The sequence below is a fragment of the Streptomyces sp. NRRL F-5755 genome, from assembly GCF_001279365.1.
In the GTDB taxonomy this organism is placed as follows: Bacteria; Actinomycetota; Actinomycetes; order Streptomycetales; family Streptomycetaceae; genus Streptomyces; species Streptomyces rimosus.
In genome coordinates this window covers 1-55,319 of sequence record NZ_LGCW01000126.1, presented here as the reverse complement: position 1 = coordinate 55,319, position 55,319 = coordinate 1, and the positions used below count along the sequence as shown (strand labels likewise).

Genomic DNA, 55,319 nt, shown 5'->3' with positions numbered 1-55,319 from the left:
GCGCCGACCGTCTCGATCACGGCGTCCACCCGCTGCGGCAGCCGCTCGCCGGTGGGCAGGGCGGCCTCGGCGCCCAGTTCGACGGCGCGCTTGCGCTTGTCCTCGCTGCGGCTGGTGGCGAAGACCCGCAGACCGGCCGCCGCGCCCAGCACGATCGCCGCGGTGGCCACCCCGCCGCCCGCGCCCTGGACGAGGACGCTGTCCCCGGGCCGTACCCCGGCGTTGGTGAACAGCATGCGGTACGCGGTCAGCCAGGCGGTCGGCAGGCACGCGGCCTCGGCGAAGGACAGTTCCTTCGGCTTGGGCAGCACGTTCCAGGCGGGGACGGTGACCTGTTCGGCGAAGGTGCCCTGGTAGCGCTCGGTGAGGATGGAGCGCGGCTCGTCCGGGCCGACGCCGTGGCCGCTCTGGCCGATCACCGAGTGGACGACGACCTCGTTGCCGTCCTGGTCGGTGCCGGCCGCGTCACAGCCGAGGATCATGGGCAGCGCCTCCTCCCCGAGCCCCACGCCGCGCAGCGACCACAGGTCGTGGTGGTTGAGGGAGGCGGCCTTGACGTTGACGGTCGTCCAGCCGGGGCGTGTGCCGGGGGCCGGGCGCTCCCCCAGTTCGAGGCCGTTGAGCGGCTGGTCCCGGTCGATGCGGGCGGCGTAGGCAGCAAACATGATCCCAACGTAGGGCGCGCGGGGGCCGGGCGGTACCGCGCCGTGGTGTGACACGCGCCGCGCCGCCGGCCACCGTCAGGCTTCCCTCGGGGACTCCCGCCGCTCCGCCGCCCGGTCCCGGCGGCGGTCACGTACCGCGGCGAAGGCCCCCTCGGCCCACGGCCGCGTCGCGCGGCGGAAGGTTCCCGCGCAGAACCGGTGGATGTACACCGCGGTCACCCCCGCCGCCGTGAGGGCGACGACCAGCATGAAGGCCCACGACATCAGCTCCGGCGGCCCCATGGGCACTCCTCCTTCCGTGCTGTCGCGGCGCAGCGGAAAGGCCCCGTCCGGGAGCGGACGGGGCCTTCCGACGTGCACGGCGTCAGCGGCGCGCGACGCCCTCCGCGCGGGCGGCGGCCGCGACCGCCGAGGTCACCGCCGGGGCGACCCGCTCGTCGAACGGCGACGGGATGACGCACTCGGCGCTCAGGTCGTCGGCGACCACGGAGGCCAGCGCCTCGGCGGCGGCCAGCTTCATGCCCTCCGTGATGCGGGTGGCCCGCACCTGGAGCGCGCCGGCGAAGATGCCGGGGAACGCCAAGACGTTGTTGATCTGGTTCGGGTAGTCGCTGCGGCCGGTGGCAACCACCGCCGCGTACTTGTGCGCGACGTCCGGGTGGATCTCCGGGTTCGGGTTGGCCATCGCGAAGATCAGCGCGTTCTCGGCCATCTTGGAGACGGCCTCCTCCGGCACGGTGCCGCCGGAGACGCCGATGAAGACGTCCGCGCCGTCCAGCGCGGTCTCCAGCGAGCCGGACAGGCCCGCCTTGTTGGTGAAGGAGGCCAGCTCGCGCTTGACGTCGGTCATGTGCTCGTCGCGGTCGGCGGTGACGACGCCCTTGCGGTCGCAGACCGCGACGTCACCGATGCCCGCCTCGACGAGGATCTTGGCGATGGCGAACCCGGCCGCGCCCGCGCCGGAGATCACGGCGCGCAGCTGACCGAGGGAACGATTGGTCAGCTGGGCGGCGTTGCGCAGCGCGGCCAGCGTGACCACGGCGGTGCCGTGCTGGTCGTCGTGGAAGACCGGGATGTCCAGGCGCTCCTGGAGCCGGCGCTCGATCTCGAAGCAGCGGGGCGCCGAGATGTCCTCCAGGTTGACGCCGCCGAAGGACGGCGCCATCCGCACCACGGTGTCGACGATCTCGTCGGTGTCGGTGGTCGCGAGCGCGATCGGCACCGCGTCCACACCGCCGAACTGCTTGAAGAGGATGGCCTTGCCCTCCATCACCGGGAGGGACGCCTCGGGGCCGATGTCGCCGAGGCCCAGCACCGCGGTGCCGTCCGTGACCACGGCCACGACCTGGGACTTCCAGGTGTAGTCGTGCACCAGCTCGGGTTCCTCGGCGATCGCGCTGCACACCTTGGCGACACCGGGCGTGTATGCGAGGGAGAGGTCCTCGCGGTCGCGCACCGGCACCGTCGCCTGGATCGCCATCTTGCCGCCGCGGTGGAGGAGGAAGGCGGGGTCCTGGCACTGCCGCTCGCCGCCGTCCGGTCCGGACCCGGGATTGGCGTCCTGGCCGGTGCCGGCGTTCTGCTGCGTGTTGCCGCCGCTGTGGGACTGGGCGGTCTTGGCTGTCACTGGTTCAACCCCTTTATTCGTCTGTCAGTTGAGGGTGACCACTCCCTGGTCGGGGTGGGCGGGCACCGCGTCCGTGCCCTGCGCGACGGATGGCCGTCCCGCGGGGGGAGGTACGGACGCCGGGCGCGCCGCACACGCGCCCTGAGCCCCGGATGAGGGGTGTAACGCACCTTTCTACCGGACGGGCGCCGACCCCGACGAGTCGGATTCGTTACCCCCGGCTTACAACTCCGGCAATAGCCGTGAACAGCGTAAACCGCTGGAAGTGCCCCACCCGCTGTCCGCACTGCGAGACGCGGGCGCGCACCGGCCGGCGCCGTGCGCCCCATCGCGCGCGGGTCACCCTTGGGGCACCTGGGATGCACCCCTCCGCTTACGTCCGTTATCCGATTTTGACCTGTACGACAGTCCGGATAGCGGTGTCCGGATGGCAAGATTCCGTCACCAAACGAGGTCGCGACGCCCGAAGGTGTGTGCCCGGCCCCTGCCAGTCGGCTTCTCCCTCATCCGCAGGAGGATCAGCATGACCGCAAGCCCCACCCGTCGCCCGGCCGCCGGCAGGTCTCGTTCAGCCGTGGCCGCGGCGGCCGCGGTCGCGGCCTCGCTGCTGCTGCTCAGCGCCTGCGGCGACCAGACCGACGCGGCCATCGCCAAGCGCGAGGCGGCCAAGAACCGCGACCCGGACGCGCCGCTGTTCAAGCTGCTGCCCAAGGACGTGCAGGACAAGGCGATGATCCAGGTCGGCTCGGACATCTCGTACAAGCCGGTGGAATTCCGTACCAACGGCAAGGTCACCGGCATCGACCCGGACCTCGCGGACGCCCTCGGCAAGGTGCTGGGGGTCAAGCTGAACTTCAACAACGCCACCTTCGACACCCTCATGGGCGGCATGAAGTCCAAGCGCTACGACATCGCCATGTCGGCGATGACGGACACCAAGGACCGCCAGCAGGGGGTGGACAGCACCACCGGCAAGAAGGTCAGCGACGGCGTCGACTTCATCGACTACCTGGACGTCGGCGTCTCGATCTACACCCAGAAGGGCAAGACCCAGGGCATCGACGGCTGGGAAGCCCTGTGCGGCAAGAAGATCGCGGTGCAGCGCGGCACCGTCTCGCACGACCTGGCCAAGGAACAGACGAAGAAGTGCGAGGAGTCCGGCGCGGACCCGATCTCCATCGAGGCGTTCGACAACGACACCGAGGCCCAGACCCGGCTGCGCACCGGGGGCGTGGACGCCGTCTCCAGCGACTACCCGGTCGCCGCGTGGGCGGTGAAGTCCTCCGGCGGCGGCAACGACTTCCAGATGGTCGGCGGCGCGCCGGTCAAGGCCGCCCCGTACGGCATCGCGGTGCCCAAGGACAAGCGGCAGCTGCGCGACGCGCTCAAGGCGGCCATGGAGGCCATCGTGAAGAACGGCAGCTACACCCAGGTGCTCAAGAAGTGGAACGTCACCGACGCCGCGGTCAAGGAAGTCAAGCTCAACGGCGGCAGCTGAGCGCGCCGAGCCCCGCCCGGCCGCGCGCCCGCTCCGCCCGCGCACGGCCCGTCCCTCCCGCCGAACGCTGAAAGGCAACACCCGTGTCCGTTGACGTCGACAAGCCGGCCCAGCCGCCGGCGGACGCCCCGCCGCCCGCGCCCGAGCCGATCAAGGCCATCCCCGTCCGCCATTACGGGCGCTGGGTCGCGGCGCTGGTCGTCCTCGCGCTGCTCGCCCTGCTCATCCGCGCCTTCGCGGCCGGCAAGGTCAACTGGGGCGCGATACCCGAGTACATGTTCAACGCGGACATCCTGAGGGGTCTGCGCAACACCCTGCTGATCACGGTGCTGTCGATGGTGATCGGCATCGTGCTGGGCGTGATCCTGGCCGTGATGCGGCAGTCGAAGAACCCGGTGACCTCGACGGTCGCGTGGTTCTACATCTGGTTCTTCCGCGGCACGCCGGTCTACGTCCAGCTGTTCCTGTGGTTCAACCTGGGCCTGGTCTTCCAGTACATCGACATCATGCCGATCTACAAGGACGAGTGGTCGGACTTCATGACCCCGTTCCTGTGCGCGCTGCTGGGCCTCGGGCTCAACGAGGCCGCGTACATGGCGGAGATCTGCCGCGGCGGTCTGCTGGCCGTGGACGAGGGCCAGACGGAGGCCGCGCACGCGCTGGGCATGAGCCACGGCAAGACGCTGCGCCGGATCATCGTGCCGCAGGCGATGCGGGTGATCGTGCCGCCGACCGGCAACGAGGTCATCAACATGCTCAAGACCTCCTCGCTGGTCATCGCCGTGCAGTACTACGACCTGCTGCAGTCGGCGCAGAACGTGGGCCGCGACGCCGGGCCCGTGGTGGAGATGCTCGTCCTGGCCGCGGTCTGGTACCTGATCGCCACCTCGGTGCTCAGCGTCGGCCAGTACTACCTGGAGCGGTACTACGCACGCGGCGCCAGCCGCCAGCTGCCGCCCACGCCGATCCAGCGGCTGCGGGCCCGGTTCGGCGGCGTCAACCGTTCGTCGGCCGGAGGTGCCGCATGACCAGCAAGTCCACCCCCATGGTCAAGGCCGAGGGCGTCCACAAGTCCTTCGGCGCGGCCCACATCCTCAAGGGCATCGACCTGGAGGTCGCGCCCCGTGAGGTGTTCTGCCTGATCGGCCCGTCCGGCTCCGGCAAGTCGACGTTCCTGCGCTGCATCAACCACCTGGAGAAGATCAACGCCGGCCGGCTGTCGGTCGACGGCGAGCTGGTCGGCTACCGGGAGGCCAACGGCAAGCTCTACGAGCTGCGCGACCGCGAGGTCGCCGCGCGCCGCCGCGACATCGGCATGGTCTTCCAGCGCTTCAACCTCTTCCCGCACATGACGGCGGTGGAGAACATCATGGAGGCGCCGGTCCAGGTCAAGGGCGAGTCCAGGGCGTCGGCCCGGGAGCGCGCGCTGAAGCTGCTGGACCGGGTGGGCCTGAAGGACAAGGCGGGCAACTACCCCTCGCAGCTGTCCGGCGGCCAGCAGCAGCGCGTGGCGATCGCCCGCGCGCTGGCCATGGAGCCGAAGCTGATGCTCTTCGACGAGCCGACCTCGGCGCTGGACCCGGAGCTGGTCGGTGATGTGCTGGACGTGATGAAGGACCTGGCCTCGGACGGTATGACGATGATCGTCGTCACCCACGAGATGGGCTTCGCGCGCGAGGTCGGCGACTCGCTGGTCTTCATGGACGACGGCGTGGTCGTCGAATCCGGCCACCCGCGCGACGTGCTGGGCAAGCCGCAGCACGAGCGCACCAAGTCCTTCCTGTCCAAGGTGCTCTGACGCCGCCGGGGAAGGGCTCGGGAACATACGTGACGGGCGGTACGTACGGGCGCGGCCGGGGCCTTCGTACGTACCGCCCGTCATGGGCGCGGCCCGCCGGGCGGGCCGGGCGGGGCCTACTTCAGGCCGAGGACCAGGGCGTCCATGGGCGAGCGCCACACCGCACGCGCCTCGCTGAAGCCGGACTCGCGCAGCACCTCGCAGTGCCAGGCGACCGAGGGGGTGTCGCCGTCGGCGTGCTCGCCGTAGATCTCGAAGCGCTCGGCGGTCGGCGCGGCGAGCACCGGGTCGGCGGCGGCCCTGTCCCACCAGGCGCGCCAGTCGAGCGCGCCCGCCTCCTTGGCCCGCTCCTGGCGCGCGTGCCGGAAGGCGCGCTCGGCCGCGTCGATGCGCGGGGTGTCGCCGTCGGGCATGTGGTCGGCGTTCATGAAGACGCCGCCCTTCCGGACGAGGCCGCCGAGCTGGCCGTAGAGGCCGCGCAGCGGCCCGGTGTGCATCCAGTGCAGGGCCGTGGCGGTGAGCACGGCGTCGTACGAGTCATGGGGCAGGGCTTCGGTCCAGCGGGGGTCCTTGAGGTCCGCGCGGACGAACGTCACCCGGTCCTCGCCGGCGAAGTATCCCTCGGCGATGGCCAGCAGCGCCGGGTCGAGGTCCACCCCGACGCTTATGGCCTTGGGGAACCGCTTGAGCAGCCGGTCGGAGATACTGCCCGTACCGCACGCGAGGTCCAGTACCCGGGGCTCGGTGCCGACCAGCGCCTCAACCATGTCGAGCATCACGCGGAACCGCTCCTCGCGGTCCGGCATGTACCACTCCTGCTGGCGGTCCCAACTGTCCTGCCAACCCTGCCAGTCAGTACCGACAACGGTCTCGGTCATACCGCCACCTCCAGGCCGTAATACCCTCGCAGCAACAACACCTATTACGAACACTAGAGCGCGCGCGTAAGGACTACAAGTGGAACTGGCCTATTACTCGGACTACGCCGTTCGCCTGGTCAACACCGAGGAGCCCGAGCGCGGCGGCGACAGCCTGACCTCGGTCGAGGCCGTGCGCGAGCTGTTCGGACCGGCCCAGCAGATGGCCCGCAGGGCGACCGAGAGCGATGTGACCCGCCTGCGCGCGGTACGGGCGCGGCTGCGCGCCGTCTTCGAGGCCGCCGACGAGGGCGACGAGGTGCGCGCCGTGGACCTGCTCAACGCGCTCATGATGGAGTTCCCGGTCAGCCCGCAGATCTCCGGCCATGAGTTCCGCGACGAGGACGGCCGCCCCAAGTGGCACATGCACATCGCCGACCACGCGGCCAACGCCACCGCCGGCTACACCGCCACCGCGTCCATGGGCCTGGCCATCCAGCTCACCGACCTGGGCGTGGACCGGCTCGGCATCTGCCAGGCACGCCCGTGCCGCAACGCCTACCTCGACACCTCGACCAACCGCTCCCGGCGCTACTGCTCCGACCGCTGCGCGACCCGCGCCAACGTCGCCGCCTACCGGGCCCGCAAGCGCCTGGACGGCGAGCGCTCGGCCCGTACCGGCCGGACCGCGGAGACCACCCAGGACAGCGCGCCCGACAGCGAGCGCTGAAACCCGCGCGGCGGCCGCACCCGCACCCAGGCGCGGGCGACCACCAGCTCGTCGGGCACCACGCCGAACTCCCGGCTGTCGTTCTCCACGAACGGGTTGTCCCCCTGGACCCACCAGCCGTCCCCGCGCCGCTCCACGGCCCGTTTGACGATCAGCAGGTCCTGCCGGAACGGGTGGCGCAGCACGACCACGTCACCCGGCCGTACCACCGCCCCGTACTGGACCACCAGCTGGTCGCCGGGCCGCAGCGTCGGCACCATCGACGGGTTGTAGACCTCGGCCAGGCCGAAGGCCCTCAGCCATCCCCTGCGCTCCCGCCCCTGCTCCTCCCCCTGCTCCGGCCCGCGTTCTTCCAGCCGCTCCGGCATCCGCCACACCTCCCGGTCCGGGCCCGGTGACCGCCACGGCCCGGTCGTCCGCTCCCGGTCCCATCCTCCATCAGTCCCAGCCTCGCACCGGCCTTTTGCCCTAAGACCCCCGGGGCACCCGAGAAAAGGCTTCCCGCAGCGAGTAATCTCGCACCTGAGAAGACGATCACGAGGAAGGACTGAACATGCTTTCCCGCCTGTTCGCCCCCAAGGTGAAGGTCAGCGCCCACTGCGACCTGCCCTGCGGTGTCTACGACCCGGCCCAGGCCCGTATCGAGGCCGAGTCGGTCAAGGCCATCCAGGAGAAGTACCAGGCCAACGAGGACGCGGACTACCGCACCCGCGCCGTCGTCATCAAGGAACAGCGCGCGGAGCTGGCCAAGCACCACGTCTCGGTGCTGTGGAGCGACTACTTCAAGCCCCCGCACTTCGAGAAGTACCCGGAGCTGCACCAGCTGGTCAACGACACCCTCAAGGCGCTGAGCGCCGCCAAGGGCTCGAACGACCCCGCCACCGGCCAGAAGGCCCTGGACTACATCGCCCAGATCGACAAGATCTTCTGGGAGACGAAGCAGGGCTGACCCGCCCGCCGGCCGGACCGCCGCGCGTCCGTCACCAGGACCGCGCCCGCTCCGGCCCCCTTCGCGTCACCGCACCCGGTCCGCGCGGCGCCCTCCCGGCGCCCCCGCGGGCCGGGTGCGGCCGTTTCCGCGCACTGGCGCATCCGCGTAGCCGCCGGTCGGCCCGGGTTTCGATAGGCTCGGAACGTGACGACTGACCGCTGTCCTGCGGACCACTACGAGGTCCTGGCCGTCGCTTCGTCCGCGGGCGGCATCAAGGCCCTGACCGCGGTCCTCGGCACGCTCGGAGCGGACTTCCCCGTTCCGGTCCTGGTGGTCCAGCACCTCGATCCCCGGCACCGCACGGTCATCGCCGAGGTCCTCGCCCGGCGCACCGAGCTGCGGGTCAAGCTGGCCGGGACGGACGAGCGCGCCCGCCCCGGCACCGTCTACATCGCACCCCCCGACCGGCACCTCCTGGTCGGGCCCGGAGGTACCCTGACGCTCTCCGGCAGCGAACTGGTCCACTTCCTGCGCCCCTCCGCCGACCTGCTCTTCGAGTCGGTCGCCGGGGCGTACGGGGCACAGGCGATCGGCTGTGTGCTGACCGGGACGGGCAGTGACGGCGCCATGGGTGTGGACGCCATCAAGTCACGCGGCGGCACGGTGATCTCCGAGGATCCCCGTACGGCCGAATTCAAGGGAATGCCAGAGGCAGCGGTGGGTACGGGATCGGTGGACTTCGTGCTGCCCCTGGAAGAGATCGCCGCGGTCGTCCGCGGTCTTGTCGAGACCAAGAGGCAGTAATGGGTGAAGCTCGGGATGTCGAGGCGGACGAGGAACTGGAGGAGTTGCTCGGTTTTCTGAGGGACGCCCGCGGCTTCGACTTCACCGGTTACAAGCGCTCGTCGCTCGGCCGGCGCATCCGCAAGCGAATGGCCGATGTCGAGGCCGAGAGCTATGCGGATTACCGGGATCGCCTGGAGACGAACGCCGATGAATTCAACGCCCTCTTCAACACCATTCTGATCAACGTGACCTCCTTCTTCCGGGACCCCGACGCCTGGACGTTCCTGCAGCGCGAGGTGGTGCCCGAGCTGCTGGCGGACACCGGCGCCGACGAGGAGATCCGGGTGTGGAGCGCGGGCTGCTCCAGCGGCGAGGAGGCGTATTCCCTCGCCATCATGTTCGCCGAGGCGATGGGCGTCGAGGAGGCCCTGAACCGGGTCAAGATCTACGCCACCGACGTGGACGAGGAAGCGCTGCGCGACGCCCGCTCCGGTCTGTACACGGCCAAGGCGCTGGAACCGCTCACCCCGGAGCTGCGCGACACCTACTTCGAGCAGAACGGCACCCGCTTCAACTTCCGTACCGACCTGCGCCGCCGGGTGATCTTCGGGCGGCACGACATCACCCGCGACGCCCCGATCTCCCGGCTGGACCTGCTGGTCTGCCGCAACGCGCTGATGTACTTCAACGTCGAGGCGCAGCGGCAGATCATCGACCGGTTCCACTTCGCGCTGCGCGAGCGCGGCTTCCTCTTCCTCGGGAAGGCGGAGATGCTGCTGAACGACGCGGACCGGTTCGAGGTGCTGAGCATGCGCCAGCGCGCGTTCCGGCGGCGCCCCGGGGACGCCGGGCCGCCGTACCACTCCGCGCCCGCGAAGATCCGGGTGGGGCTGGGCAGCGAGAAGCTGACCACCGCCGCCCGCAGCCGGCAGCTGCGCGACCTGATCCTGGACGCCAACCCGGCCCCGGCCATCGCGGTGGACGGCGAGGGCACCGCGGTGCTCATCAACAGCCAGGCGCGCGCCCAGTTCGGGCTGACCTCCAACGACATCGGCCGGCCCTTCCAGGACCTGGAGATCTCCTACCGGCCCGTCGAGCTGCGCTCGCTGATCGAGCAGGCCACGCACGAGCGCCGCACGCTGCGCGTCAACGGCGCCGAGCGGCGGGTCGGCGAGGAGATCCAGTACTTCGACATCCTCATCCAGCCGCTGATGGGCGCCAACGGGCTGCTGGCCGCGACCAACATCACCTTCACCGACGTCACCGTGTCCACCCAGCTCAAGGCCGAGAACAAGCGCGTGCGCGAAGACCTGGAGACGGCGTACGAAGAGCTCCAGTCCACGAACGAGGAACTGGAGACCACCAACGAGGAACTCCAGTCGAGCATCGAGGAGCTGGAGACCACCAACGAGGAACTCCAGTCGACCAACGAGGAACTGGAGACGACCAACGAGGAACTCCAGTCGGGCAACGAGGAACTGGAGACGATGAATGAGGAGATGCGCACCCGCACCGAGGAGCTGGACGAGGCCCGCGCCTTCCTCGAAGGCGTCGTCACTTCCATCGCCGCGGGCGTGGTCGTCCTCGACAAGGACCTGAAGGTCAAGAGCTGGAACCGGGGCGCGATGGACATGTGGGGGCTGCGCGCGGACGAGGTCATCGACGAGCCGTTCTTCTCGCTGGACTTCGGGCTGCCCACCGAGATGCTGCGCCCGGCCGTCGAGAAGTGCCTGGAGTCGGGCAAGCGCACGGCCCCCTCCCGGATCTCGGCCGTCAACCGGATCGGGCGGCCCATCACCTGCAACGTGCTCTGCTCGCCGTTCGACCGCCACAACGGCGGCGTCGTCCTGCTGCTGGAGGCGGACCGCAACGACGGCAACGACTGAGAGCCACCAGGAGCGTACGCTGTGAACATGGTTTGGGGCTCACGCAGGGACGTCCAGGCGGAGTTGGCACGCTGCCGTGCGGCCAGGGCCCGGCAGCGTGCCGAGCACGCCGCCGCCTGTGCCGAGCAGCAGGAGATCCTGGCGGCCTCGGCCGGCGGAGAGCTGCACCGTCATCTGGCGGACGCCTACCGCCGCTCCGCCGAGTGCCATCTGTCCTCCGCCTGTCTGCAGGAGGCGTACGCCGAGCGGATGAGCGCCTGGGGCGGCGACGAGACCAGCCGGCCGCGCTTCATGGCATGTGTGGCGGAGGCGTGCGGGACGCCCAGCGCGGCCCTCACCCTGATGAACGCCGACCACGGCCAGCTGTCCGTCGCCTCCTCCGACGAGCCCTCCCGCACCGCGCAGGACCTGGAGTTCGTGCTCGGCGAGGGACCGGCCCACGACGCGTCGGTGAGCGGCCGCCTGGTCGCCGCGAGCGGGCGGACCATCGAGCGCCGCTGGCCCGCCTACGGGCCCGCGCTGACGTCGCTGGGCATCCGCGAGGTGCTCACCGCCCCGCTGCGCACGGAAGGCAGCTGCATCGGCGCGCTCGCGGTCTTCGATCCGGGGGCGGGTCCGGCCGCCGTCGGCACGCTCACGGTCATCGCCGACGCCCTCACCCGTACGGTGCTCCTCGGCCCCGACGCCGACCCCGAACTGTACGACGGCGCCGACCACCGCGACTGTGTCCAGCAAGCCGCCGGCATGCTCTCCGTCCAGGCCGGCTGCCGGGTGCAGGACGCGCTCGCACTGATCAAAGCACGGGCATTCGCCGACGGGCAGGCGCCGGACGCCGTCGCGCGGCGGATCATCGACGGCACGCTGAAACTCGCCCAGGGCAGCTGAACCCACGAGGGGATTCCAACCCATGACCACAGCTCCGCATCACCTCGCGTCCGTGTTCGTGGAGCTGGCGGGTGGCGGAGCGCCGGGGCCACCCGGCGTCCCCACCCTGCTGGCCCGGCTCACCGAACGCAGCCGGGAACTGCTCGCGGTCCGGGCGACCGCGGTCACCTTCTCCCCCGGCGCCCGGGACGCCCCTCAAGTGGCGGCCTCCGGTCCCGGCGTGCGCCGCCTCGAACAGGACGCGGTCGACTGGCGGGAGGGCCCGGGCCACGCCTGCCGCCACTCCGGCCGGATGCTCGGGGACACACCGCTCACCGGGACGATGGCCCGGCAGCGCTGGCCGCGCTACGCGCCGCGCGCGCTGCAACTGGGCTGCACACACGTCGCGGCGCTGCCGATAAGGGGCCACACCGGATCGGTCGGCTCCCTGGTCCTGCTGGCCTCCCGGGAGACCCCGCTGACCGGTGACCTGCTCTCGCTGGGCCAGTCGCTGGCGGACTTCGCCGCGGTGACCCTGCTGCGCGAGCAGGAGGTCGAGGCGGGCCGGGTGCTCGCCGCCCAGCTGGAACACGCCCTGGCCAACCGGGTCGTCATCGAGCAGGCCAAGGGCGCGCTGACCGCCCGGCACGCCCTCTCCCCCGACACCGCGTTCACCGTGCTCCGCGGCTACGCCCGCTCCCACCAGCGGCTGCTGACCGAGGTCGCCCGCGAGGTGGTCGAGGGCCGGCTCGACCCGGGACGGCCGCGCGAGTAACGCTCCGGGACGCCGACCTGCCCTGCAAGGGTTCGTCAAGGCCGGCGCAAGGAGTGCGCCGCGATGGCCGGGCAGCTCCTGCTCGTACGGGATCCGACCGAGGACCCGACGCGAGCATGGGGGAGTTGGTATGTCCGTCACGGACTTCACGGCCACGGCCGGCCGGGTGGCGCCCGAGCAGGAGCGCCCCGCGGACCGGCCCGTCGCGGTACGCACCGGCCCGGCGTCCCGGGACGCCGTACGGCGCGACCCGGACCAGTGGCCGACGGTCTCCGGCACCAAGCGGGTGCTGGTGATCGTGCACACCGAGGTGTACGGCAGGCGGCTGCTCGATCTGCTGCCGCTGCTGGAGAGCGACCTGCGGGTCGAGGTCGCCTTCACCGTTGCGCCGCACGCCTTCAACGCGGGCGCGCGGCGGCTGCTGAGCGCCCTGGGGGCCACCGTCGTCCCCTGGGAGACGGCCGTGCTCACCGACTTCGACCTGGCGCTGGCCGCCGGGTCGCAGGGCATGGAGCAGGTACGGGCGCCGCTGATCCGGATCTCGCACGGCGCCGGGCACCTGTCCCTGGCCCGGGTGGCCGACGGGGTGCGGTCCGACCGGCGCGGACCCGGCGGCATCACGGGCCGGCGGTATCTGATGTGGGGCGGCCGGGTGGTGCCCCGGGCCGTGGCGCTGGCCCACCGCGACGACCTGGCGGAGCTGGCGCGCTGGTGCCCGGAGGCGCTGCCGGCCGCCGAGGTGGTGGGCGACCCCTGCCACGACCGCATCCGCGCGAGCCTGCCGCTGCGCCGCCGCTACCGTTCGGCGCTGGGCCTGCGGCGCGGCCGGAAGCTGGTGCTGGTGACCTCCACCTGGGGGCGGCGCTCGGCCTTCAACCGGCTGGACGCGCTGCTCCCCCGGCTGCTGTCCGAACTGCCGCGCGACACCTACCGTACGGCGCTGCTGGTCCACCCCAACGTGTGGTCGCGGTACGGGCACTGGCAGCTGCGCGCCTGGCTCGCCGGGTGCCGGCGGGCGGGGCTGCACGTACTGCCGCCGGACGCGGACTGGCGCCCGCCGCTGATCGCCGCGGACTGGATCATCGGGGACTACGGGTCGGTGACGCTGTACGGGGCGATGTCCGGCGCGCCCATCCTGCTGAACCGCTTTCCGCACGAGGACGCCAACCCGGCCTCGCCCGGCGTCGAGCTGGCGCTGACCGCTCCGGCGCTGTCCCCGGCCCACCCGCTGGAGGCGCAGCTGCGGTACGCGGCGCAGGAGTACCGGCCGGAGGACTACGCGCGGATCGCCGCGCGCATCACCTCCGAGCCGGGCCACTGCCACCGCAACTTCCGCCGCCTGATGTACCGCGTGCTCGGCCTGGGCCAGCCGGCCTGCCCGCCGGTGACGCCGCCGCTGCCGATGCCCGCGCCGCTGGACCCGGCGGGCGCGGGCGGGGACGCGGAGGTGTCCGCATGACCGGGGGCCGCCTCCGAGGGGTCGCGCCGACCGCCGTGGCGGTGCTCCCCGCCGTCGTGGCGCGGCCGGTGGCGGTGGCGCTGGTGGACACGCCGGCGGGCACGTACGTCGTGGTGATCGGTGACCCGGCGGAGGCGTACGACGGGCCCGGCGCCGACGAGCACCTGGCCGTCGACCTGGACCGCTGCCCGGACGAGCGGCGGCGGTCGTGTGCCGACGCGCTGCACGGCGGCGGCCCCGAACCGGCCGTGCTCACGCTGCGGCGGCATCCCGGCTGTCTCGTCGTGGTCCGGCGGCGCACGGCCCGTACGGCGGAGGCGGTGGTACGCGACGGCACCCGGCTGGCGGTGACCGCGACCGGCCCCGCGCCGCCGGGACCGCGGGAGCTGCGGCTGCTCGCGTCGCTGCTGCACGGCTGGCTGGCGGAGGGGCTGCCCGTGGAGGCGCTGCGCTCGGTGCGGTTCCTCGGGGCGCGGTACGGGCCGGGTCAGGGCGTCGCGGGCGGTGGCGCCAGGTTCCGGATACGTTCCTCCAGGCGCCGGGCGTCGCTCGGGCTGAGGGTGGCGTAGCGGGCCAGGGAGGCGCCGTAGCGGTCGCGGGCCGTTGCGGCGTCGCCCCGGTCCTCGGCGGTCTGGCCCAGCATCTCCATGACCCGCGCCTGCCAGTGGAGCGATCCGGTGGCGCGGAACTCCTCCAGTGCCTGGGCCAGCAGCCGTTCGGCGGTGGGGTGGTCCCCTATGGCCTCGTGGGCGTGGGTCCGGCCGAGGAAGGCCAGGGCCCGCGCCGCGTCGTACGGGTCGGGGACGGCCAGCAGGTCGGTGCGGGCCCGGGTGAGCAGGCTGCGGGCCTGCCGCGGGCGGTCGGTGGCGAGGGCGATGTCGCCCAGGCACAGCCGGGAGAGGGCCGCTCCGCGGTCGTGGCCGATGGCTTCCCGTAGGGCCAGGGCCTGGGCGAACAGCGACTCGGCGAGCGGCAGCCGCCCGGCCAGCCGGTGGCTCTGCGCCAGGCCGTGCAGCGCCTGCGCCTCGGCCCGCCGGTCCCCGCGGGCCTTCGCGTCCTGAAGGGCGTCGGTGAACCAGACGACGGCCTCGTCCAGTTGCCCGGCGTTGTACAGGCCGCTGCCGCCGGTGGTCAGCATCCGGCTGACGCCCTGCGGGTGCCCGGCGCGCCGGGCGGCTTCCAGGCCGAGCCGGTGGGCCTCGATCCACAGGTCGTACGGGCGCAGCCGCAGGAAGAGCGGCTGGAGGGAGTCGACCAGCTGCCAGGTGACGGAGTGCCACCCGCGGTCGGCGGCGGTGCGTACGGCGGCCATCAGCTCGCCGCGCCCGGTGTCGAACCAGCGCAGCGCGGCGCCGGCGTCGGCGAAGGCCGGCGGCCGGACGGGGAAGACGTAGTCGCGGCGGAGCCGTCGGTGGGTGGGCGACAGGAGCGCGCGGGCGGCCGTGGCGGTGGCGAGATACCACTCCAGGGCCCGCCGCACGGTCCGGTCGCGTACGGCGGCGGTCTCCTCCCGTTGCGCGCACTGGGCCGCGTGCAGCCGTACGAGGTCGTGGAAGCGGAAGCGGGCGGTGCGCGTGTCGTCGTCCTGGCCCAGGTCCTCCAGCAGGTGGGCCTCGGCCAGGTCGTCCAGGAGGCGGTCGGCCTCGGACGGCGGGACCGCGCAGGCCGCCGCCACGAGCGGGCCGGTCAGGACGGTCAGCGGGGGCAGGGCGAGGAGGCGGTAGGCGCGGGCGGTGGCGGGCGGCAGGCAGCGGTACGACTCGTCCAGCGCCGAGCGCACCGCGCGTTCACCGCCCAGTTGCAGCACCTCAAGGCGCCCGGTCTCCTGCGTCATCGCACCGGCCAGGGCGGCGACGGTCTGCCGGGGGCGGGCGGCCATCCGGGCCGCCGCCACGCAGACGGCGAGCGGCAGCCCGGCGCACAGGGCGACCAGTTCGCGGGCGGCGGCCGGCTCCCGGGCGACCCGCTCGCCGCCGACCCGGCGGCCGAGCAGTTCGACCGCGGCGCCCGGGTCGAGGGTGCCGAGCTCGTGGAAGGCCGCGCCGTCCACGCCCAGCCCGGTCAGCCGGCTGCGCCCGGCCGCGACCACCAGGCTCCCGGCCGCGCCGGGCAGCAGCGTACGGACCTGGGCGGCGCTGAGCGCGTTGTCGAGCATGACCGCGATGCGCAGCCCCGCCGTCAGCGTCCGCCACAGCGCCGCCTGTTCGGCGGGCTCCGCCGGGACCTGAGCGGCCCCGAGGGCACGGAGGAACGCCCCGAGGACCTCGCCCGGCCGCACCGGACCGCCGGGCGCGTGGGCACCGAGGTCCGCGTACAGCTGACCGTCGGGGTAGTGCGCGGCCAGGCCCCGCAGCCAGTGCGAGACGAGGGTGGTCTTGCCCACTCCGGCGGGGCCGGTGACGGCGATGAGCAGCGGGCCGGTCGCGAGGTGGCCGGCCCGCAGCGCGTCGAGCGCTTCGAGGTCGGCCGTCCGGTCGGTGAAGTGGGGCGGCGTGCCGAGGAGTTGGCGCGGTACGGGGCGCGGTCCGGCCGCCGGCGGGAGGTGTACGTCGCCGTGGATGGCGCCCGCCTGGATGACGTGGCCGGTGACGGCGGTGGAGTCCTTGATGACGTTGGCCGTGTGCGTGGCATCGGGTGCCGCGAGGGTCGTTCGGTGCCGTAATGCCGTGAGGAATTCAGCGAGCCCCGCGTTTTCCCGGGCGAGATCGGCGGCCAGCGCGGCCAGTTCGCGTACCGGCAGCTGATCTTCCGGGGCCGTGGTGGCGCGGCCGAGCAGGTCCGCGGCGGAATTCCCCGGCGCGGGAAGTGCCGCGCCGAGTTCGGCGATCAGCGCCCGCCATTGTGCGGGCCGGCGCGCCGCACCGGCCAGCACCGCCGTCAGTTCCGCCACCGACATCGGCACCACGGCCATCGCCTCCCCCGCCCGCGCGATCCCGGACCCCCGTCCCCGGGAACCGGTGACCGACCGCCGGTGAAGGTCTACCCGCGTCATGGGAAAACAGGCCCGGGGCTCCTTCGAGCGGCATATTCCGGCCACTGCGCAGGATCAAGAAACGGTCTCTGGTGAGTGCGGGTGACGGCGTGTCATTCTGTGCCGTAAGTGAGCGGGGCGTACCGGAGAGAAGGTTCGCTCGTGCACGTCGACATCCGCGTACTGGGCCCCGTGGACATCCGCCTGAACGGCCGCCCCGACCCCCTCGGATCGCTCAAGGAGCGGGCCCTGCTGGCCGCGCTGTCGGTGGACGCGGGCCGCCCCGTACCGCTCGACACGCTCATCGCGCGCCTGTGGGACGACCACCCGCCCGCGAAGGCCCGCGCCGGACTGCACTCCTACGCCGCCCGCCTGCGCCGCCGGCTGCGCGCGGGCGACGGGAGCGCCGCGCTCACCCAGCAGGCACACGCCTACACCCTCGACGTGCCGCCCGGCCGGGTGGACTGCCACCGCTTCCGGGACCTGGCCGCCCGGGCCCGCGCGCTGGCGGACGCCGGGGACGACTCCGGCGCGCTGGCCGTGTTCGAGGAGGCGGAAGCGCTGTGGCGGGGCGAACCGCTCTGCGGCCTGTACGGGCTGTGGGCCGAGGGCGTACGGGCCCGGCTGGCCGAACACCGTCTGGCCGCAACGCTCCGGCGGGTCGCCATCGGGCTGCGCCGGGGCCGGTTCGCCGAACTCACCGCCGAACTGGCCGCGCTGTGGGAGCAGCACCCCACGGACGAGGACCTGGTGGCCCAGCTGATGATCGCGAACTACGGCTGCGGGCGGCAGGCGGACGCCCTGCGCGCCTACGAGACGACGCGGCGGCGGCTCGCCACCGAGCTGGGGACCGCGCCGGGCGAGGCGCTGGCCCGCGTGCATCGGCACATCCTGGACGGCGCGCCGGTGGACCGGCTGCTGCCGCGCGGCGCACCGCCGCCCGCCGCCGCACCGCCTCTCGCCGCCGCACCGCCGCCCGCCACCGCGGCGCCGGGTCCGGGCGCGCCGCCGGTGCCCGACAACCTGCCCAGCCACGGCGAACTGGTCGGCCGCGAGGACGAACTGCGCGTGCTGACCGGCCCCGTACGGGACGGCGCGGTCATCGCCCTCCAGGCGATCTCCGGCATGGCGGGCGTCGGCAAGTCCCTGCTCGCCGTACACCTGGCCCACCGGCTGGCGCAGCGCTACCCCGACGGCCGGATCTACCTCGACCTGTGCGCCCATGCGCCCGGCCGCCCGCCGCTGACCCCGCAGGCCGCCCTGGCCGCGCTGCTGCGCGTGCTCGGCGTCCCGGCCGACGGCATCCCGCGCGACCTGGACGCGCTGACCTCCCTGTGGCGCGCCCTGCTGAGCACCCGGCGCGCCGTGGTCGTCCTGGACGACGCGGCCGGGCCCGACCAGGTAAGGCCGCTCCTCCCGGTCGGCTCCCGGTCGCTGACGATCATCACCAGCCGGCGGCGGATGGCGGGCGTGCCCGGAATACGGCCGGTCTTCCTGGACGTGCTGCCGCCGCAGGACGCGGCCACGCTCTTCGTCCGGCTGGTCGGCGACGACCGCGCGGGCGACCCCGCCGAGGTGGCCACCGTGGTACGGCTGTGCGGGCGCCTGCCGCTGGCGGTCGAACTGGCGGCGGGGCGGCTGGTCTCCCGGCCCTCCTGGACCACCGCCCATCTCGTCCAGCGGCTCTCCCGGGGGCACGGGCGCCTCGGCGAGATCCGCGACCCGTACCGCGACATCGCCCGCGTCTTCGAGATGTCGTACTGCACGCTCGACGACGAACAGCGCACCGTCTTCCGGCTGCTGGCCCTCCACCCGGGCCCTCAGTTCGGCCCGCACGCGGCCGCCGCGCTGACCGGACTGCCCCTGGCCGCGGCCGAGCGGACCGTCGAGGCGCTGCTCGACGCGCACCTCGTCCAGGAGCCGGAGGCGGACCGCTACCAGTACCACGACCTGATCGCCGAATACGCGCTCACCCTGGCCGCCGAGGACCCGCCGGAGGTACGCGAGGCGGCTCTGCACCGGCTGTCCGCGTTCTACCTCTGCGCGGCGGACCGGGCGGACCGGCTGGTCAACCCGCGCCGCTCGCGCCTGGACGTGCCGTACACGCCCGACCCCGAGCTGCTGCCCCGGTGGAACGGGGCGCAGGAGGCGAAGGAATGGCTGGTGGCGGAGCACCAGGCGCTGTTCGCCGCCGAGCAGCACGCCCGTACGCACGGGGCGCCGGACCGCGCGGCCTGGTTCGGCCACGTCCTCGCCGCCTTCCTCGACACCGAGGGCCACTGGGCCGAGGCCGAGCCCATCCACCGGCACGCGGCGCTGTACTGGCAGCAGTGCCGCGACCGGCGCGCGGAGGCCAGGGCACAGACCGACCTCAGCACCACGCACGCGCACGCCGCCCGCTATCCGCAGGCGGAGGCGGCCGGGCGGCGGGCGCTGGAGCTGGCCCGCGCGGTGGGCGACACCGAGGCGGAGGCGGAGGCGCTGCAAAAACTGGGCGTGCTGCACTGGCACCGGGGCGAATACCGGTCGATGCTCGCGGTGCAGAGCGCGGCGGTGGAACTGCGGATGCGGTCCGGAGACCGCTGGAACCAGGCGCGCAGCACCAATAATCTCGGGATCGCGCATCTGCATCTGGGCGACCCCGCCGCGGCGATGCTCCATTTCCGGCGGGCACTGTCCATGTTCCGCGAAATCGGCGACAAACGCGGCGAGACGCAGTCGCTGAACAATCTCGCGGACGCGCAATTGCACACGGGGGAACAGGAAGCCGCGCGGACCTCTTTCGCCCAGGCGCTCGCGATCGCCGCGGAATCCGGCAGCCGCTCGGAACAGGCGATGGCGCGGATCAATCTCGCGTCCACGTTCCGCATGCCGCAGGAACTCGGCGCGGCCCTCGGACTTTACGCGGAAGCGCTGCGGTCCTTCCAGCAGTTGGGCGACCGCCGGAACGAGACCATCACCCTGGTGAATACGGGAAACGCCCTGCGGGATTCCGGCGAATTCGCGGCGGCGGGGCAGCACTACGAAAAAGCGCTGGAACTGGCCCGGACCATCGGAGCGGGCCTGGAGGAGGCGCAGGCCCTACGCGGCCTGGGCGTCACCGGCCACCGGCTGGGGCTACTGGAAGTGTCCGCAGGACACCTGGAACTGGCACTGAGTGTCGCCCGCCGGATCGGCTCCCCGGAGGAAGAGGCCCGCTCCTGCGACGCGCTCGCGGAACTCCACCTGGCGAACGGGGACCGGGGAAAGGCCGGGGCGTTGTGGCGGATCGCGCTGGAGTTGTTCGAACGGCTCGATGCGTTCGAATTTCGGCGGGTGGAGGGGCGGGCGACGCAGGTAGGGTGCATCGATCTACGCGAATAGACGACCCAAAAAGCTCGAATCGGCACTGGATTTGACTCTGATCACTTCTTCGGCTTTCCTGGCCGCTACGTAACGATCACGAACGCTGCTTGCCAGGAGATTGAAGCAAGTTGATAGCTGCTGACCACTCTCAGGTCGCCATTGTGGCCGACCAGGCACCGCCACGGTCCGAACTTCGCAACGTACCCGTCGTCGACCCCTCAAGGTTCACGGTCGGAACACGGTCGATAGTTGTCATGACCCGTGAGGAATCCACCCGACGGTTCTCGAAAGAAGTCAAACCCGTGTGCATGCCCTCCTGACGAGGGCGACGGGGGCGGGCGCCAAGCCGCCCGCCCCGCTCACATCCTGATCGGCAACGGCCCGTCGTTGCGCACCAGCCACTCCCGGTACGCCGTGCTCTCCCAGGCCACCTCCATGTACGAGGCGGTGAGGTCGGCGAAGAGGGCGTCGGCGGGGGCGGCCGGGGCGGCGCCGGGGCGGTGGGCCATGAAGAGGCGGACGGCCAGGGGGTCGCCGCGCAGGGGGCGGACGGCCATGCCGTACCGGGGGCGGGAGGTCGGCTGGCAGGGGGTGACCACCTCGCCCGCCGCGACCAGGTCGGCCGCGGTGAGGTAGTCCCCGTGCACCACCCGGGGGTCCAGGCCCGCCGCCGCGAAGACCCGGCGCAGCCCGGTCCACTCGCCGTCCACCGACGGGTCGACCATCCACTGGTCACCGGCCAGGTCGGCGAGTTCGACCACCGGCCGGCGGGCCGCCGGGTGGTTCACCGGCAGGGCGACGAACTGCGGTTCGCGGGCGAGCAGTTCGCGCTCGACCAGCCCGTCGGGGCGGCGCAGCGGCGCCCCCTCCACCTCGTGCACGAAGGCCACGTCGAGCTGGCCCATCGCGACCATCTGGAGCAGCGCGTTGGCGGACACGTCGATGCGGATGGTGGTCTCGGTGTCGGGCAGCCGGGCCCGCAGCCGCCGCAGCCAGCCCGCGACGGCCCGGCTGCTGGTGCTGCCGATGCGCAGCCGGGAGCCGCCGGCCCGCAGTGAGGCGGAGGCGATCTCGTCGACCAGTGCCCGCATGTCGGCCACGATCGGCCGGGCCCGGCTCAGCACGGAGTGCCCCAGCGGCGTCGGCCTGCTGCCGGTCCGCTCGCGGAAGAACAACTGGCCACCCAGGGCGTTCTCGATGCGGCGGAGCTGTGCCGTCAGGGAGGGCTGGGTCATGCCCAGCTGCCGGGCCGCCTTGCGTACGCTGCCGGCGTCGGCGATCGCGCACAGCGCACGAAGGTGCCTCACTTCGAGCTCCACGACCGGAGCATAACGACGTTTGCGCACGTCACACCAGACTCTCCGGTCAGGCTCGGGGCATGTTTCCGCCGGGGGTATCGCCTGGTGCTATCGCCACCTGTGATCTCCGCACCCCTCGTGGATCTCGAACAGACTCTCCGGCACCACGAGTTCATCCGCAGGGCCCCGGCCGCCGCCCCACACGGCGACCGTACGGCCCCACGGACGATAAGGAGTCCCCCCACCATGAGATCTCCCAAGATGGCTCTGTCGGCAGCGCTCGGCCTCGGTCTCGCCGCCACGCTGGCCGCCGCGGCCCCCGCGACGGCGGCCTCCGTCTCCGCCGCCCCGCAGACCCACCGGGTCACGGCCGCCGCGTACGTCGGCTCGGCCGCCGAGAAGGCCGACACCAAGGCGTTCTTCCAGGCGGTCATGAAGTCGGTCAAGGCCAAGCAGGCCGCGCACCCGGGCCTGAAGACCGTCACGGTCACCTACGACGCGAGCGCGGCGCCGACGTTCCGGAGCCAGATAGCCAAGAGCGCCCAGATCTGGAACGGCGCGGTGCAGAACGTCAAGCTCCAGGAAGGCAGCGGCGGCGACTTCCAGTACCGCGAGGGGAACGACGCCCGCGGCTCGTACGCCAGCACCGACGGCCACGGCAAGGGTTTCGTCTTCCTGGACTACCAGCAGAACAAGGACTACGACTCGGTCCGTGTGACCACCCACGAGACCGGCCACGTGCTGGGCCTGCCGGACCACTACGAGGGCCCGTGCAGCGAGCTGATGTCCGGCGGCGGCCCCGGCCCGTCCTGCACGAACTCCCAGCCGGACGAGACCGAGCGGGCCAAGGTGGACCAGCTCTGGGCCAACGGCCTCAAGGGCGTACGCTCCTGACCGGCGCCCTCCCCCGGCAGGTCCGGTAAGGCGTGGCAACGCCGCGGACCCGGGAAATTACGGTGCGCGAGCACCACGGTCCGACAGCGCCTACGCGCGCGGCGGGTTCACCGGAGCCCTGCCGCGCGCGTACGCGTTCCGCACCGCGCGCCCGGCACGCTTCGTACCGTTGCGCCGTGCGTCAGTGCGCCAGTCCCCGGCTCCACGCCTCCAGTTGGGGTTCCCCGTCGTCGGAACGGAGCAGCCGCCCTGTCGGCTGCCACCCCCAGGCCCGTACCGCGGAGCGCGCCGCCCCGTTGGCGGTGTCGACCAGGGTGACGACCATGGCGGCGGTGCTTCGGAGCAGCAGCGTCTCCTGGAGCCGGGTGGCGACGTGACCGCGCCGGTGGGTGGGCAGCACCATCAGCTCGGCGACGACGAACACCCGCCCGGAGGCGGTCAGTTCCTCCAGTTCGCGCGGGACCTGCCCGTTGAAGCCCTGCCAGAGCCGGCCGTCCCGCTCGGCGGGGAAGCCGTAGGCGCAGCCGACCAGCGCCGGGTCGCTGGCGATCACCATCTCGAAGCCGGGGCGCTGGATGTGCTCGGCAAACCGCTGCAGGAAGGCCCCCCGTTCGCGGAACTCCTCGCCGGAGGGTCCGCGGTACGCCTCGACGTACAGGTCGGCGACGGCCTCGCGCTGTGCCTCGGCCTGCCACCTGGTCAGGCGCCGCAAGAAGACTTCTGCCATCCGGTCCTCCCACAAGGTCCCAGAAATCACCTTCGGTTGAGGAAGTACTCCTCCACGAGGCCGCTGTCGAGCGTGCCGTCGACGACCTGGCGGGCCAGGTCGGACAGCCGGCGGCGGTGGGCGCGCGCGCAGGACCGGAGGCTTTCGAACGCCTCGTCCACGCTCGTCCCCCAGCGTTCGGCGAGGACGCCCTTGGCCTGTTCGATGACGATGCGGGAGCTGAGCGCGTTCTGCAACTGCGCGCGCTCGACGTGGCTGCGCTCCAGACTGCGCTGCTGTGCGACGGTGACGGCCAGCAGGTCGGCCAGCGACCGGGCGAACGCCACGCCCTGCTCGCCGAGGGGTGCGGTGCCGGAACTGAAGAGGACGACGACGCCGACGGGGCGGGAGGGCAGCCGCATCGGTATGACGTGCGCCGTCAGGTAGCCGCGCTCGCGCGCGCGGGCGGTGAACCGCGGCCACCGCGCGGCGGTGCGCGGCTCGGTCAGCGCGATGTCGGTCCGGGCCACGCCGCTGCGGTGGCAGTCGGCGTACGGGGACCGGATGCCGTCCGGTCCGGCCGGGTCCAGCAGGCGGGCGGTGTCGGCGGAGGCCGCCGCCACGTGCAGCCGGTCCTGGGCGTCGGCGAGGAGCACGGCGGCCGCGTCGGCGCCGGCCAGGCCGGCGCAGTGTGCGGAGAGCCGGCGCAGCAGACCGGCGGTGTCGAAGTCGCCGAAGGCTTCTCCTGGCAGGTCCGCCCGAGCCGTTGCCAGGCGCTCTTCCCGGGCCATGGACACCATCCCTCTCCGTCGTCGGCCGGTGGTGGCCCGTTCATCGTCTTGGGGTCGCGGTCGCATGGCTACTATGCCCCGGGCAAACCACTCGGGGGGAGACCCACGGCAACCCGCGGTTCACGGTGAGCAGTTCGCCATCTGGTCGCAGCGCGCGTCGCGCACGGTGGCGTAGCGGGGGAAGCGGCCGGTCAGCCGGGTGGCCCTGAGCAGGGTGGCGATGCCGCGCCGGTCGTGTACGACGCGGAGCCAGCCGCCCTGTTCCACGGCCCAGGTCTGCGCGTCGCACAGTTCCCGCAGCCCGGAGCAGTCCATGAAGGTCACCGCGCCGAGGTCGACGATCAGCCGGGGCGGGCCGGCGGAGCCGCGGTGGCCCCGGCGCAGCAGGTCGCGGAAGCGGGGCGCCGTCATGAGGTCCAGTTCTCCTTCGGGCCGCACCACTTTGATCTTGCTGATGCCGATCCGGCGGTGGAGGTCCATACGGTGGAGGTCCATAGCGATCCCGCCCCTGGAAGAAGACGTGCACGTGTGATTCGTATTCGTGCGAACCGGGGTCCGGGGCACCGCGCCACCAGCGTATTCCGGCGCGGCGTCGGACGACGGTGAAGAAAGGTTCCGTTCGAAAGTCGGCCCCATTCGTTCACCCGTGCGGGTGCGGCGTCGCACGGGCGAGCCCACCCGGCGCGCCCGGCCCCGCGCGTACCGCTCAGGCCCAGAGGACGTGGGCGAGTCCCACACCGGCGAACACCGCGCCGAGGGCGGCGGCCACGCTCGCCGCCGCGTTGGCCGCGGCGGGCCACCGCGCGCCGTCGGCGGCCAGCCGGAGCGTCTCGTACGAGAAGGTCGAGTACGTCGTCAGCGCGCCGCACAGGCCGGTGCCGGCCATGAGGAGCAGCCGCGAGGAGCCGGCACCGGCCGCCACCGCGCCGGTGACCAGGCCCAGCACCAGCGAGCCGGCGACGTTGACCGCGAACGTGCCCCAGGGGAACACCGAGTCGTGCCGGGCCTGCACGAAGCGGTCGGTCAGGAAGCGCAGCGGCGCGCCGGCCATCGCGCCGGCCACCACGAACAGCCAGTTCACCGTGCGCTGCCCCCGTCCGCCCGGTCGTCGCCGCCCCCGCCCACCCGGCCGTCGCCACCCCCGCCCACCCGGCCCCCGTACCGGATCACCTCGCAGGGTTCGAGGGTCACCAGCCCCCCGGTGACCAGCTCCTCCAGCTGCGGCAGGAAGCCGCGTACCCGCTCCTCGGTGTCCACGACGACCACCGCCACGGGCAGGTCCTCGCTGAGCGAGAGCAGGCGCTGGGTGTGCACGACGGAGGAGGCACCGAAGCCCTCGATGCCGCGGAAGACGCTGGCACCCGCGAGACCCGCGGCGCGGGCGCGGTGCACGATCTCCGCGTACAGCGGCTTGTGGTGCCAGGTGTCGCACTCGCCGAGATGGACGGTCAGGCGCAGTGCCGCGCCGGTGGACCCGCTCATGCCGGTCACCCCTCTCGTCCGTGCCGGGTCAGTACGCGGCGGGTACCCGCGAACGCGGCCCAGGCCGCCGCCAGCGCGCCCAGCAGGGTGGCCGCGAGGTAGGCCAGGGCGAGGCCCGCCCGGCCGGTGGTCAGCAGGTGCTCGATGTCCACTGCGTACGTGGAGAAGGTCGTGAAGCCGCCGAGGACGCCGGTGCCGAGGAACGGGCGCAGCAGGTGGTGCGGTGTGCCACGTTCGGTGATCAGGGCCATCAGGACGCCCATCAGGGCGCAGCCGACGATGTTGATCAGCAGGGTGGTCGCGGGGAAGGCGCCGGGGGCGGTGGGCCACAGGAGGCCGGCGCCGTACCGGGCGGCAGCCCCGATGCCGCCGCCGAGCGCGACGACGCCGATGACCGGCCACTGGCCCTGCCAGGGCGGCCCGGGGCGCGGGCGTTGTGCGGGTGGCGCGGTGGTATGCGGTGCGGCCGGGACGGAGGTGGCGTCGGCCGTCAAGGGGCGGGGGGCTCCGGTGCTCATACGTCTCCTACTCGCGCGGTGCGTGCGTTGCTGCGTTCCGCTCTGCAAGCAGGGACCGTTGGCGGCCTTTCGCGGCCGCGGTTCGGGTCCGGCGGGCCCCACCGCCGGGCGGTGATCGGCGGATCACCGGCGGCTTCAGGCTAACCCCGGCCGTTTGACACCGCCAAACATGGGATGTTCCCATCACAGGTGGAATCGAGAGGGAGGACGGCGCCCATGCCGCTGCGCAGCACCGCCCGCACCAGCCTGGTGGACCTGGTCATCGAGCAGATGGAAGGGCTGATCGCCGAGGGCGAGTGGGAGGTCGGCAAGAAGATCCCCGCCGAACCGGTCCTGGTCGAGACGCTGGACGTGGGCCGCAACACCGTCCGCGAGGCGGTGCGCGCCCTGGTGCACACCGGGATGCTGGAGCCGCGCCAGGGCGACGGCACGTACGTACGGGCCAGCAGCGACTTCGGGGCCGCGGTGCAGCGCAGGCTGCGCCGGGCCGCCGCCCTGGAGGCCTACGAGGTCCGTGCTTCGCTGGAGCGCGACGCGGCCCGCTACGCGGCGCTGCGCCGCACCGGCGAGGACCTGGCCGCCCTGCGGGCCGCGCTCGCCGAGCGGGACCGGACCTGGTCGAACAGCGACGTCGGCGCGTTCATCGACGCGGACGTGCTCTTCCACCGGACCGTCGCGGCGGCCGCGCACAACAGCGTGCTCGCGGAGCTGTACGAGCACTTCAGCGACGCGCTGCGCGGCACCCTCCAGGCCGTCGTCGGCCAGCGGCTGCCCTATTCCGTACGCCACCAGTTCGACGCGCACACCGCCATCGTCGACGCCATCGAGGCCCGTGACCCGGACGCCGCCGAACGCGCCGCGCTGGAGCACCTGACCGAGGCCATGGACGCGCTGCGCGTGGCCCGGCCCGAGGACGACGGCGGCGACCCGGCGGCGGACGCCCCCAGCACATGACGTAAGCCCAGGGAAGAAGATGACCATGCATGACGACGGACCGGCCGCCACCCTGAGCGCGCCCGGCACCGGCGCCGCGCGGCCGGACGCGCCCGCCGCGGACACCGCCCCGCACACCCCGCCACCGGGCGCCGCCGGACGCCGCGCCCTCTACCTGGCCGCCGGCGTCATCCTCCTCGCGCTCAACCTGCGCCCCGCCCTGGTCGCCGTGTCCCCGCTGGCCGGCACCATCCGCGACGAGAGCGGGATGTCGGCCGCGGCCACCAGCCTGCTGACCGCGCTGCCGCTGCTCTGCTTCGGCCTGCTGGCCCCGGTCGCGCCGCGGCTCGGCCGCCGCTTCGGGATGGAGCGCTCGCTGCTCGGCACCATGGCGCTGATCTGCGCGGGGACCGCGCTGCGGCTGCTGGACTCGGTGGTCGCGCTGTTCGCCGGGACGATCGTCATCGGCGCGGGCATCGCCGTCGCCAACGTGCTGCTCCCCGGCCTGATCAAGCGCGACTTCGCGGCCCGGTCCGGGCTGATGACCGGGCTGTATTCGATGTCGCTGTTCGGCGGCGCGGCGCTGGCGGCCGGGGTCACCGTGCCGGTGCAGCGCGCGGCCGGGCTGAGCTGGCAGGCCACGCTGGCGTGCTGGGGCTCGCTTGCGGTCATCGCGCTGGTGGTGTGGCTGCCGCAGACCCGCAGCCGTACGCGTACCACCGCCGCTGCCGCCCGCGAGGCCGCCCACCCGGTGCGCGGCCTGTGGCGCTCCCCGCTGGCCTGGCAGGTCACCGCGTACATGGGCCTGCAGTCGCTCAGCTACTACGCGGCGGCCGCCTGGCTGCCGACCATGCTCACCGACGCCGGGCTGAGCGCGGGCGACGCGGGCTGGATGCTGTCGTTCTCCTCGCTGCTGGGCATCGCGGGCTCCTTCCTGGCACCGGTGATCGTCGGGCGGCGGCTGCCGGCGGGCGCGCTGGCCACGCTCGGCGCGGTGCTCTGCGCGGCCGGGTTCGCCGGGATGCTGGCCGCGCCGGCCGGCGGCGCGTACGTGTGGATGACGCTACTGGGCCTGGGCCAGGGCGCGGCGATCAGCCTGGCCCTGCTGTTCATCGTGCAGCGCGCCCCGGACATCCGGCACACGGCGCAGCTGTCCAGCATGGCCCAGTGCTTCGGCTACATCCTGGCGGCCACCGGGCCCGCGGTGCTGGGCGCCGTGCACGACGCCTCGGGCGGCTGGACGGTGCCGGTGATCGTGCTGCTGGCCCTGCTGGTCCCGCAGGTGGCGATGGGGCTCGGCGCGGCCAGGCCCCGGCACGTCGCGGGCCGCTGAGGTCCCGTACGGGCGAGTTCGTGTACGTACGGGACGGGGCGCGCGGGTTCGGCCGCACGCCCCGTTCCGCCGTACGGGCGGGCCATACTGGGTGCCGTGTCGGTGATCAGCAACCTTCGTAAAGCGGTCCGGCTGCCGCAGCAGCGGCGCCGCGGCGTCGACCTCAGCCATCCGGCGCGCTCGCCGCTGGGCACCGCCGTGGTGAACTGCGCGGTCTACGAGAAGGGCGTGCGCCAGCCCGGCGACCACCCGGCCGAGGACGCGGTCCGCCGGGTCCGCGAGTCGGGCAACGGCTTTGTGTGGATCGGTCTGCACGAGCCGTCGGAGCAGGAGTTCGCGGGCATCGCCGAGCTGTTCGGGCTGCACCCGCTCGCCGTCGAGGACGCGGTGCACGCCCACCAGCGGCCGAAGCTGGAGCGCTACGACAGCGCGCTGTTCACGGTGTTCAAGACGGTCTGCTACGTGGAGCACGACCGGCTCACCGAGACCAGCGAGGTGGTGAACACCGGCGAGATCATGGTCTTCACCGGCGCCGACTTCGTCATCACGGTCCGGCACGGCGGCCACGGCTCGCTCGGCCCGCTGCGCGAGCAGCTGGAGTCCGATCCCGAGCAGCTGGCCATAGGCCCGTCGGCGGTGCTGCACGCCATCGCCGACCTGGTGGTGGACGACTATCTGGACGTCACCGCCGCCGTGCAGGACGACATCGACGATGTCGAGAGCGAGGTCTTCGCCGAGAGCCCGCGCCGCGCGAAGAGCGAGGAACGTGGCGGCGACGCCAAGGGCTCGGGCACCGGCGCGGGCCGGATCTACCAGCTCAAGCGCGAACTGCTGGAGCTGAAGCGGGCGGTGGCGCCGCTCGGCGGCCCGCTGAACGCGCTGGCCACCCGGCCGATGGCGCTGGTGGACCCGCACCTCACCACATACTTCCGGGACGTGTCGGACCACCTGGAGCGGGTGACCGAGCAGATCACGGCCTTCGACGAGCTGCTGAACTCCATACTCCAGGCGCATCTCGCGCAGGTGACCGTGGCGCAGAACGAGGACATGCGGCGGATCAGCGCCTGGGTGGCGATCCTCGCCGTGCCGACCATGGTGTGCGGGATCTACGGCATGAACTTCGAGCACATGCCGGAGAAGCACTGGACGTTCGGCTATCCGCTGATCATGGCCGTCACGCTCACCCTCTGCTTCCTCATCCACCGGGGCTTCAAGCGCAACGGGTGGCTGTAGTCCCCGCCGCCCTCGGCCCCGGGGACGCGGCCGCTCAGCCCAGGTAGCCGTCCGGCCGGATCAGGAAGGTGTCGCCCGGCGCCGCCGCGTACGCCGCGAAGGCGTGGCCCTCGGCGTCGGTGACGTACCGCCCGTGGCCCGGCGCGTCGCCGGGACGCAGCACGGCGTACGTGTGCTCCTCGTCCGGGGCGGGCGCCCCGAAGGTCAGCCGGGTGAAGTGCGGGCCGCGGAAGAGGTCGAAGAGGCGGACGTCCTTGCCGTCCGCGTCGAGCAGCGGGGCGTCGGGGGCGCGGTCGCCGGTGACGAGGGGGCCGGTGGCGTCCGGGGCGCGGTAGGTGATGTCGAGGCCGAAGCCCTCCTCGCCGCGCTTGTGCGCGTCCGGGTGACCCGCCACGTACTTGTCCAGCAGGTCGGTGCTCACCCCGAGCACGCGTGCCGCGACCGCCCGCCGCTCGGTCTCGTAACTGTCGAGGTCGGTCTGCGCCGCCAGCTTCCAGCCGAGGTTGTACGCGTCCTGTATGCCCGTGTTCAGGCCCTGGCCGCCGGTCGGCGGGTGGACGTGCGCGGCGTCCCCGGCCAGGAAGACCCGCCCCACCCGGTACTTCTCGGCGAGCCGTACGTTCGGCCGCCACACCGTCGACCAGCCGTGCCCGGTCAGGCGCACCCCGGACGCGAACCGGTCCAGCGCGGCCTGCATCGTCGCCAGTGAGGCGTCGTCGCCGTCCCCGAGCGGCGTGATCAGCTGGAAGCGCCCGGTGCCCGGCAGCGGGGTCAGCGCGACGCCCTTCACCGGTGCGTCCGCCGCGGCGAACCAGTGGCCGACGGCGAGGTCGAGGCCCGGCGCGGTCACATCGCCGACCAGCACCCGGAAGGACTCGTCGGTGACGCCGGGGAAGGCCACGCCGATCGCCTTCCGTACGAAGCTGGCGCCGCCGTCGGCCCCCACCAGGTAGTCGAACCGGTCCTCCTCCCCGGTGGCGAAGCGCGCGGTCACCCCGTCCGCGTCCTGCGCCAGGCCGGTCAGCTCGGTGCCCAGCTCGACGCGTACGCCGAGCTCCCGCAGCCGGTCCCGCAGGATGGCCTCGGTCTGCGACTGGCCCAGCACCCAGCCGTTCGGGTACGGGACGTCCGGGCGGGGGTCGCGCGGCTCGGTCATCCAGCGCTCGCCGGCGAACCGGCCGTCGAGGTGCACCCGGAGCGGTGCCGGCGGTGCCCCGGCCGCGCGTACGGCGTCCAGCACGCCGAGGTCGTCGAAGACCTCCAGCGTGCGCGGCTGGATGCCGTCGCCGCGCGAGCCGTCGAAGTACGCGGTCGCCTTGTCGACCACGCGTACCCCGACGCCGCGCCGGGCCAGCTCGATGCCCAGCGTCAGTCCGGTCGGTCCCCCGCCCACGACGAGTACCCGCATGACGAACCCCTTTCACTGAAACTCAATTCACTGAACTTAGATTCATCGTGATGGCTGCTAGCGTGCGCTGTCAAGGAAGCGGGAGGACACGTGAAGCGCGCGGAGCAGGCCAGCGAGACCAGGGCGGCGCTGATCGAGGCGGCCAAGCGCCTGTTCGCGACCCGTGGCTACCTGAACACCAAGGTCACCGACATCACGGCGGAGGCCGGGCGGGCGGCGGGCTCCTTCTACAACCACTTCGCAGGCAAGGAAGAGCTGCTCAAGGCGCTGCTGGACGAGCTGGCCGCGGTGAGCGACCGCTTCGCGGACGCCGAGGGGCACATGTCCGACTTCACCGATCCGGACGCGATCCGCTACCACGTGGCCGTCTACTTGCGCGTGCACCGGGAGTACGCGCCGACCATGCTCGCGCTGCGCCAGGCGGCGCTGGTCAGCGAGGACTTCGCGCGCACCCTCGAACAGTTCCGCCGCGCGCAGGCCGCGGACCTGGCCGACCATCTGGCACACGTACAGAACCTGCCGGCGTCCGTCGAAACCACGCTGACGCTGATGAGCGCGATGATGGAAGCCCCCGCGCAGCTGCTCCACGAGCTGCCGGAGGAGGAGGCCGTCGAGGTGGCCACCCGGTTCATCTACCGCGCGCTGAACGGCAGGGACTACCCGCAGCGGGGGTAAGGCGCCGCGGGCAGTCCGTCGTTCCGTCAGTGGACCAGGACCGGGTCCGCCTCCGTAGAGCTGCACTCCTCCGCGGGCGCCGCGGACCGGTCCGCTCCCCCGCCCGTGCGGGCCTTGCCCGGCAGCAGGAACAGCAGCAGGAAGATGACCGCCAGCCCGGCCGCCACCCACCACAGCGAGACGACCGTGGCATCGACGACCGCCGCCCGCGGGTCCCCGCCGGCCGCGTCGTCGAGCACGCCGAAGAAGGCCACCGAGGACAGTCCGAGCCCGAGCGCCATGCCCAGCTGGCTGGTGGTGTTGAAGATGCCGGACGCCGATCCGGAGTGCTCGGCCGGCACCTCGGAGATGGCCGCGTCGGTGATCGGGGCGACGATCAGGCCCATGCCGCCGCCCATCAGGAGCATCGCGGGCACCATCTGCCAGGAGGTCAGCCCGGTGCCGTACCGCCCGGCCTCCGCGATGTAGAGCAGCACACCGGCCAGCATGATCAGCGCCCCGGCCTGGAGCACCTTGCGTCCGAAGCGCGGCACCAGCTTCTGTACGGAGACACCGGCCGCCGCCGAGCAGGCGAGCGAGAACGGGATTCCGGTCAGCCCGGCGTGCAGCGGCCCCCAGCCCAGGCCCAGCTGCATGCACAGCGTCCAGACCAGGAAGAAGAGGCCGGACAGCGCGCCGAAGGTGAGCTGGACGCCGGTGCCCGCGGCGAACGTACGGAGCTTGAAGAGGGAGAGCTCGACGAGCGGCGAGCCGTCCTTGCGGGCCTTGGCGCGCTCGTACCGTACGAAGACGGCGAAGACCAGCGGGCTCGCGGCCATCGACACGAACCCCCAGAGGGGCCAGCCCAGTTCGCGGCCCTGGGTGAGCGGATAGAGCACCATCAGCAGGGCGAGCGCGGCCAGGAGCATGCCGGCGATGTCCAGGCGCAGCGCCTTGGGGGCGCGGGACTCGGCGATGAAGCGGCGGCCGAGGACGATGCCGGCGATGCCGACCGGCAGGTTGATCAGGAAGATCGGCCGCCACTGGAGGCCGAGGAGGTCCCACTGCGTCAGCAGCGCGCCGATCAGCGGGCCGCACACCGCGCCCAGGCCGACGACGGCGCCGAACATGCCGAAGACCTTGCCGCGCTCGTGCGGGGGAAAGGTGACGTGGATGATCGCCAGCACCTGCGGCACCATCAGCGCGGCCATCGCCCCCTGGAGGACCCGGGCCGCGATCAGCATGTCCGGTCCGGCGGCGAGCCCGCACAGCGCGGAGGCGGCGGTGAAGCCGCCCATGCCGAGCAGGAAGAGCCGGCGGCGGCCGTGGATGTCGCCGAGCCGGCCGCCGGTGATCAGGCCGACGGCGAAGGCGAGCGCATAGCCCGCGGTGATCCACTGGATCGCGCCGAACGACGCGCCGGTGTCCCGCTGGATGCTGGGTATGGCGATGTTGACGATGGTCGCGTCCACCAGGTCCATGAAGGCTGCGGTGAGCACGACGGCGAGCGCGATCCAGCGTCTGCGGCCGGCCGTGCCGGGGGCGGTCGTGGGCGGGGTGGGCATGGCGCTGTCTCCTGAGGGCCTGGGGGTTTGCGAAGCGTCCGCGGCTCGGGCGGCGGACGGCAGGTGCGGCGCGGCGGGCGCCGAGCTGCTGCGTACCAGAACGTTAGGGCGCCTATAGGACAGACCCGGTCCTACTTTGTCGGCCATGATGCGGGCATGAGCGAAACCTCGGCCCGCCTGCTGAATCTCCTGTCCCTCCTCCAGACACCCCGCGAATGGCCCGGCAGCGAACTCGCCGGACGCCTGAACGTCACCACCCGCACCATCCGCCGCGACATCGAGCGGCTGCGCGAACTCGGCTATCCGGTGCACGCCACGATGGGCGCGGAGGGCGGCTACCGGCTCGCTGCCGGCACCGCGCTGCCCCCGCTGCTGCTGGACGACGAGGAGGCGGTGGCCATCGCCGTCGGCCTGCGCTCGGCGGCCGGGCACACCGTCGTCGGCATCGAGGAGGCGTCCGTACGCGCCCTCGCCAAGCTGGAGCAGGTGCTGCCGTCCCGGCTGCGGCGGCGGGTGGGCACGCTCGGCACCGCCACCGTACCGATGCCCTCCGGGGACGGCCCGACCGTCGATCCGGCCCATCTGACCATCCTGGCCGCGGCGGTCGCCAACCAGGAGCGGGTCCGGTTCTCCTACCGGGCGGGCGACGGCACCCCCTCCAAGCGCCTGGTCGAGCCGCACCGGCTGGTCTCGGCCGGGCGCCGCTGGTACCTGGTCGCGTACGACAACGAGCGCGAGGACTGGCGGATCTTCCGGGTCGACCGGCTGTCCGACCCGTACCCCACGGGGGTACGGACACCGCCGCGCGACCTGCCCGCCGAGGACGCCGCCGCGTACGTCCAGGGGCAGCTGCGGAGTCTGGCGGCGGGCGGTGTCGCCGCGGTGGCCACGGTGTACGCGCCCGCCGACGAGGTGGCCGCCCGGCTGGGGAACGCGGCGGTCGAGGTGGAGCCGATCGACGAGCGCTCCTGCCGCCTGCGCACCGGGCCCGACCCCCTGGACTGGACGGCGTACCGGCTGGCGATGCTGGGCCATGAGTTCACGGTGCACGAACCGGCGGAGCTGGCGGCGTACCTGCGGGAGCTGGGCGGGAGGGTGCTGCGGGCGGCCGGGGCGGCGTCACCCGATACCGGGGAGGGGTAGCGCGTATACCCCTGGGGGGTATACAGTCCAGGCAGTGGACGACAGCGACCCTCCGCCGTCACACCGCCCCCGAAGGAGCAGCCATGACCACCACCGTCGACGGACACCGCATCGAGCTGGAGATCGGCGGCATGACCTGCGCCTCCTGCGCCGCCCGCATCGAGAAGAAGCTCAACCGGATGGACGGCGTCATCGCCACCGTCAACTACGCGACGGAGAAGGCGAAGGTCACCTACGAGGAAGGCGCGGGCATCGGCGTCGCCGACCTGATCGCCACTGTCGAGAAGACCGGCTACACGGCCGCCGTACCGGAACCCCCGGCCCCCGCCCCGCCGCCACCCGAACCCGGCGCGGCCCCGGCGCCGGAAGCGGACGCCGACTCCCTCGCCCCGCTGCGGCAGCGGCTGACCGTCTCCGTGGTCCTGGCCGTGCCGGTGATCCTGATGGCGATGGTCCCGGCGCTGCAGTTCACCAACTGGCAGTGGCTGTCGCTGACGCTGGCGGCGCCGGTCGTGGCGTACGGCGCCTGGCCGTTCCACAAGGCCGCCTGGACCAACCTGCGGCACGGCGCCGCCACCATGGACACCCTGGTCTCCCTGGGCACGCTCGCCGCGCTCGGCTGGTCGCTGTGGGCCCTGTTCTTCGGCCACGCCGGGATGCCCGGCATGACCCACCCGTTCGAGCTGACCATCGAGCGCGGCGACGGCGGCAGCAACATCTACCTGGAGGCCGCGGCCGGCGTCACCGCCTTCATCCTGGCCGGGCGCTACTTCGAGGCCCGCTCCAAGCGCCGCGCCGGAGCCGCGCTGAAGGCGCTGATGGAGCTGGGCGCCAAGGACGTCGCGGTGCTGCGGGACGGGCGCGAGGTCCGCGTACCGGTGGGCGAACTGGCCGTCGGCGACCGCTTCGTGGTCCGCCCGGGAGAGAAGATCGCCACCGACGGCACGGTCGTGGACGGCTCCTCCGCCGTGGACGCCTCGATGCTCACCGGCGAGTCGGTGCCGGTCGAGGTCGCCCCGGGCGACCGGGTCACCGGCGCCACCGTCAACGCCGGCGGCCGGATCGTCGTCGAGGCGACCCGGGTCGGCGCGGACACCCAGCTGGCCCGCATGGCGCGGCTGGTCGAGGACGCGCAGAACGGCAAGGCCGCCGCCCAGCGCCTGGCCGACCGGATCTCCGCCGTCTTCGTCCCGGTCGTCATCGCACTCGCCCTCGGGACCCTGGGCTACTGGCTGATCACGGGCGAGGGCGCGGTCGCCGCCTTCACCGCCGCCGTCGCCGTACTGATCATCGCCTGCCCCTGCGCGCTGGGCCTGGCCACCCCGACCGCCCTCATGGTCGGCACCGGCCGCGGCGCCCAGCTCGGCATCCTGATCAAGGGCCCGGAGGTCCTGGAGACCACCCGCCGCGTGGACACCGTCGTCCTGGACAAGACCGGCACCGTCACCACCGGCGCGATGACGCTCACCGCCGTCCACCTCGCCGACGGGGTGTCCGAGGCGGACGCGCTGCGCCTGGCCGGCGCCCTGGAGCACTCCTCCGAGCACCCCATCGCCCGCGCCATCGCCGGTGCGGCGGCCGAGCGTACGGGTGGGCTGCCGGTCCCCGAGGACTTCGCGAACGTACCCGGCCGCGGTGTCCAGGGCGTCGTCGAGGGCCATGCCGTCCTCGTCGGGCGCACCTCGCTCCTCACGGACTGGGCCATCGAACTGCCCGCCACACTGGCCGAAGCCAAGACGGCCGCCGAAGACGCCGGACACACCGCCGTCGCCGTGGCCTGGGACGGGGAGGCGCGGGCCGTGCTCGTCGTCGCCGACGCGGTCAAGCCCACCAGCGCCGAGGCGATCCGCCGGCTGCGCGCCCTCGGCCTCACCCCGGTCCTGCTGACCGGCGACAACGCGGCCGTCGCCCGCTCGGTGGCCGCCGAGGTCGGCATCGACGCGGAACACGTGATCGCCGAGGTGCTGCCCGAGGACAAGGTCTCGGTGGTCAAGGCCCTCCAGGCGGAGGGGAAGTCGGTGGCCATGGTCGGCGACGGCGTCAACGACGCGGCGGCGCTCGCCCAGGCCGACCTGGGGCTGGCGATGGGCACCGGCACGGACGCCGCCATCGAGGCGGGCGATCTGACGCTGGTACGGGGCGACCTGCGCGCCGCGGCGGACGCCATCCGCCTCGCCCGCCGCACCCTCGGCACCATCAAGGCCAACCTCTTCTGGGCCTTCGGCTACAACGTCGCCGCGCTGCCGCTGGCCGCGGCCGGCCTGCTCAACCCGATGATCGCCGGGGCCGCGATGGCCTTCTCCTCGGTCTTCGTGGTGGCCAACAGCCTCCGGCTGCGCCGCTTCAAGCCGCTCGCCTGAGCGGGACACCGACGGCCGGCCCGGCCTCCGACAGCGCACCGCCGTCGGGGCCGGGCCGGTCGCGTGCGCGGAATCACGTCACCGTACGGGGTCGCCGGAGGCGCCCGCTCCGGGCGGTACGTGGCATTCCCTCCAGAAGACGCCCCCGAAGATTGGCGCATCACGCAACGCCTCCCAGGAGCCACACCCCCAACACTGAACGGATACCGTCCGCACACGCACAGGGGATCCCATGACGGGCGCACGCGTCCTGGCCCTCGGCCACTACCAGCCCTCCCGGGTACTCACCAACGACGATCTCGCGCAGATGGTCGACACCGACGACGCGTGGATCAGCAGCCGCGTCGGCATCCGCACCCGGCACATAGCGGCCCCCGACGAGACCGTGGACGCGATGGCCGCCGCCGCCGCGGCCAAGGCGCTGGCCGCGAGCGGCCTGACGGCCCAGGACATCGACCTCGTCCTGGTGGCCACCTGCACGGCCGTCGACCGCAGCCCCAACACCGCCGCCCGGGTCGCCGCCCGGCTCGGCCTGCCGTCGCCCGCCGCCATGGACCTCAACGTCGTCTGCGCCGGCTTCACCCACGCGCTGGCCACCGCCGACCACGCCATCCGGGCCGGGTCGGCGGTCAACGCGCTGGTCGTCGGTGCCGAGAAGTTCACCGACGTGGTCGACTGGACGGACCGCTCCACCTGCGTACTCGTCGGGGACGGGGCGGGCGCCGCGGTCGTCACGGCCGCCCCCGAACCGGAGGTCGGCCCGGTGCTGTGGGGCTCGGTCCCGGACATGGGCGACGCCGTACGCATCGAGGGCAGCCCGCCCCGCTTCGCCCAGCAGGGCCAGGCCGTCTACCGCTGGGCCACCACCCGCCTCCCGGCCATCGCCCGCCAGGTGTGCGAGCGCTCCGGCATCGAACCGGCCGACCTGGCCGGGGTCGTGCTGCACCAGGCCAACCTGCGGCTGATCGAACCGCTGGCGGAGCGCATCGGCGCCGTCAACGCGGTGATCGCGCGCGATGTCGTCGAGTCCGGCAACACCTCGGCCGCCTCCGTCCCGCTCGCCCTGTCCAAGCTGGTGGAACGGCGGGAGATCCCGTCCGGCGCCCCGGTCCTGCTCTTCGGGTTCGGCGGCAACCTGTCGTATGCGGGACAGGTGATCCGGTGCCCTTGAGGGGCTGAAACGGGTGGTCAGGAGCCCGTGAGAGGGATGAAAGCGGGTGGCCGGGCCGCGTCCGATTTCTTCAAGACCCGGTCCGGGCGTGCTGCCTACGCTCCCCCGTATGAGCAACGAAACCCACTCCACCGCGACCACCACCCCGCGCTTCGCGGCGATCGGCATGGTCGTCGCCGACATGGCGGCCTCGCTCGCCTTCTACCGCCGCCTCGGCCTCACGGTCCCGGCGGAGGCCGACACCGCCCCGCACGCCGAGGCCACGCTGCCCGGCGGACTGCGCCTGATGTGGGACACGTACGAGACCGCGCGCTCCATCGACCCCGGGTGGACACCGCCGGCCGGCGGCGCCGCGACGGGCCTGGCGTTCGAGTGCGCCGATCCGGCGGAGGTCGACAAGGTCTACGCGGAGCTGGTCGACGCCGGATACACCGGGGAGAAGCCGCCGTGGGACGCGGACTGGGGGCAGCGGTACGCGGTGATCCAGGACCCGGACGGACACGGGGTGGATCTGTTCGCGGCGTCGGCGTAGGCGTACGGGACGGGGCGCGGGCGGGGCTTCGAACGGCCTACGGCGCGTCCTTCGGGCGACGGCCTACGGCACTTCCCGCAGGTACAGCGCCCCGCACGAGTGGCAGAAGGGTTCGGCCGCGGACGTGCCCCAGGCGTCCGTGGACTGTACCGCCGCGTCCGGTTGCAGTTCGCGCCCGCACATGGACAGCGTGCTGTCCAGCCGCACCATGTGCCAGATCTTGACCGGCGCGTCCGGCTCTCGCGGCGATCCGCCGTCCGCGTACTCCGCGCGCATCTCGTGCTCCATGGCGACACACCTCCTCGCCCCCACGATGCGCCCGCGAGGGGGCGGACCGCTACCCGGCGGCTCCGCCCGGACCACCGCCCGGCTCAGAACACCGACCAGCCGGTCAACGTCGTGAAGTGGTCCAGCGCCGCCGCGCCCGCCACCGAGTTGCCCCGGGTGTCCAGCCCGGGGCTCCATACGCACAGCGTGCAGCGCCCCGGCACGACGGCCACGATGCCGCCGCCGACGCCGCTCTTGGCGGGCAGCCCGACCCGGTAGGCGAACTCCCCGGCCGCGTCGTACGTGCCGCAGGTCAGCATCACCGCGTTGATCCGCTTGGCCTCGCGCGCCTCCAGCAGGCGGCTGCCGTCCGCGCGCAGCCCGTGCCGGGCCAGGAAGCCGCCGGCCGTCGCCAGGTCGCGGCAGCTCATCTCGATGGAGCACTGCCAGAAGTAGTGCTCGATGACGCTGGGGACCGGGTTCTCCAGGTTGCCGAAGCTCGCCATGAAGTGCGCGAGCGCCGCGTTGCGGTCGCCGTGGTCGGCCTCCGAGTCGGCCACGGCCTGGTCGAAGGCGAGGTCCGGGTTGCCGCTCTCCTCGCGCAGGAAGTGCAGCATCGTGGTGCTGGCGTCGCCGGTCAGCGTCTGGAGGCGGTCGGTGACGACCAGCGCGCCCGCGTTGATGAAGGGGTTGCGCGGTACGCCGTTCTCCCACTCCAGTTGCACGAGCGAATTGAACGGGGTGCCCGACGGCTCGCGGCCGACCCGCTTCCAGATGTCGTCGTTGTCGTTGGCCATGACCAGCGCCAGCGAGAACGTCTTGGAGATGGACTGCACGGAGAACGGGACCTCCCAGTCCCCCACCCCGTAGACCTCGCCGTTGATGTCGGCGACCGCTATGCCGAAGCGGTCCATCGGCACCTTTTCCAGCGCCGGTATGTAATCGGCAACCTGCCCATGTCCGACATACGGCCTCGCAAAGGCCGCTACCTCCTCAAGAACGGCCTGGTAGTCCATGACGGACACGCTAACCCGAGGCCACCAGCACCCCCAGCGGGACCCCTGCCAGCGCCTTCACCTCGCGTGCCAGGTGCGCCTGGTCCGCGTACCCGGCACGGGCCGCCACGTCCGCGTACGGCATGCCGCCGCGGGCCAGCTCCAGCGCGCGCACCAGGCGCAGCACCCTGGCCAGCGTCTTGGGGCCGTAGCCGAACGCCGTCAGGCACCGCCGGTGCAGCTGCCGCTCCCCGACGCCGACGGTCCGGGCGACCTCCGCCACCGAAAGGCCGTCGGCGAGCGCGGCGGCGATCAGGCCGCGTGCCGGGTCGGGCGGGTCGTCCGCCGCCCGCAGCCGGTCCACCGCGATCTCCTCCAGCACTCTTCCGGGTGATCCTGTCCCGGCCAGCGTCCCGGCCAGCCGCGCCACCCGGTCCCGGGGCCACAGCTCGTCCAGCGGCACCCGCTGATCACGCAGTACGTGTGCCGGTACGCCGAGGACGGCGGGCCCCTGACCAGGGGCGAAGCGCAGCCCGACGACGAGGGAGCCGGGCCGCACGGCCGGGGTGTGGGCGGTGGTGTCCGGGCCGGCCACGGTCAGCCGGCCGTCCATCCACAGCAGGTCCGTACAGCCGTCGGGCAGCACCCGCTGCGGCGCCTCCGGGACGCCGCCGGGCACCCGTTTCGCCCATACGACCGCGCCGGACAGCCGCGAGGCCCGCTCGCGGTACCCGCCGCGCTCCCCGTCCGCACCCCGGCGCACGCTGCCGTCCCCGTCCGCACTCACATCCCCAGCCTGGCACGGGAACGCGGGTAACGTCCGGTCCGTTGATCGGGTACAGCCCGTCACCGGCGGGCCCAACGCCCCTCCCCCGACCTCATGGAGGCAGCAATGGCAGGCTTTCTCGACCGCGCCAAGGAGCAGGCACAGAGCGCGCTGAACCAGGGCAAGCAGAAGGTCGACGAGGTCCAGCAGCAGCGCGCGGGCAACGACCTGCTGAAGAAGCTGGGCGCGGCCTACTACGCCGAGCGCCGTGGCAGCGGCTCCGCCCAGGCCACCCAGGAAGCGCTGAGCGCGCTCGAAGCCCATATCGCCACCCACGGCGACGGCTTTCTGCGCGGCTGAAAAAGCAGGGGAAAAAGCGGTGGAAAGCGGCTGAAAGCGCTCGCTCACCCGCTCGCACACGCGACGAACGGCTGGCCTGGGACCTGACGTTCCAGTACAAGCGTTTTACGAGGCGGTGCGCGGTCGGCGGCCGCCGCGCACCGAACGGAGTCGGCCATGGCCCCACCCATGTCCGCGAACACCTTCCTCAAGGCCCTCAGAGACGAGGGTCTGGAGGTCGTCGAGGTCGGCGAGTGGCGCACCCACAACCGCAACGGCCACGGCGCCTGGGGACCGGTGCACGGCGTGGTGATCCACCACACCGTCACGTCCGGGACCGATGAGACGGTCCGCCTGTGCTACGACGGCACCTCGGCGCTGCCCGGCCCGCTGTGCCACGGCGTGATCACCAAGGACGGCCGGGTCCACCTGGTCGGCTGCGGCCGGTCCAACCACGCGGGCAGCGGCGACCGGGACGTCCTGAACGCGGTGATCGCCGAGAAGAAGCAGCTTCCCCCCACCAACCAGTACAACGCCGACGGCAACGTCCACTTCTACGGCTTCGAGTGCGAGAACCTGGGCGACGGCAGGGATCCCTGGCCGGAAGCCCAGCTGGAGGCCATCGAGAAGGCCGCGGCCGCGCTGTGCCGCGTCCACGACTGGAACGAGTACTCGGTCATCGGCCACCTGGAATGGCGGGCCGACAAGATAGACCCCAAGGGCTTCACGATGAAGGACATGCGGGCCCGCATCGGCGCCCGGCTGAAGTAGGTACCGCCGCCGCGCGACAATGGGTCGCGTGACCACCCCCGCCCCCGGCCTCGCCGCACTGCGGCCGCGTCTGCCGTCCCCGCTCCAGCGGATCGAGGACGAGCGGTTCGCGCGCCGCGGTGTGCGGCTGCTCCTCAAACGGGACGACCTGATACATCCCGAGCTGCCCGGCAACAAGTGGCGCAAGCTGGAGCCGAATCTGCGGGCGGCGGCCGGGGCCGGGGAGCGCACGCTGCTCACGTTCGGCGGCGCCTATTCGAACCACCTGCGGGCCACCGCGGCGGCCGGCCGCCTGCTGGGCTTCGCGACGATCGGCGTCATACGGGGCGCCGAACTGGCCGGCAAGCCGCTGAACCCGTCCCTGGCGCGCTGCGCCGCCGACGGCATGCGGCTGCACTTCGTCGACCGCGCCACATACCGCCGCAAGGCCGAACCGGAGGTCGCGGCGGCGCTGCGCGAACGTTTCGGCCCGTACTACGCGGTCCCGGAGGGCGGCAGCAACGCGCTCGCCGCCCAGGGCTGTACGGCCCTGGGCCGGGAGCTGCGCGGCGAGACCGACGTGGCCGCCGTCGCCTGCGGAACCGGCGGCACCCTCGCGGGCCTGGCCGCGGGGCTGGCCCCGGACCAGCGCGCCCTCGGCATCCCCGTCCTCAAGGGCGGCACCCCGCACTTCCTCGCCGCCGACACCGAACGCCTCCAGCACGCGGCCTTCGGCGGCCGGCGCGGCACCTGGGACCTGGACCCCCGCTTCCACTGCGGCGGCTACGCCCGCCGCACCCCCGAACTGGACGCCTTCGCCGCGGACTTCGAGACCCGCCACGGCGTCCCGCTGGAGCGCCTCTACGTGGCGAAGCTCCTCCTGGGCCTGACCACCCTGGCCGAGGAGGGGGCGTTCGCTCCTGGTACGACGGTCACCGCCGTCATCACAGGCGCCCCCTGAGCCGCCGCTCCGGCCCTCCGCCCTAGTCGACCCCCTCCCGGTACGCCGCCGCCTCCTCCAGGTCCAGCCGCTTCAGCAGCACCCGCATCATCTCGTCGTCGATCCGCCGCTCGTCCCGCATCTGCACGAACACCTTGCGTTCGGCGTCGATCATCTCCCGCGCCAGCCGCCGGTACGTGGCGTCCGCCGACTCCCCCGTCACCTCGTTTGCCGTCCCCAGCCGCTCCCACACGGCGTTGCGCCGCCGTTCCAGTACGGTGCGCAGCCGGTCGGCCAGCGGGCCCGGGAGCGCGTTGCGCGGGTCCTCCAGCATCTCGTCGAGCCGCTGCTCCGCGGCCCGCGACGCCTCGTTCTGCGCCTGCGCCTCGGCGAGCGTCTCGGACCGTTCGTCCCGCTGCGGCAGCCGCAGCGCGCGGATCAGCGGCGGCAGCGTCAGCCCCTGGACCACGAGCGTGCCGATGACCGTCGTGAAGGTCAGGAAGAGCACCAGATTGCGGGCCGGAAAGCCCTCGTCGGAATCGTGGACGGTCACCGGGATGGAGAACGCGATCGCCAGCGACACCACGCCCCGCATCCCGGCCCAGCCGACGATCACGGGCGCCTTCCAGTTCGTACCGGGCTCGCGGGTGCGGATGCGTTCCGACAGCACCCGGGGCACGAACGTCGCCGGGAAGACCCACACGAAGCGCGCGAGCACCACCACCACGAACACTATGACCGCGTACCAGGCCGCCTCCCCGCCGCCGAACTCGCCCAGCCCGCGCAGCACCACCGGCAGTTGCAGGCCGATCAGCGCGAACACCGACGACTCCAGTACGAAGGAGACCATCTTCCACACGGCCTCCTCCTGGAGCCGCGTCTCGAAGTCGACCTGCCACGACCGGTGCCCCAGGTAGAGCGCGACCACGACGACCGCCAGCACCCCGGACGCCCCGAATTCCTCGGCCACCTGATAGGCCACGAACGGAATCAGCAGCGACAGGGTGTTCTCCAGCAGCGGCGCGTCCCGCAGCCGGCAGCGCAGCCAGTGCAGCGGGATCATCAGCACCGCGCCGACCCCGATGCCGCCCAGCGCGGCGACCGCGAACTCCCGGATGCCGTCGGTCCAGGTAGCACCCACCCCGGCGGCCGCGGCCACCGCCACCTTGTACGCGGTGATCGCGGTGGCGTCGTTGACCAGCGACTCGCCCTGGAGGATCGTCGTGATCCGGCTCGGCAGGCCCAGCCTGCGGGCGATGGCGGTGGCGGCCACCGCGTCCGGGGGCGCGACCACCGCGCCCAGCACGAGCGCCGCCGCCAGCGGCAGGTCGGGGATCATCAGGTACGCGACGTACCCGACGACGACCGTCGCGAAGAGCACATAGCCGACCGACAGCAGCGCCACCGGCCGCAGGTTGGCCCGCAGGTCCAGGTACGAGCTCTCCAGCGCGGCGGTGTGCAGCAGCGGGGGCAGCAGCAGCGGCAGCACGATGTGCGGATCGAGGGTGTAGTCCGGTACGCCGGGGATGTACGCGGCGGCCAGCCCGGCCGCCACCAGCAGCAGCGGTACGGGCACGGGCGTGCGCCGGGCGGCCCCGGCGACCGCCGCGCTTCCCGCGACCAGCAGCAGAAGTGGCATCACGTCCATCGGCCTCGCCCGTCCTGTCCCGTCCCGCCGGGCCGGCCCGCGCCGCCCGGTCATCGCGGCGGCCACCCGTGCCGTACCCGCTGGTGCGATCTAACCTGGCAATCATGAGCGAGTGCCCGCATGTTCCCGAACTGCCGCGCCCCGAGCCCGCCCCGCTGACCGACACCTGCCCCGAGTGCCGGGCCGTCGGCAGCCACCCCGTACAGCTGCGGCTGTGCCTGGAGTGCGGACACGTCGGCTGCTGCGACTCCTCGCCGTACCGGCACGCCACGGGCCACTACGAGGCGACCGGCCACGCGGTGATGCGCTCGTACGAGCCGGGCGAGTCCTGGCGGTGGTGCTTCGTCGACGAGATGCTCGTCTGACGAAGGCGCCGCAAGCCGGCCGCAAACCGGAAAAAGGGGCATCCGGAAGGGGGCTGCCGGCCTGCCCACGGCCCGAATCCCGGACCCCGCGGCCGGTTGTCGGTACCGCCCGCTAGCCTTCAGGCATGATCCGCACCGCGACGGTCGACGACGTCCCCGTCATCCACGCCATGATCCGCGAGCTGGCCGCGTACGAACGGGAGCCGGACGCCGCGAAGGCCACCGAGGCGCAGCTGCGCGGGGCCCTCTTCGGCGAGCACCCGGCCGCCTTCGCGCTCCTGGCCGAGGACGCGGAGGGCCCCGTCGGCTTCGCTCTGTGGTTCCGCAACTTCTCGACGTGGACGGGCACGCACGGTGTCTATCTGGAGGATCTCTACGTCCGCCCCGAGGCCCGCGGCGGCGGCCACGGCAAGGCGCTGCTGGCGGCCCTCGCGGAGATATGCGTGGAGCGCGGCTACGCACGTTTCGAGTGGTCAGTCCTGGATTGGAACGAACCGTCCATCGGTTTTTACCGGTCGATCGGCGCGGAACCCATGGACGAATGGACCGTCTTCCGGCTCACTGGAGATGCACTGCACAACCTCGCGGGCGTCTCGAACGTCAACGCAGCGTAATCAGCTTCGATTTGGCAGTGCAGACCCCTAGCCACTGTCCGTACCCGTAGGCTTACAATGAGTGACAGTCGTAGGACTGCGGGACGCTGCGGGACCAGCCGTCGTACCGGAGGTCGGCCCTGCCTCTTCCGGGCGACATCGCCCCGCAGATCGCGATAGCGTCGCAGGCGAACCACGTGCCGCGCCGGATCGTTCTCCTCTTGTTCACGAGAGGGGTCGCGACCGGCGCGAATATCAGCTCAACCAGCTTGTGTCACCTTGGAGGTGAGGGTGTCCCAGATCGCAGGCGAGCCCGGGACCCAGGACTTCGTGGAAGTCCGGCTGCCCGCTGCGGGTGCCTACCTGTCGGTGCTGCGTACGGCCACGGCCGGCCTCGCAGCCCGCTTGGACTTCACCCTCGACGAGATCGAGGATCTGCGCATCGCCGTGGACGAGGCATGCGCGATTCTTCTGCAACAGGCCGTGCCGGGCTCCGTGCTGAGCTGCGTCTTCCGCCTGATCGACGACGCGCTGCAGGTGACCGTCTCGGCCCCGACGACCGACGGCCGCGCCCCCGAGCGCGACACCTTCGCCTGGACGGTGCTCTCCGCGCTGGCCGGCAAGGTCGACTCCACCGTCGCGGAGGACCGTACGGTCACGATCAGCCTGTACAAGGAGCGCGGCGCCGGTCCCGGACCGTCATGACCGAACAGGGGGCCCCGTGAAGGATCTTGATCGCGGCACGCGGATGGCGCCCGGTGTGGCCATCCCCGAGCAGCATGCCCGGCCGCAACCGGTGGGCGCGGATGACCACGGCGGCCGGTTGGACGCGGAGCAGGCAGAGCGGGCGGACCACATGGACCAGAGCGAGCACAGGCGGAACGAGCGCGATCCGCACACCCCGCACCACCCTCATGACCCTCACGACCCCCATGACCGAAGCGGCGCGCGGGCGATGTTCTACGAGCTGCGCAAGCTGCCCGACGGCTCGGCCGAGCGCGCCGAACTGCGCAACGCGCTCGTGCGCATGCACCTGCCGCTCGTCGAGCACCTGGCCCGGCGCTTCCGCAACCGCGGCGAGCCACTGGACGACCTGACCCAGGTCGCCACCATCGGCCTGATCAAGTCCGTGGACCGCTTCGACCCGGACCGCGGCGTGGAGTTCTCCACGTACGCCACGCCCACCGTCGTCGGCGAGATCAAGCGGCACTTCCGCGACAAGGGCTGGGCGGTCCGCGTGCCCCGCCGCCTCCAGGAGCTGCGGCTGTCGCTGACCACCGCGACCGCCGAGCTCTCCCAGCGCCACGGCCGCGCCCCCACGGTCCACGAGCTCGCCGAGCACCTCGCGATCTCCGAGGAAGAGGTCCTGGAGGGCCTGGAATCGGCGAACGCGTACAGCACCCTGTCCCTGGACGTGCCGGACACCGACGACGAGTCGCCGGCCGTCGCCGACACCCTGGGCGCCGAGGACGAGGCGCTGGAGGGCGTCGAGTACCGCGAATCCCTCAAGCCGCTGCTGGAGGATCTGCCGCCGCGCGAGAAGAAGATCCTGCTGCTGCGCTTCTTCGGCAACATGACCCAGTCGCAGATCGCCCAGGAGGTCGGCATCTCCCAGATGCACGTCTCCCGCCTGCTGGCCCGCACCCTGGCCCAGCTCCGCGACAAGCTCCTCGTGGAGGAGTGAGCGAACCTCCCGTCGTCGGCCACCGCCCCGGTCTCACCAGGAGCCCGGGGCGCCGTACGTCGGCCGCCCGACCGCTGCCCGGCGGTGTACGTACCGCCCGTACGGCCACGGACCGACCGTACGGCCGCGGCTCGCCGCCTTCGTTCCCCGTACGGATGAGGTACGGGCGGGGTACGCACGGGCCCTGCCCCATGGCTCAGTCCCGCGGGGCGATCCCCAGCGCCTCGGTGGCCGTCGGATTCACCAGCAGGGCGAGCACCGCGATGGCCACCACCGCCAGGCCGATGCCGGCCGCGATCAGCGCGCCGCCGCCGTTCACCAGCGTCCACGCCACCGGAAACGCCACGATCTGGGTGATCAGCGAGGGCCCACGGCTCCAGCGGCGGCGCAGCCACAGCCCGCGCGCCGCGACCAGCGGCAGCGCCGCCAGCGCCAGCACGGTCAGGCCGCCCATCTCCGCCTGGCGGGGGCTGTCGGGCGAGCCGGCCAGGCCCATGACCAGCATGTAGACGCCGAGCGCGGCCAGCGCCAGACCCTCGACGGCGGTGAGCACAGCGGCGGCGCCGATCCGGCCGGGCCGAGGCCCGCTCGGCCCGGCGGCGGCGGCCTTGCCGGACCCGGTCGCCGCCTTCTTGCCGCCGTCGCCCGTCCGGGCGCCCTTGCCGGACGAGGCGCCCTTCGCGCCTTGGGCCCGTACGTCCGTTCCGTCCGGCTTGCTGCCCCGCGTCGCCTCGGCCGGCCGGGTGGTCCGGGCCGCCTTGGCCGCGGGGCGCTTCTGCTTACTGCTCACCCCAGCAGGGTAGCCCCGGGGCGCCCTCGGCACGGCGGGCAGGGAGTGGGTCGGGTACCGGCAAGTAGGTACCCTGCTCACCATGCGCGCACTTCTCGTGGTCAATCCCGCAGCTACCACCACCAGTGCGCGTACGCGTGAAGTGCTCACCCATGCGCTGGCCAGCGACCTGAAGCTGGAGGTCGCCGAGACGCAGTACCGCGGGCACGCCCGCGACCTGGCCCGGCAGGCCGCCGAGGGGGGTCAGATCGAGCTGGTCGTCGCGCTCGGCGGCGACGGCACGGTGAACGAGGTCGTCAACGGTCTGCTGACGCACGGGCCCGACCCCGAAGCGCTGCCCCGCCTCGCTGTCGTCCCCGGCGGCTCCACCAATGTCTTCGCCCGCGCACTCGGCCTGCCGAACGACGTGGTCGAGGCGACGGGTGCTCTTCTGGACGCGCTGCGTGACGGAAGTGAACGCACGGTCGGCCTGGGGCTGGCGGCGGGCACCCCGGGCAGCGACGACGAGGGCGTGCCGGCCCGGTGGTTCACCTTCTGCGCGGGCTTCGGCTTCGACGCGGGGGTGGTCGGCCGGGTCGAACAGCAGCGGGAGCGCGGCAAGCGTTCGACGCACTCGCTCTACATGCGGCAGGTGCTGCGGCAGTACGTCGGCGAATCGAACCGCCGGCACGGCACGATCACCCTGGAGCGGCCGGGCGAGGACCCGGTGGAACACCTGGTCATGTCGATAATCTGCAACACCGCCCCCTGGACCTACCTGGGCAACCGCCCGGTCTACCCGGCGCCCGCGGCGTCCTTCGACACGGCCCTGGACGTCTTCGCCCTGTCGAAACTCTCCGCGACCGCGGTGACGCGCTACGCGACCCAGCTCCTGGCGTCAACACCGGAGCGCGGCCCCCGTGGCAAGCATGTGGTCTCGCTCCATGACTTGACGGACTTCACCTTGCATTCGCAGGCTCCACTGCCGTTCCAGATGGACGGCGACCACCTCGGGCTCCGTACGAGCGTGACGTTCACAGGCGTTCGCCGTGCACTGCGTGTGATTGTGTGAGCAGTAGGGCCTAAAGTCCTTTCAGTCGAACGTTTAGGCTGACTTCCACCCCCTAGAAGTACGGCTGTGACCTAGGCGACACCAAGGAATCAAAAAAAAGTTTCCGGAAGGGGTTGTATCCGCCGCCGAGGTTTGCGACTCTCTTCATGGCGATCGGGACGGCCGTTTCTTCCGGCCCCCTTGAGAGCCCGAATCCCCCTCCTCATTCTTCAGGACCGCACCAGTTCCCAACTGGGGTTTGGCCCTTCCCTTGTGGAGGGATTCGTGAAAGCGTTCACATTCACAAGCAACGATCCCGTCACACGAGGAGATGGAGCAGCCATGGACTGGCGTCACCGCGCCGTTTGCCGCGAGGAAGACCCCGAGCTCTTCTTCCCCATCGGCAACACCGGTCCTGCGCTGCTGCAGATCGAGGAAGCCAAGGCCGTCTGCCGCCGCTGCCCCGTCATGGAGCAGTGCCTGCAGTGGGCGCTGGAGTCCGGCCAGGACTCCGGTGTCTGGGGTGGCCTCAGCGAGGACGAGCGCCGCGCCATGAAGCGCCGTGCAGCTCGCAACCGGGCGCGCAACGCCAGCGCCTGACCGCAGACGCCCCCCGTGGCCCCCGAGCCGCAGCGCGCAGTACCCCCACCGCTCCCCCAGCGCCCCGAGCGCCTGGGAGCCCCCCACGCAACGTGAGCTTTGAGCCCCGGACCAGATGGGTCCGGGGCTTACTGCTGTTCACACCGGCGGCGTCGGCCTGGCGGGCACCCGCGAATACGACCCCGGCCCTCCGGTCTGGACCAGGGGCCCCGTTCCGCCGCGCCGCTCCCCACCCGGAACGCGGAGCCCCCGCCACACCGTTGTCCATTCGCCGCCATCGCCGTCACTCTTTCGTTACGTCGATCTGCTGTACGGCAGTTGGGCGGCCCGGATACTCCGCGCGGACTTCTCTCCCGTATTCCTTCCCGAATTCCGTCCGTTCGCCGCTCACTTGATGAGCGGCGGCTTCATCAGTGCTTCTCCGCTCGTACGGGAATGTCGAGAATCACCTGAGTGCCCCGTTCGGCGCCGGGCACCATGTCGAACTTTCCGCCCAACTCGCCCTCCACCAGGGTGCGTACGATTTGCAGGCCGAGGTTCCCGGCCCGGTGCGGGTCGAACCCGTCCGGCAGGCCGCGGCCGTTGTCCTGGACGGTGACCAGCAGGCGGGGCTCCGTACGGCTGCCGCCGCGTACCGCGCCGACCTCGACGGACCCCTGATCGCCCGGAACGAAGGCGTGTTCGAGGGCGTTCTGCAGGACCTCCGTGAGGACCATGGACAGCGGAGTGGCGACCTCGGCGTCGAGTATCCCGAAGCGGCCGGTGCGGCGCGTGGTGACCGCGCCCGGCGCGATCTCCGCGACCATCGCCAGCACCCGGTCCGCGATCTCGTCGAACTCCACGCGCTCGTCGAGGTTCTGGGACAGCGTCTCGTGCACGATCGCGATCGAACCGACCCTGCGCACCGCCTCGTTGAGCGCCTCGCGCCCCTGCTCGGAGTCCATCCGGCGGGACTGCAGACGCAGCAGCGCGGCCACGGTCTGCAGATTGTTCTTCACCCGGTGGTGGATCTCCCGGATGGTGGCGTCCTTGGTGATCAGCTCCCGTTCGCGGCGCCGGAGTTCGGTGACGTCGCGCAGCAGGACCAGCGAACCGATGTGCGTGCCCTTGGGTTTGAGCGGGATGGCGCGCAGCTGGATCACCCCGTCCTCCCCCTCGACCTCGAACTCCCGCGGCGCCCACCCGCTGGCCAGCTTCACCAGCGCCTCGTCCACCGGGCCGCGCGCGGGCGCGAGTTCGGCGGTGGTCCGGCCCAGGTGGTGGCCGACGAGGTCGGCGGCGAGGCCCAGGCGGTGGTAGGCGGACAGCGCGTTCGGGCTGGCGTACTGGACGACGCCGTCCGCGTCGAGCCGGATCAGCCCGTCGCCGGCGCGCGGCGAGGCGTCCATGTCGACCTGCTGGCCGGGGAAGGGAAAGGATCCTGCGGCGATCATCTGCGCGAGGTCCGAGGCGCTCTGGAGGTACGTGAGCTCCAGCCGGCTCGGCGTCCGTACGGTCAGCAGGTTCGTGTTCCGGGCGATCACTCCCAGTACCCGGCCCTCCCGGCGCACCGGGATCGACTCGACCCGTACGGGCACCTCCTCGCGCCACTCGGGATCGCCCTCGCGTACGATCCGTCCCTCGTCCAGGGCGGAGTCGAGCATCGGCCGGCGGCCGCGCGGAACGAGGTGGCCGACCATGTCGTCCTGATAGGAGGTCGGTCCGGTGTTGGGCCGCATCTGGGCGACGGACACGTACCGCGTGCCGTCGAGGGTGGGGACCCACAGGACGAGATCGGCGAAGGAGAGGTCGGAGAGCAGCTGCCACTCCGACACCAGCAGGTGCAGCCATTCCAGGTCGGAGTCGCTGAGGGCGGTGTGCTGGCGTACGAGATCGTTCATGGAGGGCACGCTCTGGAGCCTACCGGCGTACGGTAGGGGTGTTGTCCCCGCAAGGGCATGGACAGATCTAAATGGTCTAGTCCACAATGAGTTGGGTATCGCACCCCGCGAGGGCGGCCGCCAGGCCCGCGGTACCGCACCAAGAACCTCCGAAACCTCCGCTCTCCCCGCACAGGAGGGCGGATAGAGGCCCGAGCGCTCTCTGCCCTGACTGCGCGACGGCCTCAGGTCGACCGGCCTCTGGGCGTGCGTGCGTCTCCGCCGCACGTGGGGCGCATTCCGCCGCCGGGCCGGCCGATGAAGCTCCGGGCTGCGGTGCCGGACAGGTTGAGGGTCCTGTCCCGGCGCCGCGGCCCGCGGGTGTTTTCCGCCCCTACTCCTCGCTCTTCCCGGGGGGCCAGGCGGCCATCGCCAGCTCGGCCACCCGCTCCAGCGTCGTACGGTCCGCGCCGTCCCTGGCCTGCTGCGACATGCCCTGGAGGACAGCCGCGCAATAGACCGCGAGCGCGTGGGCGTCGGTGTCGGCAGGCAGCTCACCCGTCGCGACGTCGCTCCTTATCCGCCCTTCGATCGTCTCCACGTTCTCGGCGCGGCGTTCCTGGAGGCTGCGCATGACGTCCTCGGACTGCGCCGTGCAGTTGGTGGCAGCCGTGATGACCATGCAGCCGCGCGGGTAGCCCGGCAGGGTATGGAAGGCCGCCGCCTCGCGCAGCATCCGCGCCACGGCCCGGCGCGCCGTCGGCTCCTCGGCGAAGGCCCGGACGGAGAAGGCGCCGAAGTCCCGGACGTACGCCTCGATCGCCTCCTCGAAGAGCGTCCGCTTGTCGCCGAACGCCGCGTACAGGCTCGGCGCCTTGATGCCCATGGCCTCGGTCAGGTCCGCGATGGAGACGGCCTCGTAGCCGTGCTCCCAGAAGGCTCGCATCGCCTGCTCCAGAGCCGTCTCCCGGTCGAAGGACCGGGGCCGTCCACGCTGTTTCGTCGCCATCCTCGAATTCTATAGCGGGCGCTACGGAAACCCTGCTACGGTTTTTCTGTAGCAACCGATACAGAAAGGGGGGCGCGGTCATGGGCGTGCTCACGGGCAGGACGGCGCTGGTCACGGGCGGCAGCAGGGGCATCGGGCGGGCGATCGCCGAGCGGCTGGGCCGCGACGGCGCACGGGTCGCGGTGCATTACGGACGCGACGAGACCGCCGCGAAGGAGACGGTGGCGGCGATCGAGGAGGCCGGCGGCCGGGCCTTCGCCGTCCGGGCCGAACTGGGCGTCCCGGGCGACGCCGCGGCCCTGTGGTCCGCGTTCGACGCGCAGGCCGACGGCCTGGACATCCTGGTGAACAACGCCGGCGTGACCGGCCGCCGCGAACCGCTCCAGCAGGCGACGGAGGAAGACTTCGACCACGTCTTCGCGGTCAACACGAAGGCCCCGTTCTTCATCACCCAGCTGGGCCTGGACCGGCTGCGCGACGGCGGCCGGATCATCAACATATCGACGGGCCTCACCCACGGCGTCGCCGTCCCCGAACTGATCGCCTACGCGATGACCAAGGGCGCCATCGACGCCTTCACCTCAACCCTCGCCAAGGCCCTGGCCCCCCGCGGCATCACGGTCAACGCGGTCGCCCCCGGCGTCGTCGACACCGACATGAACGCGAGCTGGCTCCGCACCGACCCCGAAGCCTGGCAGGCGTATTCGGACGCATCCCCCTTCGGGCGCGTGGGCGAGCCCCGCGACATCGGCGACATCACCGCATTCCTGGCTTCGGACGACAGCCGGTGGGTCACGGGGCAGTGGATCGATGCGACTGGGGGTGCGTTGCTTTGAGGTGGGGGGCGGGGGCCGGGTGGGGGTTCTGGAGTCCCGTCGCTGAGCTGCACACCAGCGACTAACGCCCACGCGGGCTTGCGAACGGGGCGGACGTTGCCTGGCGCGTCGTTGCCTGATGCGTCACCGGCGCATGCTCACTCTGCTCACTCGCGCGCGGCGTTGATCAACATCAAGTTGGCTGCGCCCGGTCGCACTTCGAAGAATCCTTCGCCGGCGGGGATCTCGGCGAGGAGGAAACCGCTGGGGTCCCCTGCGTCGCTGAGGTGGAGCGTCACCCCGTTAGGCAGCGTGATCCGAAGCTCATCGGCCTCCACGGCACTCGCCACTCCCCCTCGGACCGCCTGGACCCGCAGGGGACGGGGCTCATGCGAAGGAACGGGACAGGAACCGGCCGCAGTCATGACGGAAAGCTAACCCGCCGGGAGTCACCTGAACAATGACAACGCCGTCACCGAGCCCCGCACGCCGCGTCAGCGCGTTTCGGTGATCTTCGCCAGGGAGCGGGGCGCGTCCGGGTCCTGCCCCCGCGCGAGCGTGACTTCGTAGGCAAGCCGTTGGAGAGGAAGGATTTCCAGGATGGGCTGAAGCTCCTCCGCCACGCCGTCCGTCGGCAGCGCGAAGCCGGCCGCCGCCCGCCCCACCTCGGCGTGGCCACCGATGACCACCAGATCCGCACCCCGATCGCGCAGCCGTTCCAGTACGGGCCGCAGCGCCTGCCCGCCCTTGCCGTCGGTGACGATCGCGATGACCGGGGAGATGTTGTCGACCATGGCGAGCGGACCGTGCAGCAGGTCCGCGCCGGAGTACGACAGGGCGGGGATATAGCTGGTTTCCATGAGCTTCAGGGCGGCTTCCTTGGCCGTCGGATAGCCGTAACCACGGGAGGTGAGCACCATGCGTTCCGCGAACCGGTAGCGGGCGGCGAGGGCCCTGACCTCGTCATGGCGGGCGAGGACGGACTCGGCGAGTTCCGGCAGCGCCCTCGCGGCCAAGTCACCCGCGACCAGGTCGCCCGGCGCACGCGGGCCGGGGTGTCCGGCGCTGACGCGCAGGCCCTCGACGAGGAGATAGAGGGCGAGGAGTTCGGCCGTGTACGTCTTCGTGGCGGGCAGGGCGCGCTCCGGACCGGCCAGTACGTCGATGTGGAACTCGCTGATCCCGGCGACCGCCGACCCCGCGTTGTTGGTCACCGCGAGCGTGATCGCACCGGCCTCACGGGCGGCCCGCGTGGACGCGACGAGGTCGGGCGAGCCACCGGACTGGCTGACCGTGATGACGAGACAGTCCCGGAGGTCGGGGCGCGCCCCGTAGGCGGTGGTCGTGGACATGGAGGTGAGACCGCAGGGCTTGCCGAGCCGCACTTCGAAGAGGTACTTGGCGTACAGGGCCGCGTTGTCCGAAGTACCGCGCGCGGTGAGCAGCACGAACCGCGGCCCGCGGGCGGCGATCTGCTCGGCAACCGCACGGATGCGGGGTGCACCCTCGGCAAGGATGCGGCGCAGCACATCGGGCTGCTCGGCCATCTCGGCGGCCATGAAACGGCCCGGCCGCTCGCCGCCCGAGCTTGGCGGTGCGGGGGCGCCTGGAGCAGAAGCGGGGGCCTTTGCCACGTCTGCGGCCTTCGCCCTGGGCGCGGTCTGCGTTCCGGGCGCGGCCTCCGTCCCAGACGTTGCCTTCACCCCGGGCACGGTCTCCGCCCCAGACGTGGCCTCCGTTCCAGACGCGGACTCCGCCACGTCCGCGGCCTCCATCCCAGGCGTGACCTCCGTCCCAGGAGCGGTCTCCGCTCCGGGCGCAGCCTCCGTTCCAGACGCGGTCTCCACCACGCCCGCAGCCTCCGTTCCGGACGTGGTTTCCGTTCCGGACGCGGCTTCGGCCACGCCCGCGGTCTCCGTCCCAGGCGTTGCCTTCACCCCGGGCACGGTCTCCGTTCCGGACGTGGCCCCCATCCCAGGCGCGGCCTTCGTCCCACCCGCGGCCTCCGCCCCATGCACGGCCTCCAGCCCGGGCGCGCTCTCCGTACCAGACACAACCTCCCCCACACCCGCGGCCTCCAGCCCGGGCACGGCCTCCAGCCCGGGCACGGCCTCTGGCCCGGGCACGCCCTCCGTACCAGACGCGATCTTCGCCCCGGGCGCGGCCTCCGTTCCGGGCGCAGCCTCCGTTCCGGACGTGGCCCCCATCCCAGGCGCGGTCTTCGCCCCACCCGCGCCCTCCGCCCCGGACGTGACCTGCGTCCCGAGCGCGCTCTCCGTACCAAACACGGCCTCCCCCACACCCGCGGCGCCCATCCCAGGCGTGGCCTCTGCGCCGAACGCTGCCTGTGCCCCGGGCGCCGCATCCGCCCCGGAAGGGCCATTCGTTGTGCGGTTTGTGTCGCCGGACATGTGGGCCGCCTCCTCGTGGGTGTGCGTCCCCGAGTACCCGGCCCGCGGCGGCACCGCACGCGGGGCCGCGCCAGCATGGCATGCGTGCGCACCGCGCTCCGGGCACCCCCACGCACTCGCCCGGCGCTCTCTGTTCATCGCGCCACAGAACTCGCGAGCCGACCGCCGAGGAGCGCCGAGCCGACCAGGCCCGGCCAGCCGCCACAGGACCAGCCCGCCCGGCGCCGGACCAGCCCACCCGCCGC

Annotated in this window: 55 protein-coding genes (1 of these 55 running past the window's edge); 31 read left to right on the top strand and 24 right to left on the bottom strand. The window is 72.5% G+C overall.

The window, feature by feature from the left end:
• From ADK86_RS14685 to ADK86_RS14675, 3 genes are all read right to left on the bottom strand, one after another.
• A protein-coding gene (locus ADK86_RS14685) for a zinc-binding dehydrogenase (protein WP_053696996.1) crosses the window boundary here: on the bottom strand, positions 1 to 665 show its 5' portion. The gene continues 298 nt to the left of window position 1, outside the view; 665 of the gene's 963 nt are visible here — the first part of the coding sequence; it begins with the start codon at positions 663 to 665; the stop codon falls past the left edge of the window.
• 75 nt (positions 666 to 740) lie between these two features.
• A complete protein-coding gene (locus ADK86_RS14680) occupies positions 741 to 947 on the bottom strand; it encodes a hypothetical protein (RefSeq protein ID WP_053696995.1) in 207 nt (68 codons plus the stop codon).
• Positions 948 to 1,029: 82 nt separating this feature from the next.
• Complete coding sequence (locus ADK86_RS14675; protein ID WP_053696994.1) at positions 1,030 to 2,292, bottom strand: NAD(P)-dependent malic enzyme; 1,263 nt, start codon at positions 2,290 to 2,292, stop codon at positions 1,030 to 1,032.
• A gap of 523 nt (positions 2,293 to 2,815) precedes the next feature.
• On the opposite strand from ADK86_RS14675, the gene ADK86_RS14670 reads away from it, so the two are divergent.
• The 3 genes from ADK86_RS14670 (at position 2,816) to ADK86_RS14660 (ending at position 5,588) form a co-directional block, all read left to right on the top strand.
• Entirely contained in the window at positions 2,816 to 3,790 is a 975-nt protein-coding gene (locus ADK86_RS14670; RefSeq protein WP_053696993.1) for an ABC transporter substrate-binding protein, read from the top strand.
• Between the two features lie 83 nt (positions 3,791 to 3,873).
• On the top strand, positions 3,874 to 4,818 hold the full coding sequence (locus ADK86_RS14665) for an amino acid ABC transporter permease (RefSeq protein WP_030599858.1): 945 nt from the start codon (positions 3,874 to 3,876) through the stop codon (positions 4,816 to 4,818).
• Between the two features lie 17 nt (positions 4,819 to 4,835).
• Positions 4,836 to 5,588 (top strand): amino acid ABC transporter ATP-binding protein, encoded by a 753-nt coding sequence (locus ADK86_RS14660; protein WP_078882336.1) that lies wholly within the window; start codon positions 4,836 to 4,838, stop codon positions 5,586 to 5,588.
• A 116-nt stretch (positions 5,589 to 5,704) separates the two neighbouring features.
• Here ADK86_RS14660 and ADK86_RS14655 read toward each other — a convergent pair whose 3' ends face one another.
• Complete coding sequence (locus tag ADK86_RS14655; protein WP_053696992.1) at positions 5,705 to 6,466, bottom strand: class I SAM-dependent methyltransferase; 762 nt, start codon at positions 6,464 to 6,466, stop codon at positions 5,705 to 5,707.
• A gap of 79 nt (positions 6,467 to 6,545) precedes the next feature.
• Here ADK86_RS14655 and ADK86_RS14650 point away from each other — a divergent pair, with 79 nt between their 5' ends.
• Positions 6,546 to 7,175: a CGNR zinc finger domain-containing protein gene (locus tag ADK86_RS14650; protein ID WP_053696991.1), complete on the top strand. Its 630-nt coding sequence runs from the start codon at positions 6,546 to 6,548 to the stop codon at positions 7,173 to 7,175.
• Here ADK86_RS14650 and sodX read toward each other — a convergent pair.
• Positions 7,079 to 7,543, bottom strand: coding sequence for a nickel-type superoxide dismutase maturation protease (sodX, locus tag ADK86_RS14645; protein ID WP_053696990.1), 465 nt, complete (start codon positions 7,541 to 7,543; stop codon positions 7,079 to 7,081). The genes ADK86_RS14650 and sodX overlap by 97 nt on opposite strands.
• Positions 7,544 to 7,728: 185 nt before the next feature.
• Here sodX and sodN point away from each other — a divergent pair, with 185 nt between their 5' ends.
• From sodN to ADK86_RS14610, 7 genes are all read left to right on the top strand, one after another.
• Complete coding sequence (gene sodN / locus ADK86_RS14640) at positions 7,729 to 8,124, top strand: superoxide dismutase, Ni (RefSeq protein WP_003984579.1); 396 nt, start codon at positions 7,729 to 7,731, stop codon at positions 8,122 to 8,124.
• Positions 8,125 to 8,310: 186 nt separating this feature from the next.
• A complete protein-coding gene (locus ADK86_RS14635) occupies positions 8,311 to 8,910 on the top strand; it encodes a chemotaxis protein CheB (protein ID WP_053696989.1) in 600 nt (199 codons plus the stop codon).
• The gene (locus ADK86_RS14630) at positions 8,910 to 10,778 is read left to right on the top strand and encodes a CheR family methyltransferase (RefSeq protein WP_053696988.1); all 1,869 of its coding nucleotides are present in this window, start codon (positions 8,910 to 8,912) and stop codon (positions 10,776 to 10,778) included. The genes ADK86_RS14635 and ADK86_RS14630 overlap by 1 nt, the downstream gene beginning before the upstream one ends.
• A gap of 27 nt (positions 10,779 to 10,805) precedes the next feature.
• The gene (locus ADK86_RS14625; RefSeq protein WP_053697019.1) at positions 10,806 to 11,663 is read left to right on the top strand and encodes a GAF domain-containing protein; all 858 of its coding nucleotides are present in this window, start codon (positions 10,806 to 10,808) and stop codon (positions 11,661 to 11,663) included.
• Positions 11,664 to 11,685: 22 nt separating this feature from the next.
• Positions 11,686 to 12,417: an ANTAR domain-containing protein gene (locus tag ADK86_RS14620; protein WP_053696987.1), complete on the top strand. Its 732-nt coding sequence runs from the start codon at positions 11,686 to 11,688 to the stop codon at positions 12,415 to 12,417.
• A 130-nt stretch (positions 12,418 to 12,547) separates the two neighbouring features.
• A complete protein-coding gene (locus ADK86_RS14615) occupies positions 12,548 to 13,876 on the top strand; it encodes a hypothetical protein (RefSeq protein ID WP_078952043.1) in 1,329 nt (442 codons plus the stop codon).
• Positions 13,873 to 14,445, top strand: a complete 573-nt coding sequence (locus tag ADK86_RS14610; RefSeq protein WP_030599872.1) for a hypothetical protein — start codon at positions 13,873 to 13,875, stop codon at positions 14,443 to 14,445. Before ADK86_RS14615 ends, ADK86_RS14610 begins: the two co-directional genes overlap by 4 nt.
• Here ADK86_RS14610 and ADK86_RS14605 read toward each other — a convergent pair.
• Positions 14,364 to 16,787, bottom strand: coding sequence for a tetratricopeptide repeat protein (locus ADK86_RS14605; protein ID WP_234345855.1), 2,424 nt, complete (start codon positions 16,785 to 16,787; stop codon positions 14,364 to 14,366). The two genes, ADK86_RS14610 and ADK86_RS14605, sit on opposite strands and share 82 nt — an antisense overlap.
• Before the next feature lie 222 nt (positions 16,788 to 17,009).
• Here ADK86_RS14605 and ADK86_RS14600 point away from each other — a divergent pair, with 222 nt between their 5' ends.
• Positions 17,010 to 20,210, top strand: coding sequence for an AfsR/SARP family transcriptional regulator (locus tag ADK86_RS14600; RefSeq protein WP_053696986.1), 3,201 nt, complete (start codon positions 17,010 to 17,012; stop codon positions 20,208 to 20,210).
• Between the two features lie 341 nt (positions 20,211 to 20,551).
• Here ADK86_RS14600 and ADK86_RS14595 read toward each other — a convergent pair whose 3' ends face one another.
• The gene (locus tag ADK86_RS14595; protein WP_078887296.1) at positions 20,552 to 21,511 is read right to left on the bottom strand and encodes a LysR family transcriptional regulator; all 960 of its coding nucleotides are present in this window, start codon (positions 21,509 to 21,511) and stop codon (positions 20,552 to 20,554) included.
• Between the two features lie 225 nt (positions 21,512 to 21,736).
• Here ADK86_RS14595 and snpA point away from each other — a divergent pair, with 225 nt between their 5' ends.
• Entirely contained in the window at positions 21,737 to 22,384 is a 648-nt protein-coding gene (gene snpA / locus ADK86_RS14590) for a snapalysin (RefSeq protein ID WP_053696985.1), read from the top strand.
• 181 nt (positions 22,385 to 22,565) lie between these two features.
• On the opposite strand, the gene ADK86_RS14585 is transcribed toward snpA, so the two are convergent.
• The 6 genes from ADK86_RS14585 to crcB form a co-directional block, all read right to left on the bottom strand.
• Entirely contained in the window at positions 22,566 to 23,111 is a 546-nt protein-coding gene (locus ADK86_RS14585; protein WP_053696984.1) for a GNAT family N-acetyltransferase, read from the bottom strand.
• A gap of 26 nt (positions 23,112 to 23,137) precedes the next feature.
• On the bottom strand, positions 23,138 to 23,881 hold the full coding sequence (locus ADK86_RS14580) for an ANTAR domain-containing protein (protein WP_063788996.1): 744 nt from the start codon (positions 23,879 to 23,881) through the stop codon (positions 23,138 to 23,140).
• A 120-nt stretch (positions 23,882 to 24,001) separates the two neighbouring features.
• Entirely contained in the window at positions 24,002 to 24,376 is a 375-nt protein-coding gene (locus ADK86_RS14575) for an STAS domain-containing protein (protein WP_107088478.1), read from the bottom strand.
• 211 nt (positions 24,377 to 24,587) lie between these two features.
• Positions 24,588 to 24,962, bottom strand: coding sequence for a fluoride efflux transporter FluC (locus ADK86_RS14570; protein WP_053696981.1), 375 nt, complete (start codon positions 24,960 to 24,962; stop codon positions 24,588 to 24,590).
• The gene (locus ADK86_RS14565) at positions 24,959 to 25,363 is read right to left on the bottom strand and encodes a DUF190 domain-containing protein (RefSeq protein ID WP_053697016.1); all 405 of its coding nucleotides are present in this window, start codon (positions 25,361 to 25,363) and stop codon (positions 24,959 to 24,961) included. Before ADK86_RS14565 ends, ADK86_RS14570 begins: the two co-directional genes overlap by 4 nt.
• 5 nt (positions 25,364 to 25,368) lie before the next feature.
• Positions 25,369 to 25,881, bottom strand: a complete 513-nt coding sequence (gene crcB / locus ADK86_RS14560; RefSeq protein ID WP_078952042.1) for a fluoride efflux transporter CrcB — start codon at positions 25,879 to 25,881, stop codon at positions 25,369 to 25,371.
• A 216-nt stretch (positions 25,882 to 26,097) separates the two neighbouring features.
• Here crcB and ADK86_RS14555 point away from each other — a divergent pair, with 216 nt between their 5' ends.
• From ADK86_RS14555 to ADK86_RS14545, 3 genes are all read left to right on the top strand, one after another.
• Positions 26,098 to 26,835, top strand: coding sequence for a FadR/GntR family transcriptional regulator (locus ADK86_RS14555; protein ID WP_053696979.1), 738 nt, complete (start codon positions 26,098 to 26,100; stop codon positions 26,833 to 26,835).
• Positions 26,836 to 26,854: 19 nt separating this feature from the next.
• The gene (locus ADK86_RS14550; protein WP_053696978.1) at positions 26,855 to 28,147 is read left to right on the top strand and encodes a CynX/NimT family MFS transporter; all 1,293 of its coding nucleotides are present in this window, start codon (positions 26,855 to 26,857) and stop codon (positions 28,145 to 28,147) included.
• A 102-nt stretch (positions 28,148 to 28,249) separates the two neighbouring features.
• A complete protein-coding gene (locus tag ADK86_RS14545; protein WP_078952041.1) occupies positions 28,250 to 29,380 on the top strand; it encodes a magnesium and cobalt transport protein CorA in 1,131 nt (376 codons plus the stop codon).
• Between the two features lie 34 nt (positions 29,381 to 29,414).
• Here ADK86_RS14545 and ADK86_RS14540 read toward each other — a convergent pair whose 3' ends face one another.
• Positions 29,415 to 30,788, bottom strand: a complete 1,374-nt coding sequence (locus tag ADK86_RS14540) for an FAD-dependent monooxygenase (protein WP_053696976.1) — start codon at positions 30,786 to 30,788, stop codon at positions 29,415 to 29,417.
• Positions 30,789 to 30,878: 90 nt separating this feature from the next.
• Here ADK86_RS14540 and ADK86_RS14535 point away from each other — a divergent pair, with 90 nt between their 5' ends.
• Complete coding sequence (locus tag ADK86_RS14535) at positions 30,879 to 31,463, top strand: TetR/AcrR family transcriptional regulator (RefSeq protein ID WP_053696975.1); 585 nt, start codon at positions 30,879 to 30,881, stop codon at positions 31,461 to 31,463.
• A 26-nt stretch (positions 31,464 to 31,489) separates the two neighbouring features.
• Here ADK86_RS14535 and ADK86_RS14530 read toward each other — a convergent pair whose 3' ends face one another.
• Positions 31,490 to 33,007: an MFS transporter gene (locus ADK86_RS14530; RefSeq protein WP_053696974.1), complete on the bottom strand. Its 1,518-nt coding sequence runs from the start codon at positions 33,005 to 33,007 to the stop codon at positions 31,490 to 31,492.
• Between the two features lie 156 nt (positions 33,008 to 33,163).
• Between ADK86_RS14530 and ADK86_RS14525 the strand changes: the two genes are divergently transcribed.
• From ADK86_RS14525 to ADK86_RS14510, 4 genes are all read left to right on the top strand, one after another.
• On the top strand, positions 33,164 to 34,150 hold the full coding sequence (locus tag ADK86_RS14525) for a helix-turn-helix transcriptional regulator (RefSeq protein ID WP_053696973.1): 987 nt from the start codon (positions 33,164 to 33,166) through the stop codon (positions 34,148 to 34,150).
• Positions 34,151 to 34,233: 83 nt separating this feature from the next.
• Complete coding sequence (locus ADK86_RS14520) at positions 34,234 to 36,510, top strand: heavy metal translocating P-type ATPase (protein ID WP_053696972.1); 2,277 nt, start codon at positions 34,234 to 34,236, stop codon at positions 36,508 to 36,510.
• A gap of 232 nt (positions 36,511 to 36,742) precedes the next feature.
• On the top strand, positions 36,743 to 37,681 hold the full coding sequence (locus tag ADK86_RS14515) for a beta-ketoacyl-ACP synthase III (RefSeq protein WP_053696971.1): 939 nt from the start codon (positions 36,743 to 36,745) through the stop codon (positions 37,679 to 37,681).
• A gap of 109 nt (positions 37,682 to 37,790) precedes the next feature.
• Positions 37,791 to 38,213 (top strand): VOC family protein, encoded by a 423-nt coding sequence (locus ADK86_RS14510; protein ID WP_053696970.1) that lies wholly within the window; start codon positions 37,791 to 37,793, stop codon positions 38,211 to 38,213.
• A 63-nt stretch (positions 38,214 to 38,276) separates the two neighbouring features.
• Here ADK86_RS14510 and ADK86_RS14505 read toward each other — a convergent pair whose 3' ends face one another.
• From ADK86_RS14505 to ADK86_RS14495, 3 genes are all read right to left on the bottom strand, one after another.
• Positions 38,277 to 38,501, bottom strand: coding sequence for a hypothetical protein (locus tag ADK86_RS14505; protein ID WP_053696969.1), 225 nt, complete (start codon positions 38,499 to 38,501; stop codon positions 38,277 to 38,279).
• An 83-nt stretch (positions 38,502 to 38,584) separates the two neighbouring features.
• A complete protein-coding gene (locus tag ADK86_RS14500; RefSeq protein WP_053697015.1) occupies positions 38,585 to 39,496 on the bottom strand; it encodes a glutaminase in 912 nt (303 codons plus the stop codon).
• Positions 39,497 to 39,506: 10 nt separating this feature from the next.
• Positions 39,507 to 40,262 (bottom strand): helix-turn-helix domain-containing protein, encoded by a 756-nt coding sequence (locus ADK86_RS14495; protein WP_234345854.1) that lies wholly within the window; start codon positions 40,260 to 40,262, stop codon positions 39,507 to 39,509.
• A gap of 105 nt (positions 40,263 to 40,367) precedes the next feature.
• Between ADK86_RS14495 and ADK86_RS14490 the strand changes: the two genes are divergently transcribed.
• From ADK86_RS14490 to ADK86_RS14480, 3 genes are all read left to right on the top strand, one after another.
• Positions 40,368 to 40,601, top strand: coding sequence for a hypothetical protein (locus ADK86_RS14490; protein ID WP_003985347.1), 234 nt, complete (start codon positions 40,368 to 40,370; stop codon positions 40,599 to 40,601).
• 156 nt (positions 40,602 to 40,757) lie between these two features.
• Positions 40,758 to 41,351 (top strand): N-acetylmuramoyl-L-alanine amidase, encoded by a 594-nt coding sequence (locus tag ADK86_RS14485; protein WP_053696968.1) that lies wholly within the window; start codon positions 40,758 to 40,760, stop codon positions 41,349 to 41,351.
• A 19-nt stretch (positions 41,352 to 41,370) separates the two neighbouring features.
• Positions 41,371 to 42,291: a 1-aminocyclopropane-1-carboxylate deaminase/D-cysteine desulfhydrase gene (locus ADK86_RS14480; protein ID WP_053696967.1), complete on the top strand. Its 921-nt coding sequence runs from the start codon at positions 41,371 to 41,373 to the stop codon at positions 42,289 to 42,291.
• Positions 42,292 to 42,313: 22 nt separating this feature from the next.
• Here ADK86_RS14480 and ADK86_RS14475 read toward each other — a convergent pair whose 3' ends face one another.
• A complete protein-coding gene (locus ADK86_RS14475) occupies positions 42,314 to 43,918 on the bottom strand; it encodes a Na+/H+ antiporter (protein ID WP_053696966.1) in 1,605 nt (534 codons plus the stop codon).
• Between the two features lie 104 nt (positions 43,919 to 44,022).
• On the opposite strand from ADK86_RS14475, the gene ADK86_RS14470 reads away from it, so the two are divergent.
• The 4 genes from ADK86_RS14470 (at position 44,023) to ADK86_RS14455 (ending at position 46,560) form a co-directional block, all read left to right on the top strand.
• Positions 44,023 to 44,283: a UBP-type zinc finger domain-containing protein gene (locus ADK86_RS14470; RefSeq protein ID WP_030599930.1), complete on the top strand. Its 261-nt coding sequence runs from the start codon at positions 44,023 to 44,025 to the stop codon at positions 44,281 to 44,283.
• A gap of 125 nt (positions 44,284 to 44,408) precedes the next feature.
• Positions 44,409 to 44,897 carry a GNAT family N-acetyltransferase gene (locus tag ADK86_RS14465; RefSeq protein ID WP_053696965.1) on the top strand — a complete coding sequence of 163 codons (489 nt, stop codon included), beginning with the start codon at positions 44,409 to 44,411 and terminating at the stop codon, positions 44,895 to 44,897.
• Between the two features lie 270 nt (positions 44,898 to 45,167).
• Positions 45,168 to 45,581, top strand: a complete 414-nt coding sequence (locus ADK86_RS14460) for an anti-sigma factor (RefSeq protein ID WP_003985353.1) — start codon at positions 45,168 to 45,170, stop codon at positions 45,579 to 45,581.
• Positions 45,582 to 45,624: 43 nt separating this feature from the next.
• Complete coding sequence (locus ADK86_RS14455) at positions 45,625 to 46,560, top strand: RNA polymerase sigma factor SigF (protein ID WP_003985354.1); 936 nt, start codon at positions 45,625 to 45,627, stop codon at positions 46,558 to 46,560.
• A gap of 196 nt (positions 46,561 to 46,756) precedes the next feature.
• On the opposite strand, the gene ADK86_RS14450 is transcribed toward ADK86_RS14455, so the two are convergent.
• Complete coding sequence (locus ADK86_RS14450; RefSeq protein ID WP_234345853.1) at positions 46,757 to 47,350, bottom strand: hypothetical protein; 594 nt, start codon at positions 47,348 to 47,350, stop codon at positions 46,757 to 46,759.
• A gap of 82 nt (positions 47,351 to 47,432) precedes the next feature.
• Between ADK86_RS14450 and ADK86_RS14445 the strand changes: the two genes are divergently transcribed.
• Both ADK86_RS14445 and ADK86_RS14440 read left to right on the top strand, forming a co-directional pair.
• Positions 47,433 to 48,401 (top strand): diacylglycerol/lipid kinase family protein, encoded by a 969-nt coding sequence (locus tag ADK86_RS14445; protein ID WP_003983229.1) that lies wholly within the window; start codon positions 47,433 to 47,435, stop codon positions 48,399 to 48,401.
• A 321-nt stretch (positions 48,402 to 48,722) separates the two neighbouring features.
• Positions 48,723 to 48,980, top strand: a complete 258-nt coding sequence (locus ADK86_RS14440; protein WP_003983230.1) for a WhiB family transcriptional regulator — start codon at positions 48,723 to 48,725, stop codon at positions 48,978 to 48,980.
• Between the two features lie 410 nt (positions 48,981 to 49,390).
• Here ADK86_RS14440 and ADK86_RS14435 read toward each other — a convergent pair whose 3' ends face one another.
• Both ADK86_RS14435 and ADK86_RS14430 read right to left on the bottom strand, forming a co-directional pair.
• Positions 49,391 to 50,860: a sensor histidine kinase gene (locus ADK86_RS14435; RefSeq protein WP_030599939.1), complete on the bottom strand. Its 1,470-nt coding sequence runs from the start codon at positions 50,858 to 50,860 to the stop codon at positions 49,391 to 49,393.
• Positions 50,861 to 51,233: 373 nt separating this feature from the next.
• A complete protein-coding gene (locus ADK86_RS14430) occupies positions 51,234 to 51,848 on the bottom strand; it encodes a TetR/AcrR family transcriptional regulator (protein ID WP_053696964.1) in 615 nt (204 codons plus the stop codon).
• Positions 51,849 to 51,928: 80 nt separating this feature from the next.
• On the opposite strand from ADK86_RS14430, the gene ADK86_RS14425 reads away from it, so the two are divergent.
• Positions 51,929 to 52,684 (top strand): glucose 1-dehydrogenase, encoded by a 756-nt coding sequence (locus ADK86_RS14425; RefSeq protein WP_053696963.1) that lies wholly within the window; start codon positions 51,929 to 51,931, stop codon positions 52,682 to 52,684.
• Positions 52,685 to 52,830: 146 nt separating this feature from the next.
• Here the strand turns inward: ADK86_RS14425 and ADK86_RS43150 are convergent, their stop codons facing one another.
• Positions 52,831 to 53,001: a hypothetical protein gene (locus ADK86_RS43150; protein ID WP_159393858.1), complete on the bottom strand. Its 171-nt coding sequence runs from the start codon at positions 52,999 to 53,001 to the stop codon at positions 52,831 to 52,833.
• A 156-nt stretch (positions 53,002 to 53,157) separates the two neighbouring features.
• Positions 53,158 to 54,222 (bottom strand): SIS domain-containing protein, encoded by a 1,065-nt coding sequence (locus tag ADK86_RS14420; RefSeq protein WP_053696962.1) that lies wholly within the window; start codon positions 54,220 to 54,222, stop codon positions 53,158 to 53,160.
• Positions 54,223 to 55,319: the final 1,097 nt, after the last annotated feature.

Coding starts and splice junctions, on each gene's coding strand:
- ADK86_RS14680 (WP_053696995.1), bottom strand. CDS start 947: ATGGGGCCGCCGGAGCTGATGTCGTGGGCCTTCATGCTGGTCGTCGCC.
- ADK86_RS14670 (WP_053696993.1), top strand. CDS start 2,816: ATGACCGCAAGCCCCACCCGTCGCCCGGCCGCCGGCAGGTCTCGTTCA.
- ADK86_RS14660 (WP_078882336.1), top strand. CDS start 4,836: ATGGTCAAGGCCGAGGGCGTCCACAAGTCCTTCGGCGCGGCCCACATC.
- ADK86_RS14655 (WP_053696992.1), bottom strand. CDS start 6,466: ATGACCGAGACCGTTGTCGGTACTGACTGGCAGGGTTGGCAGGACAGT.
- sodX (WP_053696990.1), bottom strand. CDS start 7,543: ATGCCGGAGCGGCTGGAAGAACGCGGGCCGGAGCAGGGGGAGGAGCAG.
- sodN (WP_003984579.1), top strand. CDS start 7,729: ATGCTTTCCCGCCTGTTCGCCCCCAAGGTGAAGGTCAGCGCCCACTGC.
- ADK86_RS14630 (WP_053696988.1), top strand. CDS start 8,910: ATGGGTGAAGCTCGGGATGTCGAGGCGGACGAGGAACTGGAGGAGTTG.
- ADK86_RS14625 (WP_053697019.1), top strand. CDS start 10,806: ATGGTTTGGGGCTCACGCAGGGACGTCCAGGCGGAGTTGGCACGCTGC.
- ADK86_RS14620 (WP_053696987.1), top strand. CDS start 11,686: ATGACCACAGCTCCGCATCACCTCGCGTCCGTGTTCGTGGAGCTGGCG.
- ADK86_RS14615 (WP_078952043.1), top strand. CDS start 12,548: ATGTCCGTCACGGACTTCACGGCCACGGCCGGCCGGGTGGCGCCCGAG.
- ADK86_RS14610 (WP_030599872.1), top strand. CDS start 13,873: ATGACCGGGGGCCGCCTCCGAGGGGTCGCGCCGACCGCCGTGGCGGTG.
- ADK86_RS14605 (WP_234345855.1), bottom strand. CDS start 16,787: ATGGCCGTGGTGCCGATGTCGGTGGCGGAACTGACGGCGGTGCTGGCC.
- snpA (WP_053696985.1), top strand. CDS start 21,737: ATGAGATCTCCCAAGATGGCTCTGTCGGCAGCGCTCGGCCTCGGTCTC.
- ADK86_RS14585 (WP_053696984.1), bottom strand. CDS start 23,111: ATGGCAGAAGTCTTCTTGCGGCGCCTGACCAGGTGGCAGGCCGAGGCA.
- ADK86_RS14580 (WP_063788996.1), bottom strand. CDS start 23,881: ATGGCCCGGGAAGAGCGCCTGGCAACGGCTCGGGCGGACCTGCCAGGA.
- ADK86_RS14575 (WP_107088478.1), bottom strand. CDS start 24,376: ATGGACCTCCACCGTATGGACCTCCACCGCCGGATCGGCATCAGCAAG.
- ADK86_RS14565 (WP_053697016.1), bottom strand. CDS start 25,363: ATGAGCGGGTCCACCGGCGCGGCACTGCGCCTGACCGTCCATCTCGGC.
- crcB (WP_078952042.1), bottom strand. CDS start 25,881: ATGAGCACCGGAGCCCCCCGCCCCTTGACGGCCGACGCCACCTCCGTC.
- ADK86_RS14555 (WP_053696979.1), top strand. CDS start 26,098: ATGCCGCTGCGCAGCACCGCCCGCACCAGCCTGGTGGACCTGGTCATC.
- ADK86_RS14550 (WP_053696978.1), top strand. CDS start 26,855: ATGACCATGCATGACGACGGACCGGCCGCCACCCTGAGCGCGCCCGGC.
- ADK86_RS14540 (WP_053696976.1), bottom strand. CDS start 30,788: ATGCGGGTACTCGTCGTGGGCGGGGGACCGACCGGACTGACGCTGGGC.
- ADK86_RS14530 (WP_053696974.1), bottom strand. CDS start 33,007: ATGCCCACCCCGCCCACGACCGCCCCCGGCACGGCCGGCCGCAGACGC.
- ADK86_RS14525 (WP_053696973.1), top strand. CDS start 33,164: ATGAGCGAAACCTCGGCCCGCCTGCTGAATCTCCTGTCCCTCCTCCAG.
- ADK86_RS14520 (WP_053696972.1), top strand. CDS start 34,234: ATGACCACCACCGTCGACGGACACCGCATCGAGCTGGAGATCGGCGGC.
- ADK86_RS14515 (WP_053696971.1), top strand. CDS start 36,743: ATGACGGGCGCACGCGTCCTGGCCCTCGGCCACTACCAGCCCTCCCGG.
- ADK86_RS14510 (WP_053696970.1), top strand. CDS start 37,791: ATGAGCAACGAAACCCACTCCACCGCGACCACCACCCCGCGCTTCGCG.
- ADK86_RS14505 (WP_053696969.1), bottom strand. CDS start 38,501: ATGGAGCACGAGATGCGCGCGGAGTACGCGGACGGCGGATCGCCGCGA.
- ADK86_RS14500 (WP_053697015.1), bottom strand. CDS start 39,496: ATGGACTACCAGGCCGTTCTTGAGGAGGTAGCGGCCTTTGCGAGGCCG.
- ADK86_RS14490 (WP_003985347.1), top strand. CDS start 40,368: ATGGCAGGCTTTCTCGACCGCGCCAAGGAGCAGGCACAGAGCGCGCTG.
- ADK86_RS14485 (WP_053696968.1), top strand. CDS start 40,758: ATGGCCCCACCCATGTCCGCGAACACCTTCCTCAAGGCCCTCAGAGAC.
- ADK86_RS14480 (WP_053696967.1), top strand. CDS start 41,371: ATGGGTCGCGTGACCACCCCCGCCCCCGGCCTCGCCGCACTGCGGCCG.
- ADK86_RS14475 (WP_053696966.1), bottom strand. CDS start 43,918: ATGGACGTGATGCCACTTCTGCTGCTGGTCGCGGGAAGCGCGGCGGTC.
- ADK86_RS14470 (WP_030599930.1), top strand. CDS start 44,023: ATGAGCGAGTGCCCGCATGTTCCCGAACTGCCGCGCCCCGAGCCCGCC.
- ADK86_RS14465 (WP_053696965.1), top strand. CDS start 44,409: ATGATCCGCACCGCGACGGTCGACGACGTCCCCGTCATCCACGCCATG.
- ADK86_RS14455 (WP_003985354.1), top strand. CDS start 45,625: ATGGCGCCCGGTGTGGCCATCCCCGAGCAGCATGCCCGGCCGCAACCG.
- ADK86_RS14445 (WP_003983229.1), top strand. CDS start 47,433: ATGCGCGCACTTCTCGTGGTCAATCCCGCAGCTACCACCACCAGTGCG.
- ADK86_RS14440 (WP_003983230.1), top strand. CDS start 48,723: ATGGACTGGCGTCACCGCGCCGTTTGCCGCGAGGAAGACCCCGAGCTC.
- ADK86_RS14435 (WP_030599939.1), bottom strand. CDS start 50,860: ATGAACGATCTCGTACGCCAGCACACCGCCCTCAGCGACTCCGACCTG.
- ADK86_RS14430 (WP_053696964.1), bottom strand. CDS start 51,848: ATGGCGACGAAACAGCGTGGACGGCCCCGGTCCTTCGACCGGGAGACG.
- ADK86_RS14425 (WP_053696963.1), top strand. CDS start 51,929: ATGGGCGTGCTCACGGGCAGGACGGCGCTGGTCACGGGCGGCAGCAGG.
- ADK86_RS14420 (WP_053696962.1), bottom strand. CDS start 54,222: ATGGCCGCCGAGATGGCCGAGCAGCCCGATGTGCTGCGCCGCATCCTT.